The organism is Mesorhizobium prunaredense (assembly GCF_900156895.1).
Lineage (GTDB): Bacteria > Pseudomonadota > Alphaproteobacteria > Rhizobiales > Rhizobiaceae > Mesorhizobium > Mesorhizobium prunaredense.
The window spans coordinates 7,040-63,998 of sequence record NZ_FTPD01000082.1 but is presented as its reverse complement, the minus strand read 5'-3'; the positions used below and the strand labels follow the sequence as shown (position 1 = coordinate 63,998).

Genomic DNA, 56,959 nt, shown 5'->3' with positions numbered 1-56,959 from the left:
GATCATGACGACGGGGATGTGCGACGTCGCCGGATCGCTCTTCAGCCGGCGGCAGACTTCGAACCCGTCCATGTCAGGCATCATCACGTCGAGCAGAACGACATCGACCTTGCCGTTTTCGCAGGTCTCGATCGCATCCAGCCCGTTGGTGGCGGTCAGCACCTCGAAATATTCGGCAAGCAGCCGGACCTCGAGCAGCCTGACATTGGCAGGGATGTCGTCGACGACGAGGATCCGTGCAGTCATCTCATAAAGCTCCGGCTCGGCTGCAAGGGCGCATCAGGCGTCGCCCAGATAGGATTTGATGGTTTCGATGAAACGTGGCACCGAGATCGGCTTGGAAATATAGGCTTCGCAGCCACCCTGACGGATACGCTCCTCATCGCCCTTCATCGCGAATGCGGTGACGGCAATGACCGGGATGACATGGAGGTCGTCGTCCTCCTTCAGCCATTTGGTCACTTCCAACCCCGACACTTCGGGCAGCTGGATGTCCATCAAAATGAGGTCCGGCTTGTGCAGTCGCGCCAGATCCAGCGCTTCCAGACCGTTGCGCGTGCGTACCGTCTCGTAACCGCTCGCTTCGATGAGGTCGCGAAAGAGCTTCATGTTGAGCTCGTTGTCCTCGACGATCATGACCTTCTTAGGCATCAAATTCCCGTCCCGGCCTGCCTTCCGCTCGAAGGATGCCGCCATGCGCCCTCGCCGGTACGCACCAAACCCTGCTCGACTCTACCGCGAGATAATTGACGAAACGGAAACCGGCTGCCGGAAAAGCTTCGGATTTCACCGCGAACTCCGCATTGCAGAGACAGATGGCTTGCCGCAGGCGACGCTTGCGATTACTGCCAAAAACAGACTCATTCCACCCACAAGAAGGTAGTGATGGCAAACGCAGCGTCAATGCGCGAGGAAGCGGAAACCATTGCCGTGAAGGCATTGGGCTTCGTCGCCGCCGATCCGGAACTTCTGCCCCGCTTCCTGGCGATCACCGGCATCGAGGCGCATTCCATCCGCCAGGCCGCTGGCGAGCCGGGATTCCTGGCCGGCGTGCTGCAGTTCATCCTCGCCCACGAGCCGACGCTCATGCGGTTCGCGGCGGAAACCGGCACGCCGCCGGCTTCCGTCGGCAGGGCGCTGCGGGCGCTGCCGCTTGGCGACGACGATCATGAGCATTCGATATAAGCGACGACCGGATCGCCAAAGCGCCTACGGCGTCGTTTCTTCTTCGCTGTCGTCGCCGTCATCATTCGCAACCGGATCGGCCGGCTTCACCATGACACCATTGACGGTGACCGAACCGTCCGGCTTACCGTTGACGACCCATTCGATGCGGCCATCCGGCAGCGTCTTGCCGAATCCCTTGATCGCAAGCGCCACCGGCACATATTGCGCGGCTTCCGGCTCCGACTTTGCTGCCGCCTGCAGGCTTTCCACGATCTTGTCATAGCCTGCTATATCGATGGTCACGTTGGCCTCGGGCTTCATGCCGGCGAACGTCATCTCGCCTTCCATCGCGATTTCAATGTCGCCGTTTTTCACCGTGCTGTGGCCGATGACAAATTTCGGCATCTTGGCCATGAAATCGGCGGTCAGGGTGTCGCCGAAGTCGGCCGGCAGCGGTGGATTCTTATTCAGATCAAAGGCTTCTATCGCCTTCTTCGCCATGCTGTCGAGATCGATATTGGCGCCGCCGAAATTCAGACTGACATCGGTGGGCAGCAGCGCCGTGCCCCAGGCGGGCACGAGATTGTCAGGGATCTTCAGTCCTGCGGCCCTGATCGAGTAGTTGATTGCTCCGTTCTGGGCGATGCCGTCGGTCCCGAAGCCTGTGTCCAGCTCAGTCGCACCGAAAAGCCCGACCGGGCTTTCGACAGTGAGATCCTTGAACCCGTAGGTTCCGTCGATCCGCTCCCACAGCGGCAGTGCGGCGAGCAAGAGCGATTTGAGCTGCGCCTGGTTGGCCTTCAGTCTGGCCTCGTCTTCATTGGCGACGGCAAATGCCAGCAGATCGAGAAGCGGCCTGGTCCGCACGCCTTTGCCGGTCGCGTTCACCGACAGGTTTGGCGATTTGATCGTGAGCGGGAATTTCAGCCCGCTCTCGGGATCGTCAAAGTCGAGCGCTTCGGTGAAATCGGCGAGCGTCTGCGTCGCGGTGAAATCCACGCCGCCATTCGCAGCTTTGCTTGCGTTCATGGTCGCCGTACCGGCGCCGGTGCTCACCTTGGCGCGCTGCACGGTGTCCCGGGAATTCATCGTCATCCCGGCTATCGACTGTGTGGCGCTGGTGAAAGCCGCCAGTTCAGGATCGTAGACGCCGGAAAACTTGCCGTCGGTAATCGAGAACTGCATGCTCTGCGGGCCCTCTGGCCCCTTGAACTCGAAGGACCCGCTTTGCGACACGTCCGCCGAGACGCTCCATGTCCCGGTGCTGCTTGGCTTGACGAGCAATGCGTAGGGGCTGAAGTCGAACTTGAAGGAATGCTGCGCCGCCAGCAGGTCCACGACAGGTTTGAAGTCGACGGCGAGTTTGTAGGCGTCGCCTTCCACCGAAACCTTCAGGAAACCGTTGTCGATCGCCTTGCTGCCGATATAGCGGGACAGATTTTCGGAGAGCTGCTTGGCACCCTCGCCGTCGACGGTCTGGCCGAAGGCAGGCGCGCTGAGCGCGAGGACAAAGGCGGCCGGCAGAACACGATTCACGCAGAATCTCCGTTGCTATTTCTGTGGTAAAAACTCCAGCCGCAACCGTAAGCGGAAACCGGCGCGGTGCAATCCCCTCGTTGGGGCTGGAAGCCGATCTATAACGAGCCTTCGCCCCCCGCGCTATCCTCCGGCAGCGACTGTGGAGCTTCAGGTTGCCTTCTTCGACGTGACAACGCAGGCGGTGCGGGCGTTGAGCAGGCCCCAGCCGAAGACGGCGTCCTTGCCCGGCGTGCCGAGATCTTCCGCCGACTTGCCGAGCGCGTCTTGAATGTCGGCTGCGGTGGCGTTGCTGTTTGCCGACTTCATCAACGCCGCCGCAGCGGCGACAAACGGCGCCGCGAAGGAGGTGCCGGTCTTCGGCCGTGCGCCGCTGACCGACGCGGCTGTCCATATGTCGACGCCGGGGGCCGACAAATCGATGTGCTCGCCGCGGCCGGCGCGCCTGTAGGGGCGTTTCATGCGATCGACCGCCGTCACCGCGATCACTTCAGCGTAGGCCGCCGGATAGGCAGGCTCGGCTTTCGGGCCGCCATTGCCGGCGGCTGCGACGATCACCATGCCGCGTTCGGAGACTCTTCGGACAACCTGCTCGAGAAGCGCGTTCGGCGGACCCGATAGGCTCATATTCGTCACCTGCACGCCGCGCGCCGAAAGAAGATCGAGCGCGCGAAGCAGATCGTAGGCGTCCGAGCGGTCATCCTGGCGATCGCCCCGATGAAACGCATCGACCGCGATGAGCCTGGCGTGCGGCAGCAGGCCGGGAGTACGGCTGTCGGCTCCGCCGACAAGCAGGGCCGCGACGGCGGTGCCGTGCTGGCGGCCGGACTCGGGAACGCCGTCGTCCGACAGGCGAAGAACTTCGACCCGGCCTTTCGAGAAGGCGGCATGCGCAGGATTGATCGCCGTGTCGATAAGGCCGATCGTGACATTGCCACCGCAGCCGGCTGGCAGCCCGGTACCGGCCGGCCAGCCGATCAGGCCCGCGGCGGCGCAGTGCGGCCCGGCACATTCGGCTTCTTGTCCGGGCCGGTAGTAATGCACGAAATCTGCCGTCGACTGCGGAGCGGCATCGATGACAAGATCGCGCGCAGCCTCCAGCGGCATGTTGGGTGGAATGCGCAGCCGAATCAGCTCGGATCCAAAAAGCTGAATGTCGGCACGGTCCAGTACGGTGAAGCCGGTTGCCTGAAGCCGACCGATCTCAGCCGAACTCAGCCCGGTCGCCACGATCTGGTCCGGTGCCCGAGACGGCAAAGGGACGGCTGGCCGTTGCCCACGCCTGCCGCTGCGCCTTGGCGGGTGCGGAAGAAACCGATCCGTCAGCGTGCGAAACAGGTTCGGTCCGGTCGATCGGCGGGACGACGTTCGCGATCCACCAGACGAAGCGCCGGACTGACCGCCGTCATCACCACCGCCATCGTCGCCACCATCGTCACCGCCACCATCGTCATCCGCGAACGCCGATCTTGGTCCGAACTCGCCGAGCCCCAGTTGGCCGCTCGGCGCCTGAGGATCGACGATCAATGCGACGGCGACCCAGAAAAGCAGCAGGGCTTTTGGTCTCAACCAGGAGTTGTAGAGCATCGTCTCCCTCACATTTCCGGCCGTAGCCGATTTTCAAGGTCGCGAGGCTAGCGGAGCTATCCGGCAATAAGCTAGCCTTGCGAGGAACGGGCGCGGGGCCGCTTTATTCCAGAACTTGGAGCAACATGCCGGAAAAAGCCGACCGCGTCCAAGATCAGCTTGTCGCATTTCTGCCGAATCTGCGCCGGTTCGCGATTGCGCTGTGCCGGTCCCGCGATATGGCGGATGATCTTGTCCAGCGCGCCTGCGAACGGGCGCTCGCCAACGAGCAGAGTTTCGAGCCAGGGACGCGCTTCGACGCGTGGATGTTCAAGATTCTGAGAAATCTGTGGATCGACGACATCCGCAAGCGCAAGGTCGCCGGCCCGCAGGACGATATCGACGAGCGCCATGACATCGCCGGCGTTTCCGGTGAGCGCGAGATGGAGGCGCGGCTGGCGCTGAACAGCGTGGCGCAAGCCATAGGCGAACTCGCCGCCGACCAGCGCGACGTGCTGCTTCTAGTCTGTGTCGAAGAGCTTTCCTACAGGCAAGCCGCGGAAGTCCTTGCCGTGCCGATCGGGACGGTGATGAGCAGGCTGGCCCGGGCGAGGAAGAATCTGGCGGAGGCGACTGGAATATCTTCGGCGCCCACCCGTTCTCCGGTCACAAAAGGGGCTGCAAAATGACCGAAGAGACTTTTTCGGACGAAATCCTGATGCGGTTCGCCGACGGTGAGCTTGATCCGGACATGGTCGCCAGGATCGAGCAGGCGATGGAAACGGACGACCGTCTGGTTGCCAGGATTGCTGTGTTCATCGAAACCAGAGCGCAGGCGCAGGCCGCGCTGAAGCCGCTGCTCGACGAGCCGGTTCCCGAAAAACTTGCCGCGGCCGTCGAGCAGATGATCGAGGCCAGGCGTGCCGGCGAAAATGCGGCAACGGCATCGATACTGCCCTTCGGCAGCAGGCGCGCAGCAGGGCCTGCTTCGAGGTCTCGATGGATGCTGCCAATGGCCGCCTCTCTCGCGGCGGCCGTTGTCGGCGGGCTCGCCGGCTATTGGGCAGCAGGCACCGACGAACGCACGCAGGGCGGATTGTGGGTTGCTGGCGTCATCCGGCCGGCCCTGGCCCAAGCCCTTGAAACGGTCGAGTCCGGCAAGGAAATCAAGCTCGCCCGGATCAGCGACCGGTTCCGGGCCATCGCCACGTTCCGTAACGATGCGCAGGATTTGTGCCGCGAATTCGAGGTCGACTCGCAGGACCGCTCCACGGTGATGTCGGTCGCCTGCCGTTCCGGTGACGAATGGCGCGTCAGCTTCGCGGTCGTGGCGCCGGGCGACGCCGGAGGCTATGCCCCGGCCTCGTCGACCGAAGCCCTCGACGCCTATCTTTCGGCGATTGAAGCAGGCGTTTCGATGTCAGCCGAGGAGGAAGTCAAGGCGCTGGACGAGATCCGTCAGAAGGACCGGAAGTGAAACTGCGCCGGCCCGGCTTTCTTTGGAATAAAGCCGGCAATCGCCCGTTACTCCGCCGGGCCGCAACTGCCGGTCCAGTCTGAAACAAGGAGTAACCACCATGACAAGACACTGGAAACTCAAGTCGACACTGGTCGCAGGAATGGCAGCGCTCGCGGGCACCGCGGCGCAGGCGAAGGAGTCTCCCGCGGCGGCGACGGAAACCGAGCGTCCGCCGGCCGCAATGTCCGGCCAGAGCGACGGTTCCTTCATCGTCGCTGGCAACAGCTCTTCAAATTCGAGCTCCAATTCGTCGTCCAACGGTTCGTCGAATTCCAGCTCTAATTCGTCGAGCAATTCGAATTCGAACTCGTCTTCGAACTCCAGCTCCAATTCCTCGAGCAACTCGAATTCGAACTCATCGTCAAACAGTTCCTCCAACTCGAACTCGAACGGTTCGGATCGCGGGTGGTCGCGCAACTGGCGGTGGTGACGTCGGCCGGGCGATAGAGCGGCGGCGCGCTTCGAGTTGAGAACCCGCCGCCCTCAACAATCCACAGACAAACGGGGGCCAGCCGGCCCCCGTTTCGCATTCGCTGGCGGTTGGCATAGGCCGGCGCTCCACGGCGCCCCCCTCTGTCCTGCCGGACATCTCCCCCACTTGGGGGGAGATCGGCAGCTTCGCGGACAGCTCTCCTTCTTGCAAGGTTGGTGGTTGGCGAAATCAGTGATGAAGGCCGATCTCCCCCCTTGTGGGGGAGATGTCCGGCAGGACAGAGGGGGGCGCGAAGGATCACTACAGATCAGCATTAGGGGTCTGCGCCGCGTCGCTTCGCGCCCCTGGCAACCCATACGAAACGGGGCCAGCGGCCCCGTTTCGTATGGTTCTCCGGGAAAAGCCTAGCGGGCCGCGCGGGCCCATTTGCGATACCAGCCTTCGCTGGCAATCGTGTTGCGGTAGACCGTTTCGCGCTCCGTCGCCTCGGCTCCGGTCTCCGCCCCGATCTCGGCCTTGAGCGCCGAATCTTCGCGGCGAAACGGTATGACCTGGACCAGCGGCGTTGCCTTTTCGATGACATAGAGGCCATCCGGCGCCGTCGCAAAGAACGGAAAATGGATGTGGGCTGCGTAGGTGTCGGTATCGACGATGCCGGCGACGCATTCAAAAGGCTGAGCCGGCCGATTGAGCGGCGGCAGGAACAGACAACTCCAGCCCGGCGGGGTACGGATCGACCAGTAATTGTGAAACTTGCATGGCGGTGCCGGTTCCTTCGGATTGCCGGCGACCTGATGGGCGCCATGATTGCTGACCATCACCCTGTCGAACTCCCAGCCGCGACGGCGCTGCCGCCATCCTTGATCTCAAGGCGGACGGTCGCCGCGAGCGGCAGGATCCAGCCGGTTGTCATCGCATCGAGAAACGGCATGCAGCGCTTGACGGTCAGGCCATTATTGGTGGCCGAGGCTTGCTGCTGATCGACCGCCGGCAATTTGCGGAACCAATCCGGCAGGACCGTCCTGGCCGCCACTGGCGGCGCGATGACGCCATGATCTTCCGGCCGACAGGCAAACCGGATCGAGCGAGAGGTCTTCTGAGAAGACTGGGAAAAATGAAACATCGATGGCCTCCATGGAAAAATCCGAGGAGGAACGGGCCGCAGCGGGATTTATTCCCGGGTGGGCGCCTGATGATGCAGCCGACTACGATAGTTCGGCCGCCGCAGCGGCGTGCACAGCAGCGTTGGCTAAAGCACCAATCGCATCAGCGGCCGGCCCGCCTTGCGCTCGACCAGCCTCTCGAAACCGGCTTTCTCGAAGACCCGCGACGAGCCGACGAACAGCCCGATCGAACGCGAATCTTTCGACAGGTCGATCGGACATGCCTCGACCAGCCGCGCGCCATTCTGGCGAGCAAATTCGATGCCGCCTTCGACCAGGCGGTGCGTCACGCCCCTGCCGCGCGCCTTGACGCGGATGAAGAAGCAGGAGATTGCCCAGACGCCCGGATCGGTGGCGTCGGCGGGATCGACCGGCGCCGACCCCCTGCCCTTATTGTTCCATTCGGGCACGTCGGCGCGCGGGCCGATCTGCATCCAGCCGACCGCCTTGCCATCCTCGAACGCCAGCAGGCCCGGTGGCGGCCCGGCCTCGATCCGCGCCCTGATGTGGTCCTTGTTGCGTTCCCGGTCGCTGGCGCGGCGCGCTGCCGGCGACAGCCGGAAATGTGTGCACCAGCAGCCGTAGCAGGCGCCCTGCTTACCGAACAGATCTTCAAAATCCGCCCAAAGCTCGGGCACCAGCGGCGCTATGGTCGTATTCACGAACTCTCTCCCGGCTCACCGCCTTGTCGTGGCGTCCGTCCTGACGTACCATTGCCTTTGTTCTCTTTATGTTCGCAGCGATGGCGGTTCCTGTCAACAATCCCGATCACGGTTTTTGCCGCGACTGCCTGACCTTTCAGCGCGGTGAGGCACGGCGCTGTGAGCGCTGTGGCAGTCCACGGCTGGCCCGCCATCCGGAGCTCTACCGGCTGCATCTCGCCCATATCGATTGCGACGCGTTTTATGCGGCGGTCGAAAAGCGCGACAACCCGGCGCTGAAGGATCGGCCGTTGATCATCGGCGGCGGCAAGCGCGGCGTCGTCTCCACCGCTTGCTACATCGCCCGCGTCCACGGGGTGCGCTCGGCGATGCCGATGTTCAAGGCGCTCGAAGCCTGTCCGGAAGCGGTCGTCATCCCGCCGGACATGGAAAAATATGGTCGCGTCGGCCACGAGGTGCGCGCCATGATGCAGGCGCTGACGCCGCTGGTCGAGCCGACCTCCATCGACGAAGCGTTTCTGGATCTTGCCGGCACCGAGCGCCTGCATGGCTTGCCGCCGGCGGTGGTGCTGGCACGCTTCGCGCTCGAGGTGGAGAAGGAGATCGGCATCACCGTTTCATCAGGCCTTTCCTACTGCAAGTTCCTAGCCAAGGTGGCGTCGGACTTTCGCAAGCCGCGCGGCTTTTCGGTGATCGGCGAAGCCGAGGCGACCAGCTTTCTGGCCGAGCAGCCGGTGACGCTGATCTGGGGGGTGGGAAAAGCCTTCGCCGCCACGCTTGAGCGCGACGGCATCCGCACCATCGGCCAGTTGCAGCGCATGGAGCGCGGCGACCTGATGCGCCGCTACGGCGTGATGGGCGACCGGCTGTTCCATCTTTCACGCGGCGAGGACGACCGCCGCGTCCACCCCGACCAGGATGCGAAAAGCGTCTCGGCAGAGACCACTTTCGACACCGACATCGCCTCCCCCGAGGAACTGGTTTCGGTGCTGAGAGCGCTGTCGGAAAAAGTCTCGGGGCGGCTGAAGAAGTCCGGTATTGCCGGGCGCACCGTCGTGCTGAAGCTGAAGACGCAGGATTTCAAGACCCGCACGCGCAACCGCCAGCTCGGCGACCCGACACGGTTGGCCGACCGCATTTTCTCGACCGGGCTCGAACTGCTTCGCAAGGAGGCGGACGGCACCAGATACCGGCTGCTCGGCATCGGCGTTAGCGACCTCTCGAATGACGAAAAGGCCGATCCGCCTGACCTCGTCGATATCCAGTCACGCAAGCGTGCCATGGCCGAAGGCGCCATCGACACGTTGCGCGACAAGTTCGGCCGCAGGGCGGTGGAGACCGGCTACACCTTCGGCAAGGGCCGCAACGCCCACCCGCCAGAGCCGATCGAGGATTAGTTTAAGCATGACCCCGAACCGAATGTCCGCGCAAGCGAAAAGCGGATCCAGTTTTCGGAAAGGTCACGCTCAAGCAAGATAGGTAAAGCAGGCCGCTTCAGGTGCGTCGCAGATCGATCCGGCTGGTCATCACGCGCTCGCCGGTTTTCGGGTCGACGTCGATAACGGTCAGCCGCATGCCGTCCTCGCCGTTCTTCTCGACGGTCATTTGCGCGGTGCGATCGCCGTTGACCTGCTTCGCCCAGCGGATGCCGAGATTGATCGCATTGCCCGAGCGCTTGCCGCTGAGCTGCGCCGGCCCGGTGCGGGATCCGACATAGGTGCCGGTGTACTTCGTCCCGCTGGACTTCAGATCGGCACTGATGGCGCGCGACACCCCGACAAGACCGCGGCAGGTGCCGTCCAGCGACAAGGAACTCGATGTCGCGTCGGAATTGAAGCGGCAGGAGACGTTCACCGTCGGCGCCTCGGTGGTTACCTTGACGGTGCCCTTGCCGGCAAAATTCCCCTCGAACGAGCGAAGAAAATCGGCCTCGTCGGCATGAGCCGCGCCGGCTGCAGCCGCCAGGCAGCCGGCAAGTACAAATCGTGCGCATGATTTCATTGGATCTCTCCCCTTGAACTGGCTGTTGGACCAACGCTCGCGGTGACGGCAGGTTCCGCCTTCAGCATGACCGTTTTGCAACACCTCGCTTCTGGCCCAGCCGAATGTGCTGACTAGCGGTTGCAGTGAAAGCCCCGGCTTGCGACATAGCGCGCATGGCGCCCTCACCCTCGATCCCCAAGGCCGCGTTCTGGATGGCGCTGTCGATCGCATCATTTCTGACGATGTCGGTCGCCGGCCGCGCCACGACAGCCGAGCTCAACGTCTTCCAGGTGCTGGAGTTGCGCTCGTTGATCGGCCTGTTCATCCTCCTGCCGCTGGTGATGATGTCAGGCGGTTTTGCGGCAATGCGCAGCAAACGCCCCATGGCCCATATCGCCCGCAACGTCGTCCATTTTGTCGGCCAGGCGGCATGGCTCTACGCCTTGACATTGATCCCGCTGGCCGTGCTGATCTCCATAGAATTCACGACGCCGATCTGGACGGCCATTCTGGCGGTCGGCTTTCTTGGTGAAAGACTAAGCCGGCCGAGACTTGCGGCGATCGTGCTCGGGCTGATCGGCGTGCTGATCATCGTCCGTCCGGGCGCCGGCTCCGTCGATCCGGGACATGTTGTCGTGCTGGGTGCCGCGGTCTGCTTCGGCATATCCGTGGTCCTGGTCAAATCGCTGACGCGGACGGACAGCGTCGTGTCCATCATCTTCTGGATGCTGGTCATCCAGTCGGTGCTCGGCCTTATCCCGGCGCTCTACGAATGGCGCAACCCGCCGCTCGAACTGTGGCCGTGGATCCTGCTGATCGCCTTCACCGGCATGTCGTCGCATTTCTGCATGGCCCGCGCACTCGCCTATGCCGACGCCACCGTCATCTCACCGATGGACTTTTTGCGGGTGCCGCTGTCGGCGCTGATCGGCTGGCTGCTTTATCAGGAGCAGATCGACGCCTTCACCGCCGGCGGCGCCTTGCTGATCCTGCTGGGCAACCTGCTCAACCTGCAGAAAAAGGCGACCAAACCTGCGGAAGTGGCAGCGTCTTAGCATTTTGCAGCCAAACGTCTTCGTTTGGCGCATTAAGGCAAGGAGCCAGAGCGCAGTTTTGGTTCCACAAAACCGCGCTCCAGCCCCGCATTTCAGTCGCCTTCGTCGGGGATGTTGAGGAGATGCCCGCAGGCCTTGCAGTGAACGGCGTCGGCTTCATGCCGCTGAAGGCCGCATTGCGGGCACGGGAAGAAGACCTTGTTGGGACGGAAGAGCGCCTGCGCCAGCCTGACGAACAGCGATATGCCGATGATCATGGTGACGATCGAGGTGATTTTACCGGCGATCCCCGGCAAGACGATGTCGCCGAAGCCGGTCGTGGTCACCGTGGCGACTGTGAAATACAGCGCATCGACATAGCCTTCGAGACCGGCCCCGGTGCGGAAGAAGAAGGTGTAGACGAAACCGGTGACGACAAACAGGAATGTCAGGAGATTGATGACTGCGTGGCTTGCCTCGCGCCATTTTTTGAGGCCGCGCATCTCGAAAAACCGCCACAGCGCGCCGCTGCGCGACAGCGACCACAGCCGCAATATGCGCAGAAAACCCAGATTGGCCAGCGCCGAAGGCATCAGCAGCGTCAGCAGGATGAAGGCGTCGACCCACGACGTCGGCTGTTTCATCAGGCGCAGCATATCGTTTGACGCAAGCAGCCGGGCAATCATGTCGGCGGCGACAAGCGCTGCCACCGAATAATCGAGCCAGAGGAACGAGGACGTGTCCTGGATGACCGGTGTGGCGATGAAGAAGGCGATGATGGCAAGGTCGATGATGACAGCCGCAAGCTGAAACCGGAAAGCCGCAGGCGTGCGCCCGTGATAGAGCTTGCGCAGCGTGTCGCGCAGCCGCGCCAAGGCTGAAAAATCCTGCACTCCGTCCCTTTCCGGCGCCTTCATGACAACTGCGATAATGTTCGCCGCGACAGCCGTCCAGTGGGCAGAGCAGAGGGAAGCCGCTGTGGCTTGAGAACATCCGGAGCGTTTCGGACCCGGAAAGCAATCAGACCGGTTCGGCCTCGATGATGCTGATGTGAGGTCCGGCTTCAACAATATTCGCGACCCGAAAATCCGACGCCGCCAGCAGCGACCTGAATTCTTCCGCCGTGCGCTCCTGCCCGCCCGGCATGACCAGCATGTTCAGATCGCCGAATTTTGCGCCGGCGCCTTCGTTGGGCGGCGCCAGAATGCTCTCGAGCACCAGCAGCTTGCCTTCTGGGCGAATCGCCCTGCGGCAGGTTTTCAGGATCCGGATGTTTGTCTCGTCGTCCCAGTCATGCAGGATCCATTTAAGCACAATCGCATCGGCGCCATCGGGCACCGAGACGAAGAAATCGCCGGCGACGATGTCGCAGCGATCGGATACGCCCGCGGCGTCAAAGACCGGGCCGGCCTTCGCCACGACCTGCGGCTGATCGAAAAGAATGCCGCGCTGGCCCGGATTGCGGCGGAGGATTTCGGCAAGCAGCGCGCCCTGCCCGCCCGCGACATCCATGACGACAGAGAACGGCCGAAAGTCATAGGCCGCGATCACCGCGGCGGCGACGCCGCGCGACATCGCCGTCATCGCCCGGTCGAAGATGACGGACTCTTCCGGGTGCTCCGCCCGGTATTCCCAAACGCCCTTGCCATGAGTGTGGCGAAAGGCGTTTTCGCCGGTGCTGACACTGTGCAGCAGATCGCTCCATGCCTGACGGAAATACGGCCGCCCGGCCAGAATCGCCCACGGCGCGACAGAATGCTGAACATCGGATCGCAACGCGCCGCCAACCGGGGTTAGCGAGAAGAACCGGTCTTCCGCTTCATGGAACACGCCGACCGACGCAAGGGCGCGCAGCAGGCGGTAGAGTGCCTCCGTATTTGTATTGGTCAACGCGGCAAGTTCGCCGCTGGTGCGTTTCCCGTCCTTGAGATGGTCTGCGATGCCCAGCGTGGCGGCGACGCATATCGCCTGAGACACCTGGAAGCCATTGACCATTTTCTGGAGTTCGGCAGCGGCATCCCGCTCATCCATGACCCGCTCCCCCGGCCGCCAAAAAGACCCAGGCCGCCGAGCTCACAATACCAGCCGCATCGGCACCGGGCAATGCGACCGGGCTGGCGGAATACGGTCGTTAGCTCACACCAGTTCCACTTCCACCACGCCCGGCACAGCGCGCATGGCCGACGCGATCTGTGGCGAGACGCGGTAACGGTTGGGCAGTTCGATCTCGACCTCGCCCTGCGCCTCATCCTTGATGACGATAATGCTCACCTGGCTGTCGCCGCGCTGGGTAAGCTGCGATTGAATCGCCGACGCCGGCCGGTCGTCCCTGACAAAGATGCGCAAGGCTTTCTGGATGCGGCTTGCCTCGTCCTCCAGCGACTGCACCGTCTGGATGCGCAGATTGACGCCTTCGGGCCTGTCCTCGGCCGAAACTGTGATCACCACCGAACGGCCGGGCTCGAGCAGGTCGCGATATTGCGCCAGACCTTCGGAAAAAAGCACTGCTTCATACTGGCCTGACGTGTCGGAGAACTGCACGACGCCCATCTTGTTGCCGGTGCGCGTCTTGCGCTCCTGCTTGGTGGTGACGGTGCCGGCAAGCCGCCCGGCGGCAGCGCCGCGTTTGACGGCGGCCGAGAACTCGGCCCAGGTCTGCACCCGCATCTTCTGCAGCGCCGCCTTGTATTCGTCCAGCGGGTGCGCCGATAGATAGAAGCCGACCACCTGGAATTCACGGTGCAGGCGGTCGGCGGCAAGCCACGGGTCGGTCGCCGGCAGGTGGAGCGCCTGCGACTGTGCGCCGAGCGAGGCGCCGAAAATGTCGTGCTGGCCCGACATTGCATTCTGCTGCGCCAGCGACGCCAGCCCCATCATCCGCTCGACGCCCGCCAGCATCGCGGCGCGCTCGTGGCCGAAGCAGTCGAGCGCACCGGCCATGATCAGGCTTTCGAAGACGCGCTTGCCGACGATCTTCGGGTCGACCCTTTCGCAGAAATCGGCGAGGCTCTTGAACGGTCTTTCGCCGCGCATGGCGACGATATGCTCGACCGCCGCGTCGCCGACGCCCTTGAGCGCGGCCAGCGAATAGAAGATCCGGTTCTCGGCGACTTCGAAGGCGCGGAAGCTTGATACCACCGACGGCGCCACGACATCGATGCCGAGACGTAGCGCATCCTGGCGGAAATCGGCGAGTTTGTCGGTGTTGCCCATGTCGAGCGTCATCGACGCGGCCAGGAATTCGACCGGGTAGTGCGCCTTCAGATAGGCCGTCTGGTAGGAGACGACCGCATAAGCGGCGGCATGCGACTTGTTGAAACCGTAGTCGGCGAACTTTGCCAGCAGGTCGAAGATGAAGTCGGCTTGCGGCTTGCCGACGCCGCGCTCGATCGCGCCCGAGACGAAGCGCTCGCGCTGCTTGTCCATCTCGGCGCGGATCTTCTTGCCCATGGCGCGGCGCAGCAGATCGGCTTCGCCCAGCGAATAGCCCGCAAGCTCCTGCGCGATCTGCATCACCTGTTCCTGGTAGACGATGACGCCTTGCGTCTCCTTGACCAGATGGTCGATCTTCGGATGGATCGACGCCATCTCCTCCTCGCCATGCTTTCTGGCGTTGTAGGTCGGGATGTTCTCCATCGGGCCCGGCCGGTAAAGCGCGACCAGCGCGATGATGTCCTCGATGCAGTCGGGCCGCATGCCGATCAGCGCCTTGCGCATGCCGGCACTTTCCACCTGGAACACGCCGACCACTTCGCCGCGTGACAGCATGGCGTAGGTGTCGGGGTCGTCGAGCGGAATGTGGGCGAGATCGATCTCGATGCCGCGGCGGCGGATCAGCTTGACCGCGGTCTCCAGCACCGTCAGCGTCTTCAGGCCGAGGAAGTCGAACTTCACCAGCCCGGCCTGCTCGACATACTTCATGTTGAACTGGGTGACAGGCATGTCGGAGCGCGGGTCGCGGTACATCGGCACCAGTTCCCACAGCGGCCGGTCGCCGATGACGATGCCGGCGGCATGCGTCGAGGCGTGGCGGTAGAGCCCTTCCAGCTTCTGCGCCATGTCGAGCAGCGTCTGCACGATCGGCTCGCGCTCCGCCTCTTCGGCAAAGCGCGGCTCGTTGGCGATAGCGTCGGCGAGCTTGACCGGATTGGCCGGGTTCGACGGCACCATTTTGGAGAGCTTGTCGACCTGGCCATAGGGCATCTGCAGCACGCGGCCGACATCGCGCAGCACCGCGCGGGCCTGCAGCGTGCCGAAGGTGATGATCTGGCCGACCTGGTCGCGGCCGTATTTCTGCTGGACGTAGCGGATGACCTCCTCGCGCCGGTCCTGGCAGAAATCGATGTCGAAGTCGGGCATCGACACGCGGTCGGGATTGAGGAAGCGCTCGAACAGCAGCGAGAAGCGCAGCGGATCGATGTCGGTGATGGTCGTCGAATAAGCGACCAGCGAGCCGGCGCCCGAACCGCGTCCCGGCCCGACAGGGATGCCTTGCGCCTTCGCCCATTTGATGAAGTCGGCGACGATCAGGAAATAGCCGGGGAATTTCATCTTCTCGATGATGCCGAGCTCGAACTCCAACCGTTCGCGATATTGTTCGACCGTGTAGCCAGGGGCCAGGCCGTGCGCGGCGAGCCGCGCCTCCAGTCCTTCATGCGCCTGTCTGGCAAGCTCCCGCGCCTCCGCCTTCACCGCCGCATCGGCGTCGGCGACATCGCCGCCGGCAAAGCGCGGCAGGATCGGGTTGCGGGTCTTGGGATAGTAGGAGCAGCGCAGCGCGATCTCGACGGTGTTGTCGACCGCTTCCGGCAGATCGGCAAACAGCCTCGCCATGTCGGCCTGGCTTCTCAGAAAATTGTCGGGCGACAGCCGCCGGCGATTGTCGACGGCGACGACCGAACCTTCGGCGATGGCGATCAGCGCGTCATGCGCCTCATAGTCGTCGCGCGCGGAGAAAAACGCCTCGTTGGTGGCGACCAGCGGCAAGTCATTGATATAGGCGAGGTCGACTGACGATTTCTCGATGGCCCGGTCATAGCCGGAAACCCGTTCCAGTTCGACATAGAGCCGGTCGCCGAACAGCGCCTTGAGCGCCAGAAGCCGCGTCTCGGCGAGGTCGCGGCGGTCCTCTTTCAGCGCGTTGCCGATCGGGCCGCGCGGCCCGCCGCTGAGACAGATCAGGCCGTCGCAATGGCCTTGCAGCATCTCGGTCGTCAGATGCACGGCCTCGCCGGGCGGCGTTTCCAAATAGACCCGGCTGACCAGCCTGACCAGATTGCTGTAGCCGGCCTCGGTCGCCGCGATCAAAACCACGGGCCGCATTTCCGGGCCTTGCCGCCTGCGGTCGCGCTGGCTGTCGCTGGCTTCACCGGAAAAAGCGAGAGCGGTCTGGCAGCCGATGATCGGCTGGATACCCTCTTTCACCGCCTTTTGTGCGAATTCAAGCGCGCCGAACAGATTATTGGTGTCGGTGACGGCAATCGCCGGGGCGTCATCCCTCACCGCATGGGCGACGACCGTGCCGAGTTGCAAAGCGCCTTCGAGCAGCGAATAGGCCGAATGGACGCGCAGATGAATGAACGGCCGCGCCGGCGCTTCCGGCCGCGACGCCTTCACAAACGCCTCGCGCCGCAACGGATCGCGGGGAAGTGTCTCATTCGCCATGGTTTTTTAGCGCCGTTTGAAAGGACTCAGTCGATGAAGATGTATTGTCCGGCACCGGACGATGCGAGTCCAGCGAGAGCGGGCGCTAAACCATCAGCGTTCAACCGTCCAATTGTCGATGTTGGCGCTGCCCCTCATCCGCCTGCCGGCACCTTCTCCCCGTATAGTGACGGGGCGAAGGGGCTGGCCGCAACCTCGGCTCGCTTTTTGCAACGCTGGAAATTGGCGAAATCCTTTGCGAAGGCGTCTTTCTCCCCGTTCCTATACGGGGAGAAATGCCCGGCAGGGCAATGAGGGGCAGCGCCAACCAATGCGACTGCCTTGTATCCTCACGCAAATTCCATGATCACCGCGTCGACGGCAAGACTGTCGCCCGGTTTTGCCATGAGTTTCGAAACGGTGAGATCGCGCTCGGCGCGCAGCACGTTTTCCATCTTCATCGCCTCGACGACCGCCAGCGTCTCGCCGGCCTTGACCTCCTGCCCTTCGGCAACGGCGATCGACACGACAAGGCCGGGCATCGGGCAGAGCAGCATCTTGGAGGTGTCGGGCGCCACTTTTTCCGGCATCAGCCTTTCGAGTTCGGCGATGCGCGGCAGCATGGTGCGTGCGCTCACCGACATGCCTTTCCAGGCGATGCGAAGCCCGTTCAGCACCGGCCTGACCTGCGCGGCGATTCTTCGATCGCCGACCGTTCCGCGCCAGATGAGATCGCCCGGCCGCCAGTCGGACGCCACCGTCAGCGCCTTGCCGCCGTCGATCGACAGACCGAGTTCCATCGGAATGGTGATCATGCCTTCGAGTACCGAGGCCGAATGGTAATCCTTGCCGATCTTGACCACCCAGTCGCGTTTCAGCACACCCGAATGCGGCGCCAGCCGCCCGCCCAGCCGGTCGAGCCGGTCGCGGCGCAGCAGTTCGACCGCGGTGGCGACGGCTGCGAGCACGGCCTTTTCCTCGCTATCAGGCACGATCGGCGCGAAGCCGTGCGGATACTCCTCTGATATGAAGGCGGTCGATATCCGCCCTTCCCGCCAGCGCGGATGCTGCATAAGTGCTGCAAGGAACGGCATGTTGTGCTCGATGCCGTCGACGACAAAACTGTCGAGCGCTTCCGACATGGCGTCTATTGCCGCGAGCCGCGTCGGCGCCCAGGTGCACAGCTTGGCGACCATCGGATCATAGAACATCGAGATGTCCGAACCCTCGGCAACCCCGGTATCGTTGCGGATGACGATGTCGCCGAACTGTCCCTCTTGCGGCGGCCGGTATCTCGTCAGCCGGCCGATCGACGGCAGGAAATTGCGATACGGGTCCTCGGCGTAGAGCCGGCTTTCCACCGCCCAGCCGTTCAGCCTGACGTCGCTTTGCTTGATGGCGAGCTTTTCGCCGGCCGCTATGCGGATCATCTGCTCGACCAGGTCGATGCCGGTGACGAGCTCGGTCACCGGGTGCTCGACCTGCAATCGCGTATTCATTTCAAGGAAATAGAAGTTCTTTTCGCTGTCGACGATGAACTCGACCGTGCCGGCGCTCTGATAGTCGACCGCCCTGGCCAGCGCCACCGCCTGCTCGCCCATGGCTTTCCGGGTCTTGGCGTCGAGGAAAGGCGAAGGCGCCTCTTCGACGACCTTCTGGTTGCGGCGCTGGATCGAGCATTCGCGCTCGCCGAGATAGAGCGCATTGCCATGCGCGTCGGCCAGCACCTGGATCTCGATGTGGCGCGGATCGACCACGAACTTCTCGATGAAGACGCGGTCGTCACCGAACGAGCTTTTGGCCTCCGACCGCGCCCGGTCGAACCCGTCGCGCACCTCGGCCTTGCTCCAGGCGATGCGCATGCCCTTGCCGCCGCCACCGGCCGAGGCCTTGATCATCACGGGATAGCCGATCTCGCCGGCTATTTTCTCGGCATGACCGGCATTCTCGATGACGCCGAGCCAGCCGGGCACCGTGCTGACCTTGGCCGCATTGGCGAATTTCTTCGATTCGATCTTGTCGCCCATCGCCCTGATCGCTCCGGGTTTCGGGCCGATGAAGACGATGCCTTCGTTCTCCAGCGCTTCACAGAAGGAGGCGCGTTCGGACAAAAACCCGTAGCCGGGATGCACGGCTTCAGCACCTGTCGCCTTGCAGGCGGCGATGATCTTCTCCGGCACCAGATAGCTCTCTGAGGCCGGCGAAGGCCCGATATGGACAGCCTCGTCGGCCATCTCGACATGCACGGCGTCACGATCGGCGTCCGAATAGACCGCGACGGTGGCGATGCCCATCTTGCGCGCCGACTTGATGACGCGGCAGGCGATCTCGCCACGATTGGCGATCAGGATCTTTCTGAACATGCGGGTTTATTCCCTCGGCTGCCTTTCTTTTATGGGCTTCGCCCAGCCGGTCAAGGCACGTAGGCGCATATCCGGGTGCCGAGTCGCCTGGTGACGACCAAAACCCGGCTACGAACTGTCAATTCGTCCCATAGTCCAGAACCTGCAGATACGCTAAAGCTCGCCTCGATTGCCGATTTGGCTTGAGAGGAGAGCCCCGATGAAAACCCGTGCCGCTGTCGCTGTCGCCGCCGGAAAGCCGCTGGAAATCCTGGAGGTCGACCTCGACGGCCCTCAGCCCGGCGAGGTGCTGGTCGAGATCAAGGCGACCGGCATCTGCCACACCGACGAATTCACGCTGTCGGGCGCCGATCCCGAAGGCATCTTTCCGGCGATCCTCGGCCATGAGGGCGCCGGAATCGTCGTCGATGTCGGCAAGGGCGTCACCTCGGTCAAGAAGGGTGACCACGTCATCCCGCTCTACACGCCGGAATGCCGGCAATGCCCGTCCTGCCTTTCCAGAAAAACCAATCTGTGCACCGCGATCCGCGCCACGCAGGGGCAAGGGCTGATGCCGGACGGCTCGTCGCGCTTCTCGATCGGCAAGGACAAGATCTTCCACTATATGGGCTGCTCGACCTTCTCCAACTTCACCGTGCTGCCCGAGATCGCGGTGGCCAAGGTCAATCCCGACGCGCCCTTCGACAAGATCTGCTATATCGGCTGCGGCGTCACCACCGGCATCGGCGCGGTGATCAACACAGCCAAGGTCGAGATCGGCGCCACGGCCGCTGTCTTCGGCCTCGGCGGCATCGGCCTCAACGTCATCCAGGGCCTGCGCCTCGTCGGCGCCGACATGATCATCGGCGTCGACCTGAACAACGACAAGAAGGAATGGGGCGAGAAATTCGGAATGACGCATTTCGTCAATCCGAAGGAGATCGACGGCGATATCGTGCCCTATCTCGTCAACATGACCAAGCGCGGCGCCGACCATATCGGTGGCGCCGACTATACTTTCGACTGCACCGGCAGCACCAAGGTGATGCGCCAGGCGCTTGAGGCATCGCACCGCGGCTGGGGCAAGTCGGTGGTCATCGGCGTTGCCGGCGCCGGCCAGGAGATCTCGACGCGGCCGTTCCAGTTGGTCACCGGACGCACCTGGATGGGCACCGCCTTCGGCGGCGCGCGCGGCCGCACCGACGTGCCGAAGATCGTCGACTGGTACATGGACGGCAAGATCGAGATCGACCCGATGATCACCCACACACTGAAGCTGGAGGACATCAACAAGGGTTTTGACCTGATGCATGAGGGCAAGAGCATCAGGAGCGTGGTGGTTTACTAAGAATTCGCGACCTGGCCGGGAGGAAGCAAGGCAATCGCTTCAGGTTTGCGCCGCCCCTCATCCGCCTGCCGGCACCTTCTCCCCGTATAATGACGCGGAGAAGGGGCTGATCGCAACGTCGGCACGCTTTCTGCCACGCCGAAGATTGGCGAAATCCTTTGCGAAGGCGTCTTTCTCCCCGTCACCAATGAGGGGCGGCGCCGACCTTTGAAGCGATTGCGCTGCACCAATAGGTCCGGAGCGTTGCTGAGATGGCGACCGCTCGAATATCATCGACAGAGCCAGGCGAAAAATCGCCCGGCTTCATACGCGTTGGAACGAACCATGCCCGCACCCGCCATTTACGTCGATGCCGATGCCTGTCCGGTGAAGGCCGAGGTCGAAAAAGTCGCCGAGCGCCATGGCGTCGTCGTCACCTTTGTCTCCAATGGCGGCCTGCGCCCGTCGCGCGACCCGATGATCCGCAACGTCGTCGTATCCAAGGGCGCCGACGCGGCGGACGACTGGATCGTCGACAATGCCAAGCCCAACGATATCGTTGTGACAGCAGACATCCCGCTTGCCGCCCGCACGGTGGCGCTCGGCGCCCATGTGCTGGGGCCGACCGGACGCCCGTTCACGCCGGAAACGATCGGCATGGCGGTGGCGATGCGCGACCTCAAGCAGCATCTGCGCGAGACCGGCGAAAGCAAGGGCTACAACGCCAGTTTCGCGCCACAGGACCGCTCGCGGTTTCTCGGCGAACTCGACCGCATCCTGCGGCGTGCGCTGAAATCCGCCGCACCGGGCTAGCGCCTGATCCCGAAACGGAACACAGCGAAGCAATCGGAATCGATCTTCGAAACCAAACGCACTGTCAAAAGTGTTATAATGTCCGAGACTTAAAGGACGAGCGGCGGTGTAGAAGACGGACCGCATCAGAGGCCGGGCCATGACGACCGAGCTGCCCCTGAAGAAACCACTGCACCGCCACATGCAGTTCGCGGTGTCGGCCTGCATCGGTGTAGTGGCACTGGCGATCGCGCTGGTGCTGCGCACTCCGCTCGCCTTCTCGATCGGCGCCAATGCGTTTTTCGCCGCCTACACCGTCATCGTCGTCGCCCAGATGCCGCTGCTCACCGGCCGCTATCTGAGCAGGAACGCGCGGGCCACCGACCAGCCGGTGCTGGTCATCTTTGCGGTGACGCTGATTGTCGTCACCGTTGCCATCATCTCGCTGTTCCAATTGATCAATCGCGAGGGCAGCGCGCACCCTGTCGAACTCACCTTCGCGCTGCTGTCGATCCCGCTCGGCTGGTTCACCATCCACGCCATGACAGCGCTGCACTACGCGCATGTTTACTGGGTCAACGACGAAGAGACCGACCCCGGCAGCAAAGCGAAGCAGAAAAAGCCGGTCGGCGGCCTCGTATTTGCCGGTAAGGGGCGGCCGGACGGCTGGGATTTCCTCTACTTCTCGACCACCGTCGGCATGACCTCACAGACTTCCGATACCGCGGTCTCGACCCCGCAAATGCGTCACATCGTGCTTTTGCATTCGATCCTGTCGTTCTTTTTCAATACAGTGATCGTCGCCGCCGCGGTCAACCTCGCCGTCAGTCTCGGGAGCCAGTAGTATCGGGCAGGCTGTAATAATTCCGTGATCGGATGAAACATCGCTTTGGCTGGCAACGTATTGGGAGGAGAACGATCGGAAAGGCCGGCTGAGCGGTCGGGAGGACACGGAAAAATGCAATCGGTTGCCAGGAGCCAATCCACTGTCGGGCCAGATGCCGCCGCGCCGAAGGATGCGACGCTGATCTACCGGCAGTCGCGGTGGACGCGGCTGACGCACTGGCTCTGGGCCATTTCGCTGTTCTTCATGCTGCTTTCCGGCCTGCAGATCTTCAACGCCCGCCCCCAGCTCTATATCGGCAAGGAATCGGGATTCGCATATAACAACACCATCTTCGCCATCGGCGCCGAGAACACCGCAAACGGCCCGCGCGGCTACACCGAAATCTTCGGCAAGCGCTTCGACACGACCGGTGTGCTCGGCTGGTCGGGGCCGGCGGAGCAGGAGACGTCCCGCGCCTTCCCGTCCTGGGCGACGATCCCCTCCTATTACGACCTCGGCACCGCCCGCGTCGTCCATTTCTTCTTCGCCTGGATACTGACCACAACCCTGGTCGTGTGGCTGGTCGCCAGCCTGGTCAACGGTCATCTGCGCCGCGATCTTGTCCCGCGCATCGATGATCTCAGGCGCTTGCCGCGAGACATCGTCGATCATGCCAAATTAAAGTTCCATCACAGCCGCGAGTACAACACGCTGCAGAAGATGGCTTATGGCAGCGTGATGTTCGTGCTGCTGCCGCTGATGATCATCACCGGTCTTGCCATGTCGCCGAGCATGAATGCGGTGCTGCCGTTCCTCAACGATCTGCTAGGCGGCCGGCAGACGGCACGGACAATCCACTTCATCGTGATGCTGCTGCTCGTCGCCTTCTTCATCGTCCATATGCTGATGATCTTCGCCGCCGGCCCGATCAACGAGCTGCGTTCCATCATCACCGGCTGGTACCGAACCGATCCGCCGGCGCATGGCAGCAAGACGCCGCAGAGGGGTGCGTGAGATGCTGAAGTTTGTGATCAGCCGCAGAAAATTCCTGACCTCGGCTAGCCTCGGCGTCTCCGGTATCATGCTGTCGGGTTGCGATGCCTTCGACAGCCAGCTTCGCGTCGGCGACGGCCTGCGCAGCTTCCTTGAAGGCGCCAACGGCCTGACCTGGCGCGCGCAGCGCCTGCTCGCCGGCGATTCGCTGGCACCGGAATTCACCGAGGCCGACATTCGCCAGCCACAGCGGCCGAACGGCGTCACCGCACCGGACGACGATGTCTACAAGGGCCTGCTCGCCAACAATTTCGCCGACTGGCGTCTCGAGGTCTCCGGCCTCGTCGAAAAGCCGCTGTCGCTGAGCCGTGAGCAATTGATGAACATGCCAAGCCGCACCCAGATCACCCGCCATGACTGCGTCGAAGGCTGGAGTTGCATCGCCAAATGGACCGGCACGCCGCTGTCGCTGGTGCTTGAACAGGCGGTGGTCAAGCCGCAGGCGCGCTACGTCGTGTTCCATTGCCTCGACACGATCGACCGCAGCCTATCCGGCGACATCAAATATTACGGCTCGATCGACCTGATCGATGCCCGTCACCCGCAGACGATCCTTGCCTATGGCCTGAACGGCAAGCCGCTGCCGGTCGAGAACGGCGCGCCGCTGCGTGTCCGAGTCGAGCGCCAGATCGGCTACAAAATGCCAAAGTATCTCCGCAGGATCGAGCTGGTCGACAGTTTCGCCGCTATCGGCGGCGGCAGGGGCGGCTACTGGGAGGACAATGGCTACGACTGGTACGGCGGCATTTGACGCCATAGCTCCGCCATTTCCGATCAGCGTTTGGTGCTTTGCTCAAGCGACCTTGTCGATCAGCGGCTTGAGCACCGGATGGATTTCCGGCGAGGCGTGCTTGATCAGTGTCAGCAGCGCGCGCTCGTTCTCATGCAGCGGCCGGCCGCTGCCGATGCGCTCGGCCAGCCACTTCGCCTCGCCCGCGTCGATCGTTTCGGCGCGGCGGGCCAGCGCCTCGGCTGCCTTGTTCTTCGATTCCCATTCGGATTCGATATCGCCCGGCGCGCAGTAGGCTTCCATGATGCCGGCGAGACCGCCCGATACCATGCGGCCGAAGAAGCCGCCGATCTCCGGATCGGCCTGATCCAGGAAAGAATCCCGGCGCAGCGCCACGTCGCGTATCGGCGCTTCATAGCCGGCCGAGCACATGACGAAATTGGCGATCGCCTTGACGAACAGATCATTCCACGATGGATCGTTGTTGGCTGCCGCGGTCCGCTCGTTGATCTTGAACAGCATCTCGGCCTCGGCGCGAGTGATCGCAATGTTGCCGTCGCCGCCATGGGCGTAGAGGATGCGGCGCAGAAGCTCGACCTCGGCTTTGGCGATCAGGCCGGGAACCAGCTTGCCGCCGTGCATCAGCGGCCCCTTGCCGTCGTTGACGGCATGGGCCACTTGCTCCAGCGCATAGGCGCAAAGCCCGCTCGGCGAGGATTTCGCCTTTTCCAGCACATGCACGAGCAGTTCGAGTTCGGTCAGGCTGTCGACCATGCCGTCACGCGAAATCGCTCGGACCAGCCAGTCGGCATTGTCCTGCGAGATATAGCCCGCCGGCTTTTCCTGATGAACGATGAAGTCGGTGACGGCTTCGATGAAAAAATCCGGCCATTCCGCGCATTTGTCCCCTTCTATCGCGTCGAGCGCAAACAGCGCCTCGGCCTCGCTGCGCGTCACCACCCCGTCGCCGAACACCTCGCGGCGCAGCATGACCACGTCTTCCGCTGTGATCCGATTTTTCGCGGCCAGCTCGGCCACCGGAGCGCTCTTCAATTCGCCCATCTCGTTTCCCATCCATACGTCGCTTGGACCCAACATATCGGCAGTTCCTTGAGAAACCGGCAACCCGCGTGGTTAGCGAAGACTTGTCGGCAAGCTGTCGCTGGCAGGTGACAACGTGTCGCCGACAGGCTATGGATGACGAGTCGAGGGCTCAAATTGAGTCCTACCTGTTTGCGGGAGAGAGCAGCGAGAGCTGCCGCCGAAGGGGAAATCGCCCGAAATCTCTCAGGCAAAAAGAACCGTAGACGGGAAAGACACTCTGGAAAGTCGGGGTTTTTTCGCCCCGCGCCGAAGGTGTAAGCGTTGCCGACAGAGTTACGGGGCGCGAGTCTCTCAGGCTTCAGACAGAGGGGCACGGACTGGTCGCCATTCGCGGCCGATTGCGTGCGACTCTGGAGACGACATGACGGGCGACGACACCAAACACCTTCCCCTCGAAGACCTGCACGTGGCCGCCAGTGCGCGCTTTGGCGCGTTCGCCGGCTGGTCGATGCCGCTGACCTATCCGGCCGGCGTGATGAAGGAGCACCTTCATACCCGCGAGCATGCCGGCCTGTTCGACATCTCACACATGAAGCTGTTCGAGATCCGTGGCCCGGGCGCCGAGGCACTGCTCAATCGTGCCTGCCCGCTCGACGCCGGCGCGCTTGAGATTTCCCAGTCCAAATACACGTTCCTTCTCAATGAAGCCGCCGGCGTTATCGACGATCTGATCGTCACCAGGCTCGGCCGAGAGCGCTTCATGGTCGTCGCCAATGCCGGCAATGCTGAAGCCGACGAAAAACACCTTCGTCAGCTTGCCGAGGACTTTGATGCCAAGGGGGAGTTTGACGCCAAGATTGAAGCACTGGACCGCGTCTTCCTGGCGATCCAGGGTCCCGAAGCCTGGGCCGCCCTGTCGCGCGCCGGCATCGAAACCGGGTCGCTGCTGTTCATGCACGGCTTCGAGCCCCGCGAAAACTGGTTCATGAGCCGCTCGGGCTATACCGGCGAGGACGGTTTCGAGATCGGCCTGCCGGAAGTGGATGCGCGAAATCTCGTCGCCAAACTGCTTGAGGACGAGCGCGTGATGTGGGTTGGGCTGGCCGCCCGCGACAGCCTGCGGCTCGAAGCAGGGCTGTGCCTGCACGGGCTGGACATCACGCCTGAGATCGACCCGGCCAGCGCCGGGCTGATGTGGGCGATCCCGAAGGAGGTTCGCGCCTCTGGCGCTTTCATCGGCGCCGACGCATTGCGTGCAATCCTGGAGCGAGGCCCGGCGCAGAAACGCGTCGGCCTGAAGCCGGAAGGCCGCCAGCCGGTGCGCCCCGGTGCTGCCCTTTTCGATGCCGACGGCAATGCCGCCGGCCACGTCACCTCCGGCGGCTTCGGCCCCTCGGCCGGCCATCCGGTCGCCATGGGCTACGTCCTGACAACGCTAGCCAAACCTGGCGCAAAACTCTTCGCCGACGTTCGCGGGAGCAAAATCCCGGTCGACATCAATCCCCTGCCCTTCACGCCGCATCGCTACCGCAAAGGATGAACTTCATGGCAAAGACCTATTTCACCGAAGATCACGAATGGCTCCGCGTCGAAGGCGGTATCGCCACCATCGGCATCACCGACTACGCGCAGGAACAGCTCGGCGATCTCGTCTTCGTCGAATTGCCGGAGCCTGGGAAAAAGCTGGCCAAGGGCGATACCGCAGTCGTGGTCGAGTCCGTCAAGGCGGCATCGGACGTCTATGCACCGGTCGACGGCGAGATCACCGAGGCCAACACCTCGCTCTCGTCTGATCCGTCCCTGGTCAATTCGGCGGCGACCAGCGACGGCTGGCTGTGGAAGATGAAGCTGGCCGATGAAAGCCAACTCGAAGGTCTCCTGGATGAGGCCGCCTACAAAGCCCATATTGGTTGAGAGAGCAGGACCAGGAAGATGACCGCAGCACCCTACCCCTTCTCGGCCCGCCATATTGGCCCTGGCCTCAATGATCTCAGAGCCATGCTGGCGACGATCGGCGTTCCTTCGGTCGAGACGCTGATCAGCCAGGCGGTGCCGAAATCGATCCGGCTCGACCGGCCGCTGGCCTTGCCGGCCCCGGCGAGCGAAGCCGAGGCGCTGGCCGAGCTTTCAGCTACAATGGCGAAAAATACAGTTTTGAAAAGCTTCATCGGCGCCGGCTACCACGGCGTCCAAGTGCCGCCGGTCATCCAGCGCAACCTGTTCGAGAACCCGGCCTGGTATACGGCTTACACGCCCTACCAGGCAGAGATCAGCCAGGGCCGGCTCGAAATGCTGTTCAATTTCCAGACCTTGGTCACTGAACTGACCGGGCTGCCGGTCGCGTCGGCCTCGTTGCTCGACGAGGCGACGGCGGTGGCCGAGGCGGTCGGCATCGCGTTACGCCACCACCGCGACAAGCGGACCAAGGTGGCGCTGGCCGGCACGCCGCATCCGCAGACGCTCGATGTCGTGCGCACTCGCGCCGAGCCGCTCGGCATCGAGGTCGACGGCGACGCGATCGACGACAACACAGCCGCCCTGCTGGTCTCCTGGCCCGATACGTTTGGCATCTATGGCGACCACAGGGCGACAATCGAGCAGGCCCGCACCACCGGCGCGCTGGTCGTCTTCATTGCCGATCCGCTCGCCCTGACGCTGACCGACGCGCCGGCCGCGCTTGGCGCCGACATCGCCGTCGGCCCGATGCAGCGCTTCGGCGTGCCGATGGGCTTTGGCGGGCCGCATGCCGCTTATTGCGCCGTTTCCGACAGGCTGACGCGGCTGATGCCCGGCCGCCTTGTCGGCCAGTCGACCGACAGCAACGGCCGGCCCGGCTATCGCCTCGCCTTGCAGACGCGTGAACAGCATATCCGCCGCGACAAGGCGACCTCCAACATCTGCACCGCGCAGGCGTTGCTCGCCAACATGGCGACAGCCTATGCGATCTGGCACGGCCCTGCCGGACTGCAGGCGATTGCCGGCCGAATCCATGCATTGGCCAACCGGCTGGCCGACGGTCTCAAGGCAGCAGGACTCTCGGTGCTTGGCGCAAGCCGCTTCGACACGGTGACGGTGGAAGTGAAAGGCAGAGCCGAAGCGATTGGCGCCGCTGCCGAAAAGACCGGCCGATTGCTGCGCGTCATCGACGCCGACCACATCGGCATCAGCTTCGACGAGACCTCGACCGAGGCCGACCTGGAGGCGATCGCGGCGCTGTTCGGCGCCAAGGCGGGCGCAGCCGTCGGCAGCACCATGCCCGGAAAGCCGCGCGGCAAGGCGTTTCTCACGCAGCCTGTGTTCCGCGAAAACCACTCGGAAACCGAGATGATGCGCTTCCTGCGCCGGCTGGCCGACAAGGACCTGGCGCTCGACCGCGCCATGATCCCGCTCGGCTCCTGCACGATGAAGCTCAACGCCGCCGCCGAAATGATGCCGGTAAGCTGGCCAAGCGTCGCCAATTTGCATCCCTTCGCTCCGGCCAGCCATTCGCCCGGCTACCGCGCCATGGTCGACGAACTGGGAGGCTGGCTGGCGGAGATCACCGGCTTCGACGCAGTGACCCTGCAGCCCAATGCCGGCAGCCAGGGTGAGTATGCCGGGCTGCTCGCCATTCGCAGCTATCACCGCTCACGCGGCGAAGCTCACCGCACGGTCTGCCTGATCCCGTCATCGGCGCATGGCACCAATCCGGCGAGTGCGGCGATGGCCGGCATGAACGTCGTCGTCGTGCGCTGCACCGAGGATGGCAATATCGATATGGACGATATGAGTGCCAAAGCCAATGAGCATTCCAAGAATCTCGCCGCGCTTATGTTCACCTATCCCTCGACGCATGGCGTATACGAAGAAGGCGCGCGCCACCTCTGCGCCCTCATTCACGAGCATGGCGGCCAGGTCTATTTCGACGGCGCCAACCTCAACGCGCTGGTCGGGCTCGCCCGCCCGGGCGACATCGGCGCCGATGTCTGCCACATGAACCTGCACAAGACGTTCTGCATCCCGCATGGCGGCGGCGGTCCCGGCGTCGGCCCGATCGGCGTCAAGGCGCATCTAAAGCCGTATCTGCCCGGCCACGTCAGCGAAGGCTCGGGCCATGCCGTGTCAGCTGCACCGTTCGGCAGCGCTTCGATCCTGCCGATCACCTGGATGTATATCCGCATGATGGGTGCTTCCGGCCTCAAGCAGGCCACCGAGACGGCGATCGTTTCCGCCAACTATGTGGCGACGCGGCTCGCACCGCACTTCCCGCTGCTCTACAAGGGCAGGCACGATCGCATCGCCCATGAGTGCATCCTCGACACCCGGGTGCTCAAGGAGAACTCCGGCATCAGCGTCGACGATATCGCCAAGCGGCTGATCGATTATGGTTTCCATGCGCCGACCATGTCGTTTCCGGTCGCCGGCACCTTGATGGTCGAGCCGACCGAGTCCGAACCCAAGAGCGAGCTCGATCGCTTCTGCGAGGCGATGATCGCGATATCGGGCGAGGCAGCCAAGGTGGCGAAAGGCGAATGGCCCCTGGCCGACAATCCGCTGGTCAATGCGCCGCATACCGCTGCCGAGGCGCTGGCCGGCCAGTGGACCCATCCCTATTCGCGCCTGGAGGCGGCCTACCCGTCCGGCGATGCCGACACATCAGCCAAATACTGGCCACCGGTGTCGCGCATCGACAATGTCGCCGGCGACCGCAACCTCGTCTGCTCCTGCCCGCCGCTGTCGGAGTATCTGGGGGCGGCGGAGTAGACCACGATCCCGAAAAGTGGAATCCGGTTTTCGGATCATGGTCTAACAAGATAGAAGCCTCAATCAGGCAGAACGCAAGGCCGGCGCGTCGGCCTTGCTCGCCTTGTTCTGGGCGACGACGCGATTTCGCCCGGCGCGCTTTGCCGCATAGAGTGCGGCGTCGGCTTCGGCCAGCACATTGTCGAGACTGGTGCCATCCGTCGCGCCAAAGCCGATGCCGCCACTGACTGTGCTGCGCAACGGACCAAGCTGGGTGGCGACGACTTCCGTGCCGAAGGCGACGCTGATCTTGCTCGCAATGTCGTAAGCCTTCTCTTCAGTCATCCGCGACATGACGAGGACGAATTCCTCGCCACCCAGCCGGAAGGCGTCGACTCCGGTCCTGGCATATTTCCTGATGACAGCTGCGAAGCGGCGCAGAACCTGATCGCCGACCGGATGACCGAATACATCGTTCGTCTTCTTGAAATGATCGAGGTCGAACATTGCGACGGACATGAACGGGCCGAAAACCCGCTCACCGTAGAATGCCGTCAACGCCCGCCGGTTCATCAGCCCGGTCAATGGGTCGGTCATGGTCTCAGTCTTCAGTTCGATCTGCGCCTGCAAATGATGCAGGGAGAGCGTCAATGCGCCGAGCCCCGTCATGCAGGCGACCGCCACGGCGGAATTCAACCGTTCGGCCCAGTTGTCGGGCGCAACGCCGAGCACCCATTGGCCCTTGACCAGCAGGACCGTGCCGCAAAGTCCGAAGGACAGCGCACAGACGCCGCTCAAGAACGAAACGACCAGAAATATCCGGCGATCGTGGCCACCTTTGATCCAGAACATCACCCCGATAAGCGAGAGCAGCGCCGTTACCGTCGCGTAGGTGACGATGAAGCCGACGCCATCAAGGCCCAGCGAGGTCGCGCCTGCGCAAACCGCCATCGCAGCCACGGTCGGCAAGATGGCGCGCCTGTAGTCGCGGACGCCGAGATACTGCATGGCCGACAGGCAGAGGGTCAGGAAGCCCAGGCTGAGAAGCGCAAGCACGATCTGGCAAAGCCAGGGGCTGGGATGCCTGGCATAATGCCAGAACAAGACCACATGCGCGACGAGCACGAGAATGCCGCACGCCACCGTCAGCACAAAGCGTGCCTGTGGCGCGGTGAACCAGATCGCAAACATGGTGATGCTGAGGCACGTGCCCGACAGCGCTGCCGCAAGCAGGAGCGAACTGTAATCCAACATGCGTAAGCGACAGCCTCTTCACAGGTTCTGCCGCATCCTAGGTCAGCAGCAATCCGCGAATACCCTTTTTCGGCCAACCTTCCGGCGTAACCTTCGGACAAGGTTTACAAAGCGTCGATTCCCTCAACCCATTTCCGCCGCTTGGTTGTCGAATGGTTTTGCAGTAAGAGGCTCTATCCTCGAACGTAACGGGAACCTCCGTCGCCTGCCCGCAAAAACCGTGGCAGTATCGGGTGGTGATTCGCAGCATCGCAATCCAGGACCAGCATGAACGACAGCAACGATCTTTTCGGCAATCTGGACAAGCAACCGCAACCGGCGCGCGCCACCGCGCGCCCGGCCGACCCGCTGGTGCAGGCGGCGAAGCGCCCGGCATCCCGCGACGGCAGCGAGAGCTACAGTGCCGCCGACATCGAGGTTCTGGAAGGGCTGGAACCGGTGCGGCGGCGGCCCGGCATGTATATCGGCGGCACCGACGACAAGGCGATGCACCATTTGTTCGCCGAGGTCATCGACAATTCGATGGACGAAGCGGTCGCCGGCCACGCGACTTTCATCGATGTCGAGCTTTCGGCCGACGGATATCTGGCGGTGACCGACAATGGCCGCGGCATTCCGGTCGATCCGCATCCGAAATTCAAGAAGCCGGCGCTCGAAGTCATCATGACGACGCTGCATTCGGGCGGCAAGTTCGACAGCAAGGTCTACGAAACCTCGGGCGGCCTGCACGGCGTCGGCGTCTCCGTCGTCAACGCGCTGTCGGACCATTTGGAGGTCGAGGTCGCGCGCGGCCGCCAGCTCTATCGCCAGCGTTTTTCGCGCGGCGTTCCGGTGACCGGCCTGGAGCAGCTCGGCGAGGTGCATAACCGGCGCGGCACCAAAATACGCTTCCATCCCGACGAGCAGATCTTCGGCAAGGGCGCGGCATTCGAGCCGGCGCGGCTCTATCGCATGACGCGCTCGAAGGCCTATCTATTTGGCGGAGTCGAGATCCGCTGGACCTGCGACCCCTCGCTGATCAAGGAGAAGGACACGACGCCGGCCAAGGCCGAGTTCCATTTTCCCGGTGGCCTCAAGGATTATCTGAAAGCCTCGCTCGGCGACGAATTCCAGGTCACCCGCGAAATCTTTGCCGGCAAAAGCGACAGGCAAGGCGGCCACGGCTCGCTCGAATGGGCGGTGACCTGGTTCGGCGGCGACGGGTTCCTCAACTCCTACTGCAACACCATTCCGACCGGCGAAGGCGGCACCCATGAGGCCGGCTTCCGCAACGTCTTGACGCGCGGCCTGCGCGCCTATGCCGAGCTGGTCGGCAACAAGCGTGCTTCGATCGTCACCTCGGAAGACGTCATGATCTCGGCGGCGGGCATGCTGTCGGTGTTCATCCGCGAGCCGGAATTCGTCGGCCAGACCAAGGACCGGCTGGCGACGATCGAGGCGATCAGGATCGTCGAGGCCGCGATCCGCGACCCCTTCGATCACTGGCTGGCCGACAACCCGCAGGAAGCTTCGAAGCTGCTCGAATGGGTGATCGCACGTGCTGACGAGCGGGTGCGCCGCCGCCAGGAAAAGGAAGTCTCGCGCAAGAGCGCGGTGCGCAAGCTGCGGCTGCCCGGCAAGCTCGCCGACTGCACGCAGAATGCCGCGGCCGGCGCCGAGCTCTTCATCGTCGAAGGCGATTCGGCCGGCGGCTCGGCAAAACAGGCACGCGACCGCGCCAGCCAGGCAGTGCTGCCGCTGCGCGGCAAGATCCTCAACGTCGCCAGCGCCGGCAACGACAAGCTGGCTGGCAACCAACAGATTTCCGACCTGATCCAGGCGCTTGGCTGTGGCACGCGGTCAAAATACCGCGATCAGGATCTGCGCTACGATCGGGTCATCATAATGACCGACGCCGACGTCGACGGCGCCCACATCGCTTCGCTGCTGATCACCTTCTTCTATCAGGAGATGCCAAGCTTGGTCCGCGACGGCCATCTCTACCTGGCGGTGCCGCCGCTCTACTCGATCCGCCAAGGCGGCAAGGTCGCCTATGCCCGCGACGACGCGCATAAGGACGAACTTCTGCGCACCGAGTTCACCGGGCGCGGCAAGGTCGAAATCGGCCGCTTCAAGGGGTTGGGCGAAATGATGGCCGCCCAGCTCAAGGAAACCACCATGGACCCGAGAAAGCGCACGCTGCTCAGGGTCGATGTGATCGACGCCGAGGCGGCGACCAAGGATGCGGTTGACGCGCTGATGGGCACCAAGCCGGAAGCCCGCTTCCGCTTCATCCAGGAACGCGCGGAGTTTGCCGAGACGGAAGTGCTGGATATCTGAATTTCTTCTGCGCGGCGAACCGCAACGGCGGGTAGTGTCTCAGTTTGAAATTTCAAAGGCGATAGTCGCACTCCCAGCGCCCTAGTCTGGTGAGTTGCGCGCCGATGGCCTGCCAAGTTTCCCCCTCGGTCGCAGCACAACGATCCCTGAGAAACTTTTCGAGCTCGACGTAGTCGAAACGCGGCATGAAAATCACACTTTCCGCCGCAAATACCTTGCCGCCCTGAGATCGAAGGAACCAATTGGGAGAGCAGACAGTCGCTGTAAATGCGTCGGCTCTGTTATCTCCTTCTGGACCGGCATAGAAATCAATAGTGACGGAGAAGTCAGTCGGATCGCGCGGGTTCCACGTATCGAGGGCAAAAGCTCCGGCATCGGTGTCTAGAATTCGGTGGCCCTTGTACTGTGCTCTCATTAAGGCGTGCGTCCCAGATGCACCGATCGCCAACCGAAGGCACTGGCGATAGTCCGGTGATCATGCATCCAGTTGGCGCCCGTCCCGCGCGACGTCGTACGCGATCGTATTCCGCGAACCCCAGCTTGCCGCCAATTCACTCGACGTGGTGGAGAGGATTGTCGCAGGAATTCCGACTTCATGCTGAATCGTCCAACCGACGAGCGGGTCGAGCAGTTCCGGCTTGGCGTCGTCGGGCAAAGCAACGAGAATATCCCAGTCGCTGTCAGGTCGATTGTCGCCCCGCGCTCGGCTGCCGAACAGCCATATAGAATCGGGACTCAAGCGAACCCTGATCGCATCGATCAACGGCTTGATCTCTGCCGGAACCTTAAGGCGTTTCGAAGCAAAATCGCGCATGGCCCTACATAATCGCAGTTTTTTGCGCCTACAAACGCAACGCAATCGCGGCTAGGCAGCCGCGATCGCCAGCGCGTGGCCGCGCGCGTTTTCGCGCAGCGCATCGAGGTGGATCGATTTGACCAATCCGGCGAGATCGCCTTCGGCGGACTGCCCGCCCAATTCCTTCAGCATCAGCCAGCTGACTTCCTGGACGCCGGCGAGGCGCTTGCCATTGGCGACCTCGCGCCAGATCTTCAGCGCGCGCAGGATGATGGCGTGCGTGGCCGCGGCCAGGCCAGCGCTGCGGAGCAGCGCCTGCAGCGCCACGTCGTGCCCGCCGGCCAGCAGCGCCCTCACCCGTTGTTCGGATTGCTGGCTGAGCGCGACCAGCACTGAGCCGAAGAAATCGACCTTGCCGTGCGCAATGGTGCGAATGATGAAGCTTGCGGTCAGGTCGCCGCGCAGGCGCAGATGCTCGATGAGCGCCGCATGTTCTTCCTGGCGCGTGCCTTCGATCAGCGTCATGGAAGCCTTGACGCAGGCGTCGCGCATGACGCGCTCGGTTCTGGCACGGCCCATCAGCGCTAGCACCAGCGGCGAACCCTTGAGCGTTTCACCAAGTTTTATCAGCAGCATATGCCGGCAGTCGGCGGGCAGGCGCGCATCTGATATCAGCGCTTCGCGCACCGAAGGCAGATGGCCATGGCGTTCGGCGATACGGCGGAAGCTGAGCGAGGCGATGTCGGCGCCGCTGTTGGCGAGAAGCGTGGCGCAGGCTTCCGGCTCGCCGATTTCGGCGATCGCGGCGGCGACCGCCATGGAGACGCGCGCACGATCGGCGATCAATTTCTGGATCGCCTTCTGGCCGCCGGCAACCCGGTCGATCAGATCGGCATCGGTAAGCAGCGGCGAACGTGCCAGCACCAGGCTGGCCACTTCCGGCTGATCGGACGCCAGCGCGCTGATGATCTGCAGCGGCGCGTGATGGCTCATCGACAGCGCCTCTGCAATCGCCAGCCGCACTTTCGACGAGGCATCGTCGAGCAGCAGCGTCAGCGCCGCCTCCGCTGCGCAGCGATCCTCGAAAGGCAGCTCGGCATTGATGTAGGCGCGAGCCAATGCGCTTGCTGCCGCGGCGCGCTCAGAGACCCTTGCCGTGTTGATCCATTTCAGGAAATGCGAAACAACCATGCCGTCCGCTGCGCCCCTAGCCCGAGTCCATTCCCGCCCCAGTGAAGACCGTATGCAGAAATGGTTTACGAACGGTTCACCATGTTTGTTAACTGGCCCCTGTTTGTTAACTGGCTTGCGAGCGCGGTAGGCAGCGCCTAGCGACGTGCGCGCTTTCGGAAAGTACGCTAACACTTTGAATCTTCGCATCGTGCTTTCCAAAAATCGATTCCGATTTTCGGGGCGATGCGGCAGCGGAGGAGATCGACCGTGGCCGGGCTTTATCTGGAAGAGTTCGTCGTCGGCCATGTCTTCCGGCACACGCTGCGGAAAACCGTCACCGAAAGCGACAACATGCTGTTTTCGGTGATGACGCTGAACCCGCAGCCGCTGCACATCGATTTCGACTTCGCCGCCAAAAGCGAATGGGGCAAGCCGCTGGTCAATTCGCTGTTCACGCTGGGCCTGATGATCGGTATTTCGGTGAACGACATCACCGTCGGCACCACCATCGCCAATCTCGGCATGAAGGAGACGGTGTTTCCGCATCCGGTCTTCCACGGCGACACCATCCGCGTCGAGACGACGGTGGTGTCGGTGCGCGACTCCAGGTCGAAGCCGGACCGCGGCATCGTCGAATTCGAGCACCGCGCCTACAACCAGGCCGACGTGCTCGTCGCCAAATGCACGAGACAGGCGATGATGATGAAGAAGGCCTGACCGATGCGCTCGCTGCTGTTCGTACCCGGCGATTCGGAAAAGAAGCTGGAAAAGGCGATTGGCGCCGGCGCCGACGTGGTCATCGTCGATCTCGAGGATTCGGTCGCGCCACAAAACAAAACCTTGGCCCGCGATATCGCCGCACGCTTCATCACCGGACACAGGCATCAGACCAGATCCGCGATCTATGTCCGCATCAACGATCTCTCGACCGACCTGACCGACAAGGATTTGGCGGCACTCGTGCCAGTGAAACCCGACGGCATCATGCTGCCGAAGTCGAACAGCGGACAGGATGTCCAGCAGCTCTCGGCCAAGCTCAGGGTGCACGAGGCCGAAAGCGGGCTGCCGGACGGTGCGATAAAAATCCTGCCGATCATCACCGAAACAGCTGCCGGCGTACTGGCGGCTGCGACCTACGCCAAGGCAAGTGCGCGGCTTGTCGGCGTAACCTGGGGTGCGGAAGATCTCTCGGCAGCAATCGGTGCGCCCACCGCGCGCGACGAGAATGGCCGCTACACCGATGTGTTCCGCTTCGCCCGCACCATGACCATCCTCGCCGCCGGTGCCGCGGAAGTCGCGGCGATCGACACGGTTTTTCCCGCTTTCCGTGACATGGCCGGCTTCGCGGCGGAATGCGCCGAGGCAGAGCGCGACGGCTTCACCGGCAAGATGGCGATCCATCCGGCGCAAGTGCCGGTCATCAACGCTGCCTTCACGCCGTCGGCCGAGGCGGTGAAACACTCCCTGGCGATCGTCCAGGCCTTCGAGGCGGCTGGAAATCCCGGCGTCGTCGGCATCGGCGGCAAGATGTACGACCGGCCGCATCTCAAGCTGGCCGAGCGGCTTCTGGCACGCGCCAGAGCGGCAGGGATTCCGGCCTAATATTTTCCCCAGCCCTAACCTTTTCCCCAGCGAGGCCGGCGCATCGAGAAGATCTCGCTGACGCTGGCATAATCCATATAGCCGAGACGGCCGACATTGCCCGCCTTGGCGATATCGAAGATGCCGTCTTTCAGGAAAGCATCGTCGATATGCACACCAACGACCTCGCCGGCGACGACGATGGCGCTGGTCGGTGTCCCGTCCAGCGCCTTTGGCCGCAGGATTTCCGTCACCCGGCATTCAAGCGCCGCGGGCGCTGCCGCTACGCGGGGCGGCGCAACCAGCCGCGACGGCGCCATGGCGAGATCGGCATAGTCGAATTCGGTGACGCCGCGCGGTGCGGACCATTTTTTCAGCGAGATCGCGGCTGACGAGATTGGCGACGAACTCGCCCGTTTCTTCGGCGAAGGTGGCGCTGTCCTTCTCGCCTTCGGACGAAAACCAGACGATGAAGGGCCGCGTCGAAAAAGCATTGAAGAACGAATAGGGGGCGAGGTTGACCTCGCCGGCCTTGTTCACCGTCGAGATCCAGCCGATCGGCCGTGGCGCCACGATCGCCTTGGACGGGTCATGCGGCAGCCCATGCCCCTTTGCCGGCTCGTAGAACATTCAGCCCACCCATGGCCCTGCATAATCGGCATAGAGTTTTGCCGGATCAGGCCGCGGCCGCTCCGGCGCCGGCCCTTGATAGGTGCCGATATGGATGAAGCCGACGACCCGCTCATGCGGCGCCAGCCCCAGGATGGCCCTGCCCTCCGGCACGTCGGAATACCAGTTGCTGATCATGTTGGTGCCATAGCCCAGCGCATTGGCTGATAGCATCAGGTTCATCGCCGCCATGCCGCCGGACAGGAACATCTCCCATTGCGGGATTTTTGGGTTTTCCTTCGGGCTCGACACCACGCCGATCACCAGCGGCGCGCGCGAAAAACGCGCCAGTTCCTGGTTGTGGCGGCCCTCCGGCAGCGGCCCTTCGCGTTGTGCGGCAAGTGCCGCCAGCTTCTTGCCGATCTCGACGCGCGCCTCGCCCCGGTAGAGGATGAAGCGCCAGGGCTCGAGCCGGCCGTGGTCCGGCACCCGCGAGGCGGCGGCAATCATCGTCGCGATGTCAGTGTCACTGGGCGCCGGTTCCTTCAACTCCGGGATCGGCGCGGAGTTTCGGGTCAGCAGAAAGTCGATGATCGGCGACGCCATGAGCGCAAGTCTCCTTGGAATTTGAGCTGAAGCGCACCATCGGGCATCGGGCGGCTCGGGCATTGGCGCGGCGCGCCGCACAATGAGCCCTCTAGCAGAAGCTGATCGGACTCTTAAGCCTTGAAATTGCCACCGCCTTGGGCTTCAACGCAAGGCATGTTTGAGGGGACATCGCGACTTTTCCCGATCTGGCTCGCTGCCGCACTGTTGATGGTGCCGGTTTCGCTTGCCGTCGCACAGGATGCGGACGGCCTCGGTGATCTGAAACTTCCCGGAATGTCGAACTATGCGCCCCCGAAAAGCGATGCACCGCTGGCAGCGGGGAGCAGCGGCGCGATCACGCTGTCGGCGCAATTGACCGACAAGGGCGCCGACATCACGCGCGGCATCGTCTGGCGCGTCTTCAAGCCTGACCCCACCGGCGATGGCAAGCTGCCGATGGTCGCTTCCGCCCATGGCGGCAGCGCGGTGTTCCAGCTCGAGCCCGGCAGCTATCTGGTCCATGCCTCTTACGGCCGGGCCGGAGCCACCAAGCGCATCACCGTCGGCAAGGACGCCAAGCGCGAAAGCCTCGTGCTCGATGCCGGCGGACTCAAGCTCGACGCCGTGCTGTCGGGCGGTGTGCGCATACCGCCGAAGAAATTGCGCTTTTCGATCTATGAAGGCCAGGCCGAGGCCAATCACGATCGCGCCCTGATCATACCCGATGTCGAGCCGAACAGCGTCGTGCGGCTGAACGCGGGCGTCTATCACGTCGTCTCGACCTATGGCTCGGTGAATGCGGTCATCCGCTCAGACATCCGCGTCGAGGCCGGCAAGCTGACCGAAGCGGCCGTCGAGCATCGTGCGGCGGAGATGACCATGAAGCTGGTACGCGAGCCAGGCGGAGAGGCGATCGCCGACACCTCCTGGTCGTTGCTCAACGAATCCGGTGATCCCATCCAGGAAACCGTCGGCGCCTTTGCTTCGATGGTGCTTGCCGAGGGCGACTACACCATCATCGCCAAGAACCGCGACCGCATCTACCAGAAAGATTTTGCGGTCGTGGCCGGGCAGAACAAGGAAATCCAGGTTTTGGCCACGGAGGCCTCGGCGATCGATCCCCAGGAAGGCGCGGACTAGACATCCGGATCCTGTGCAGGAACCGGTCCAGCAGCGTATGATTTGCCGATCAGGCCGCGTTGCGCATGCGTCGCGGCAGAAACTGGCCGCGGTCGCGCGGCTCGGCCGGAGCCAGATCGAAGACAGCCCGGTAAAGCCGCTCGAGCAAAGCCTTGCGGTCGCGCACCGGCTCCAGTTCGTCCCATCCCAGCACGTCGCCGACGCGCACGTCGATCGATTTGCCGGACAGCCGCGCGAATTCGTGGATGAGCAGGGAAATGCGCAGCGTCAGCGAAGCCCTGCCGACGAACTTCGCCACGCGTCCGTCACGCTCGGCTAGGTTCATGGGTCCGCTGACCAGGTGGAACAGCCGCCCGTTCTGGCCGGAAAAGTGCATTGGCACAACCGACGCCTTGGCATCCCTAACGAGACGGGCCGGAAACATCTTCCACGGCAGGTCGCGCGCCCGGCCAAAACCTTTCGGCGCGGTGGCGACGCCGCCGGCGGGGAAGACGACGATGATGACGCCGTCTTTCAGCAGCCGCACCGCCTCATGGCGCACCGCCATGTTGTTCCTGATCGCGTCCTTGGTCTCGGAAAAGTCGATCGGCAGCGAATAAGGCTCCATCTCGCGGACCTTGAGCAGATCCTTGTGGATCATGACACGGAACGGACGCTGAAGCTGCTCGGCCAGCGACAGCACCGCAATGCCGTCGCCGATGCCGAACGGGTGGTTGGCGACGATCACCAGCGGCGTGTCGGGCAATTTTTCCGGCGGCCATTGGCCGGTGGTCCGCACCCTGACATCGATCAGTTCCAGCATGCGGCTGAACACGCGCTCGCCGGTCGGCACCACATGGCGGCGCCAAAAGTCATAGAGCGCCGCGAAGCGATCGCGGCCGGACAGGCCTTCGATGGAGTGGATGAACCAGCGCGTCAATGCCGGCTGATGCGGGCTGGCATAGGAAAGCTCAGGAAACGGTCTTTCGCGCATCTTCAGCTTGAGCATGAGGCTCGTTACAAGGCTGGCGTGACAAGCGTATGAAATGGCGGGCATGTGAATGGCGTGCATGCGAATGGCGGTGGATCGCTTCACCGCCATGAAACCATCATTGCCACGACGACTGATCGCGCGGCAACCGACCATCTGGATCATGCACCTCCACCTTGTCGTCGGCCGTCAGATTGGCGCTACCTCCGTCAATCGCCGTGCCGGCACCGCTTACCGGAACATATGCCCATCTCGGCGTCAGATAACGATGGAAGACCTCGTCCGGCCCGACGCGGACGAGATTCATCCGCGCGCGCTGTTTTCCAAGTCGCGGAGATAGCTCAACACCGCTTCAAAATGCCCTTCGGCCACCAATTCGGCTGCAGTCTTATGATCGTATTCGGCGATCGGCTCGTTTCGATACCAGTAAATTGCTTTGCTAATGTCTCCGGTGAGCGTCGCCGCAGCCGTGATCGCCTTGATCATTTCGCGCATCCGGCTTTGCAGTCGCTCAGAGGCCGGGTTGCGAAGCGTGTTTCGGTGAACACCAGTCAGATCGGCCAGGTTCGTCACCTGGACGCCAAGCGCCTTTGAAAAGCGTTTTGGTGAAATGTAGGGCGTGCGAGGTTCCTGAAGGCTCTCCACGAAGCCCGACACCATGGCTGCCTGCGTATTCTGAGCGACTGTCATCGATCTCTCCGGCGCCTGCAATGGCATTTATTTGCACAATATGTGCACATTTTCTTGCATATCAAATGCCCGATTGCCCCTCAGCTCTCAGGTCAAGAAATAAACTGCGACGGAAATTCTCGCCTTCTCAAAATGCCAAATACGAAGCGTCTGCGACGTCAACCTTGTCGGCGTGAACTTCGCCCGGATTACTGCCGACAAGGATGCGCCATTAGAGCCAGGGTCAGGCCGCTCGTTTGCGCTTGCGGTCGGGCGTCACCGCCTCTTCGGCAAGCATTGCCACTGCCTGGCCAAGGCCAAGTGACTCCTGGTCGCGCGAGCCGAGCCGGCGGATGTTGACCGTCTCTTCCTCCGCCTCGCGCTTGCCGCAGACGAGGATGACCGGAACCTTGGCCAGGCTGTGCTCGCGGACCTTGTAGTTGATCTTCTCGTTGCGAAGATCGGCTTCCGCCAACAGTCCGGCCGCCTTCAGCCGCGCGACGACCTTTTGCGCGTAATCGTCGGCATCGGAGGTGATCGTTGCAACCACCACTTGCAGCGGTGCGAACCACAGCGGGAAATGGCCGGAATAGTTCTCGATCAGGATGCCGAGGAAGCGCTCCATCGAACCGCAGATGGCGCGATGCACCATCACCGGCTGCTTTTTTTCCGAATCCGAACCGATGTAGAAGGCGCCGAACCGTTCCGGCAGGTTGAAATCAACCTGCGTGGTGCCGCATTGCCAATCGCGGCCGATGGCGTCCTTCAGCACATATTCGAACTTCGGCCCATAAAACGTGCCCTCGCCCGGATTGACGCCCGTCTTGATCCGGTTACCCGACCGCGCTGCGATCTTGTCGAGCACGTCCTGCAGCACGCCCTCGGCATGATCCCACATCGCGTCGGTGCCGACCCGTTTTTCGGGGCGCGTCGCCAGCTTGACGGTAATTTCGTCGAAGCCGAAATCGGCATAGGTCGACAGGATCAGGTCGTTGATCTTGATGCACTCGTCGGCGAGCTGTTCCTCGGTGCAGAAGATGTGGGCATCGTCCTGGGTAAAGCCGCGCACGCGCATCAGCCCATGCAGCGCGCCGGACGGCTCATAGCGATGCACATTGCCGAATTCCGCAAGTTTTACCGGCAGATCGCGGTAGGACTTCAGCCCGTGCTTGAAGATCTGGACATGGCCGGGGCAGTTCATCGGCTTCAGTGCAAACATCCGGTCGTCGTCGGTGTCGTCGCCGGCAACCGTCACCTTGAACATATTGTCCCGGTACCAGCCCCAGTGACCTGACGTCTCCCACAGGCTCTTGTCGAGCACTTGCGGCGCGTTGACTTCCTGATAGCCCTGCTCCTCGAGGCGGCGGCGCATGTAGTTGACCAGGTTCTGGAACAGTCTCCAGCCCTTGGCATGCCAAAAGACGACACCCGGCCCCTCCTCCTGGAAATGGAACAGGTCCATCTCGCGGCCGAGCTTCCTGTGGTCGCGCTTTTCGGCTTCCTCCAGCATGGTCTGATAGGCATCGAGCTGCGCCTGATCGGCCCAGGCCGTGCCATAGATGCGGGTCAGCATTGGGTTGTTCGAATCGCCGCGCCAATAGGCGCCGGCCACCTTCATCAGCTTGAAGGCGCTGCCGATCTGTCCGGTCGAGACCATATGCGGGCCGCGGCAGAGGTCGAACCAATCGCCCTGCGCATAGATCTTGAGGTCCTGATCTTCGGGAATGGCGTCGATCAGTTCCAGCTTGTAGCGCTCGCCCTTGTCGGCAAAGATCTTTTTCGCCTTCTCGCGCGACCAGACCTCTTTGGTGAACGGCTTGTTGCGCGCGATGATCTCGCGCATCTTCTTCTCGATCACCGGGAAATCATCGGGCGTGAACGGCTCGTTGCGGGCAAAATCATAGTAGAACCCGTTCTCGATCACCGGGCCGATGGTCACCTGCGTACCCGGCCACAATTCCTGCACGGCTTCGGCCAGCACGTGCGCTGCGTCGTGGCGGATGAGTTCCAGTGCGCGCGGGTCTTCGCGGGTGATGATCTCGAGCTTGCCGGACTTGCCGAGCGGGTCGGAAAGATCGCGCACCACGCCATCGATCGAGTAGGCGACCGCCTTCCTGGCCAGCGACTTCGAGATCGATTCCGCCAGGCCGGCGCCGGTCATCGCCGCATCGTAGTCGCGGACGGAGCCATCGGGAAATGTCAGGGAAACGGAATTCAGCATAAAACTCTCCTATCCAGTCCCGCAAACGAGCGCGGGTGGTGAAATGCATGTCGCCCAAAGTGTGCAGCGGTTTTTGGCCAACGACATGCATAAAGTAAAAGCCGGATGCGTCCGGCGGCAGTCTTTTATGGGCAGATTTTCGTGCCGTAAAGGCGAATGGCCGATCACTTGCTCTTGTTCATGAGATTCGGCAGCTCTTTCAGGAACATCGTCCGCGTCTGAGGACCCTTCGGCGTGTCGGAACGTTTCGTATCGATTACCAGGCGGGCAAAGACGATGTTGCGAGCATCCTTGTTGGCCCAGCCGACAAACCAGCCAAGCGAGCGCCAGCCAAGCGAGGACTTGTCGGCGCTGTCGCCAAGCCTGGTGGTCCCGGTCTTGCCCTGCACCGTCCAGCCACCTGACCGGAAGGTCGGCAAGATCGCCCTGGTCATCGCGTGGGCCTTGTCCGAAACCGGCAGTTCGCCGGCAAGCAGGCGGCGCATGAAATTCACCTGTTCGACCGGCGATATCTCAAGGGAAGAATTCACCCAGGACCGGGTCAGGCCATCATTCTTGCCGGCATCGCCGGCAACATCGGTGTTGCCGTAGTCGAATTTCGAGACGTAGCCGGCAAACCGCTCGTTGCCGAGCCGGCGGGTGATTTCCTGCGAAAACCACAGCACCGAGTCCTTTTCCCAGATCGTTGGGTCGACGGTTTTCTGGTCCCGCTTGACCGCCTTGAACTCGGGCTTGTAGTCCCAGGCCGGCGTGTGCTCGTCGCTCAGGATTCCCGCATCGTAGCCGATCAGGGCCAAGGGGACCTTGAAAGTCGAGGCGGGACTAAAGCGCTGGTCGCAGACCCCGTCCCGATACAGCGTCTCACCGCTTGCAGCATCCAGGATCAGCGTGCATTCGACCTCCTCCATCGGCGCCGATTGAGCGCGGATCGGAAAACCAAAAAGCCAGGCCAGAAGGTAGATAACCACGGCGAAAACGAATGGACGGCGGTCTAGCTGGCGCATTGGCAATCTCTCCTGATGGCTATCAGGAGCGGCTTAGCGAGGCGTCTTGTCTCGATTTTGTCTTAAATGCGCAACGTGCGGTTAACCCTAGCAAATCGTAAAGATCCTGCTCTATTTGCCAGAGCTTACGCCCCACCGGCATCGGTTTCCGGATCACTGCTCTTTTTTCCGATCCGCCAATATCGCCAGGGCGTGAACCAGACATAGCGCTCAGTCAGCACCTCCGGCACCCGGTCGATGCCATGCGTTCCGCCCGGCCCGCAGCGCAGCACACGGAAAAAACCCATCCAGCCGCCGGCCCATAGCCCATGGCGGGCAATCGCTTCGTGCGCGTATTCGGAGCAGGTCGGCAAATGCCGGCAGGAATTGCCGACAAAGCCGGACAGGGTCAGCTGGTAGAAGCGCACGAGCGAGGTGCCGAGGATTCGGCCGGGCGTCTTGCGCCAGGGGCCCGGCCAGTTGCGTGTGTATCGCGGCGTCTGATGGGTGTGATCCGTCGCCATTTGACGACTAGGCCGCCTGTTCGGCGCGCTTCTTCTCGATCTGGCCGATCGCGTCGACCACCGCATCGAAGGTCAGCATGGTCGAGGCATGTCGCGCCTTGTAGTCGCGCACCGGTTCGAGATATCTGAGGTCGGCGAAGCGGCCCTCCGGCGGCGCGCCGTTTTCCTTCAGCATCTTCAGCATGGTCTCGCGAACGCTGCGCAATTCGTCCGCGCTGGCGCCGACGACATGCTGCGCCATGATCGAGGACGACGCCTGGCCAAGCGCGCAGGCTTTGACGTCATGGGCGAAATCGGTGACGATGCCGTCATCCATCTTCAGATCGACGGTCACCGTCGAGCCGCACAGCTTGGAATGCGCGCGCGCGGTTGCATCGGGATGGTCGAGCCGGCCGATCCGCGCGATATTCCCGGCAAATCCCAGAATTTTCGCATTGTAGACGTCGTCGATCATATTTTTCCAATCCGTCGCCGCCGAGCGAACAGCGATTGCCGCAGACGGCCTTCCTTTCGCTCGCAACGATCATATATAATGCTGGTACTCGGGTATGGACAAGGCAACCGACAACCGCGTCCCTGCTCAAATCACTTCACGCCGCTTACGGGCTGGAAACAGGGCACGTTTCTAACACCCGAAAGGTCGTGGTCCGTTCAACTCGTTCCTCCTGAGAGGGGAACTACGGGAGACGCCTTTATGGATGCCGTCATCAAGAAATTCATGCCCCCTTCCGCCTATATGGAAAAGCCGGTCACCGACCGGCCGACCGAAGCCGAAGCCGAGGCCGCGGTTCGCACGCTGTTGCGCTGGACCGGCGACAATCCGGACCGGGAGGGCCTGGTCGATACGCCAAAGCGTGTGGTGAAGGCCTATCGCGAAATGTTCGGCGGCTACGACAAGTGCCCGGCCGAAGAACTCGGCCGCACCTTCGAGGAGGTCGCCGGCTATGACGACCTTGTCCTGGTCAAGGATATAACGTTCCATTCGCATTGCGAGCACCACATGGTGCCGATCATCGGCAAGGCGCATGTCGGCTATCTGCCGGACGGCAAGGTCGTCGGCCTGTCCAAGATCGCCCGCGTCGTCGATATCTTTGCCCAGCGCCTGCAAACCCAGGAAGCGATGACCGCACAGATCGCCGGCGTCATCCAGGATGTGCTCAATCCGCGCGGCGTCGCCGTCATGCTCGAAGCCGAGCATATGTGCATGGCCATGCGCGGCATCCGCAAGGAAGGCTCCACGACGCTGACCTCGACCTTCACCGGCGTCTTCAAGGACACGCCCGAGGAACAGGTCCGTTTCGTCACCATGGTGCGCGGCGGCAGGGGCTGAACGAGCCTCGCCGGCCGCCAGCCATGATCGCGAGAAATGAGAACCGGTTCTCGGATCAGATCATGGCCAAACAACAAGACAGAGCCTCGCCCATTCCGATCCGATCGGACTGGACGAGGCTCTGAACAAGGACCGGCGATGTCGGCAGTGGAATTTCCGAAAGCTCCATCAGACAAGAAAACACTGGAAGAAAGCACGGTCTTTTCGCCGCGCTTCGATGCCGGCGGCCTGGTCACCGTCGTCGTCACCGATGCCGAAGACGGCATGCTGCTGATGGTCGCGCATATGAACGCCGAGGCGCTGGCGCTGACGCTGGAAACCGGCATCGCCCACTACTGGTCGCGCTCGCGCAGCGCTCTGTGGAAGAAGGGCGAAACATCCGGGAATGTCCAGAAAATCGTCGAGATGCTCACGGATTGTGACCAGGACGCAATATGGCTGCGCGTCAAAGTGATGGGCCACGACGCAACCTGCCACACCGGCCGGCGTTCCTGCTTTTATCGGACGGTGGGACTGATCGACGGCAAGGGGACGCTTGCCAGCGATGGCAGCAAGCCGCTGTTCGATGCGCAAGAAACGTATCGAAAGCCCCATGAACCATCCATTTGAACCATTCGCCGAACTGCAGCCTCGTATATTCATGATTTCGATACAGCCAGCCTTTATGTTGGCCGTGGGACAAGGGAGATTGTGATGCTCGAATGGGCGTCATCGCGCAACAGACCGGACGTTCGAGAGGCCAATGGCCTGTCATCGTCCGCCGGTGCATCCGAAAAGAGCCCCGCCAGGAAAACAGGCATTTCGCTGGCGCTGGGCGGCGGCTGCGCGCGTGGCTGGGCCCATATCGGCGTGCTGCGCGCGCTCGACGAAGCCGGCATCGAAGTGTCGATGATCGCCGGCACCTCGATCGGCGCGCTGGTCGGCGGCTGTTACCTTGCCGGCAAGCTGGATGAGCTGGAAGAATTCGCCAGAAGCCTGACCAAGCGGCGCATTTTTGGTCTTCTCGATCTCAACCTGCGCGGCAGCGGACTGTTCGGCGGCATGAAGCTCGATGCACGGCTGCGCGAGCACATGGCCGGCGTCCGTTTCGAAGATCTGCCCAAGCCTTTCGTCTGCGTCACCACGGAGATCCGCACCGGCCATGAAATCTGGCTGTCGGGCGGCTCGCTGATCACCGCCATGCGCGCCTCCTACGCCCTGCCCGGCGTGTTCGAACCGGTCAGTTGCAATGGACGCGTTCTGGTCGACGGTGCGCTGGTCAATCCGGTCCCGGTCTCGGTCTGCCGCGCCTACGAGCAGCCGCTCGTGGTCGCGGTGAACCTTCACTACGATCTGTTCGGCCGCGCCGCCGTCATCAAGCACAGCGCCGGCGAACTGCTCGTCGAGAAGGACGCGCCAAGGCCCGGCCTGATCGACACAGGGCACCAGTACCAGACACGGCTCGGCATTACCGGGGTTATGGTCGAAGCCTTCAACATCATCCAGGATCGCATTTCGCGGGCGCGTCTTGCCGGCGACCCGCCTGATATGTCGCTGCAGCCGAAACTCAGCCATATCGGCCTGACCGAATTCCACCGCGCCGACGAGGCGATCCGCATCGGCTATCAGGTGACAATGGCCCAGATCGACGAGTTGGTCCGCCTGCAGACGGTTCTGGCCTGAAGCGCGACCGAACTGAAGGTCCGCGCAGAAAACGGAAGCTACCTCAGGCGCGCGCGGCATCGACGATGCGGAACTGCACCGTGCGGTTGCCGTTCCAGTGATTGCCTGACAGCGAACCGGCGACATGCACCGGCTTGCCCCTGTTCTTGAACAGGAATTCGCCGAGCGCCGTATCGACGGCGCGAAACGCGATCGCCTGGATGCGCCCACCACTTTCCGACTGCAACTCGGCGCGGATGTGATTGGTGCCGACCGGCCTCGCATCGGCAAGGCGATGGCGCGGCAGCGCAAACACCGGTGCGACATGCCCGGCGCCGAACGGGCCGGCTTTCTCCAGTGCGTCGAGAAGGCCAAGCGTCGCGCCCTCAGCGGCCAGCGCGCCATCGATCGCCAGGCTTTCCTCGCCTTGCAGCCGGAACACCTCGGCCGCCGCTCGTTCCTCGAAGAAGGCCCTGAGTGCGCCAAGTTTCGCCCGCTCCACCGTGATGCCGGCCGCCATGCCATGGCCGCCGCCCTTGACGATCAGCCCGGCAATGGCCGCCTCGCGCACCAGCCGGCCAAGATCGAAGCCCGACACCGAACGGCCCGACCCCGTGCCGACGCCATTGGCGTTGAAGGCGATGGCGAAAGCCGGCCGGCGCGCATGGTCCTTGAGCCGCGAGGCCAGCAGGCCGACGATGCCCGGATGCCAGTTGGAGCTGGCGGTGACGACGATGGCTGGCCCATTGCCGCCGGCAAGCTCGGCATCGGCCTCGACGCGTGCCGCGGCCAGCATTTCCAGTTCCATCTGCTGCCGCTCCTGATTGAGCCGGTCCAGCGTCTCGGCGATGGTGCGGGCCTCGACGGGGCCGTCGGTGGCAAGCAGGCGGCTGCCGAGTGCTGCGTCGCCGATGCGCCCACCGGCATTGATGCGCGGGCCGATCAAATAGGCCAGATGAAAGGTGCTGACCGGCTCGCCGATGCGCGAGACCCGCGCCAATGCCGCCAATCCTTCGTTCCTCTGCTGGCGTGCGATCTGCAGTCCCTTGACGACGAAGGCGCGGTTGACCCCGGTCAGCGGCACCACGTCGCAAACGGTCGCCAGGGCAACGAGGTCGAGCAAGCCGAGCAGGTCCGGCGGTGCGGCATCCGGCAACCGGCCGCGCAGGATCTTCGCCGTCTGCACCAGCGCCAGGAAGACGACGCCGGCGGCACAAAGATGGCCCTGCCCCGAAAGGTCGTCCTCGCGATTGGGATTGACGACCGCAACCGCTGCCGGCAACGGACCGCCGAGCTGGTGGTGATCGAGCACCACGACATCGGCGCCGGCAGCGTTCGCCGCGTCGATGGATACGGCGCTGTTGGTGCCGCAATCGACGGTGACGATCAGCGTCGCGCCGCGCGAGACGAGTTCGCGCATCGCTTCCGGATTGGGGCCGTACCCTTCGAAGATACGGTCCGGTATGTAGATCTCCGCAGGCACCGAGAAATGCGTGAGGAACCGCTTGAGCAGCGCCGACGAGGCCGCGCCATCGACATCGTAGTCGCCGAAGATCGCCACCTTTTCCCTGGCAACGACTGCCCCGGCGATGCGGGCGGCGGCCTTGGCCATGTCGGTCAGCGACGCCGGGTCCGGCAAAAGATCCCGGATGGTCGGATCAAGGAACCGCTCGGTCTGCTCGGAGGTCACGCCGCGCCCGGCAAGCACGCGCGCAACGATGTCCGGCACGCCATAGCCTTGCGCTATGGCAAGCGCGGTCATGTCCTGCCGCTCGGTCAACCGGTGTTCCCAGGAAACACCTGATGCCGACTGCCTGACATCGAGGAAGATACGGTTTTCGCCCGTCATGCGACGCGCCGTCTGCGGATTGTCATTGCTCACAATATGCGACGGCCAGCCGAGTCGGGAATCAAAACTTTTCCAGATCCTGGTGCCTGGCCTTGATCTCGCGCACGGTGCGCGACGACGAGCGCAACACGATCGTATGCGTGGTGATGGAATTGCGGCCGAACTTGACGCCGGCCAGCATGTTGCCGTCGGTCACGCCGGTTGCTGCGAACAGCACGTCGCCGCGCGCCATGTCTTGCGCGCGGTAGACCCGCTTCGGATCGAGGATGCCCATCTTCGCCGCGCGTGCCAGTTTTTGCGGCGTGTCGAGGATCAGCCTCCCCTGCATCTGGCCGCCGGTGCAGCGTAGTGCTGCCGCCGCCAGCACACCCTCCGGCGCGCCGCCGGTGCCGAGATAGATGTCGATGCCGGTTTCGTCCGGATCGGTGGTGTGGATGACGCCGGCGACGTCACCATCGCCGATCAGCCGGATCGCAGCGCCCGTGGCGCGCACCGCCTCGATCAGCGCGCCATGGCGCGGCCGGTCGAGGATGCAGGCGGTGATCTCGGACACCGCCACGCCCTTGGCCCTGGCCAGGCTGGCGATGTTTTCGGCCGGCGCGGCATCGATGTCGATGACGCCGTCCGCATAACCCGGGCCAATGGCGATCTTGTCCATATAGACGTCGGGCGCGAACAGAAGGCTGCCCTTTTCCGCAATGGCGATGACCGCCAATGCATTGGGCAGGTTCTTGGCGCAGATCGTCGTGCCTTCGAGCGGATCGAGCGCAATATCGACCGCCGGGCCTTTGCCGGAACCGACCTGTTCGCCGATATAGAGCATCGGCGCCTCGTCGCGCTCGCCTTCGCCGATCACCACCGTGCCGTTGATGGCGAGGCGGTTGAGCTCTTCGCGCATCGCGTCGACCGCGACCTGGTCGGCAGCCTTTTCGTCGCCGCGTCCGCGCAATCTGGCTGCCGCAACGGCGGCCCGTTCGGTCACACGCACCAGTTCCATGGTGAGTATCCGGTCAAGGCCGGCGACGATGTTCTGGGCAACATTCATCGGTGGACAATCCTCGTTGGCACATTGCCTCCCGCCGGAGGCGCGCCGGTTGTGTCAAAGCTCCATGACAACAGCAAGACCTCTGCGGGTCTTTTTTGAAAACACAACGATATCAATCGATTGAATGAGAAAAGAGATATGCCTATTCCGCCCGCTCGATGCGGATGACCTGCGGCTTGTCGGTCAGATGGTCGTCCTTGGTGATGCCGTCGACGGCCTTGCGGACAGCCGCTTCCGTCGTCTCGTGGGTGACGAGAATCACTGTTTTCTGCAAGGCGCTATCCGGCCCGGCGGCGTGCTGCACGATCGATTCCAAAGAAATGTCGTTGTCGGCCATGCGCTTGGCGATGGCGGCAAAGACGCCGATGCGGTCATGCACGGTCAGCCGGATGAAATAGCCGCCCGCATGGCTGCGCATCTGCGCCTTCTTGTAGGGACGCAATTCCTTCGCCGGCAGGCCGAACACCGGACCGTGCTGGAAGCCGGGCCGGCTCTTGGCGATGTCGGCAATGTCGCCGACCACTGCCGATGCAGTGGCGTTGCCGCCGGCACCCGGACCGGAGAGCAAAAGCTCGCCAAGGATATCGGTTTCGATGGCCACCGCATTGGTGACGCCGTGCACCTGCGCGATGACCGAGGCCGTCGGCACCATGGTCGGGTGCACGCGCTGTTCGATACCGCTTTCCGTGCGCTGGGCGACGCCGAGCAGCTTTATCCGGTAGCCGAGATCGCCGGCCGCGCGGATGTCGGCCTGGCTGATGTTGGAAATGCCTTCCATGTAGATGTCGTTGGCGGCAATCCTCGTGCCGAAGGCAAGGCTGGTCAGGATCGACAGCTTGTGCGCGGTGTCGTGGCCCTCGATGTCGAAGGTCGGGTCGGCCTCGGCATAGCCCAGCCGCTGCGCATCTTTCAGGCAGGCGTCGAACGACAGGCCCTCGGCTTCCATGCGGGTCAGGATATAGTTGCAGGTGCCGTTGAGGATGCCGAAGACGCGGGTCACCGAATTGCCGGCCATCGCCTCGCGCATCGTCTTTATGACCGGAATGCCGCCCGCCACCGCCGCCTCGTAATTGAGCAGTACACCCTTCTTCTCGGCGGTCTCGGCCAGCGCCACGCCATGCTTGGCGAGCAGTGCCTTGTTGGCGGTGACGACGTGGCGGCCGGCTTCAAGCGCCGCTTTCACGGATGCATGCGACGGCCCTTCGTCGCCGCCGATCAGCTCGACGAAGACATCGATCTCTGCGGTCTGCGCCATTGCTACCGGATCGTCGAACCACTTGGCCGCGCCGAGATCGACGCCGCGGTCGCGTTTGCGATCGCGGGCCGAAACGGCCGACACGACGACCTCGCGGCCGCATTGCCGCGTCAGTTCCGCCGCCTTGTCGCGCAGCACGCGGGCCACCGACGCGCCGACGGTGCCGAGACCGGCGATTCCAACACGCAACGCTTCAGCCATGTCCGGCGACGCCTCTCAAGAATTTGGTCGATGTGGTATCAGGCAACTCAACGATGCGCGGCGAGCGGCACCACATTGTTGGGCTGTTTGGCGCTGGACGCCAGGAAGCGCTTGATGTTGCGCGCCGCCTGCCGGATCCGGTGCTCGTTCTCGACCAGCGCGATGCGCACATGGTCGTCGCCATGCTCGCCGAAGCCGACGCCCGGCGCCACCGCCACGTCGGCGTGCTCGATCAGAAGCTTGGAGAATTCGAGCGAGCCGAGATGCTTGAACGGCTCCGGGATCGGCGCCCAGGCGAACATCGACGCCGCCGGCGCCGGGACGACCCAGCCGGCGCGGCTGAAGGCGTCGACCATGACGTCGCGGCGCTTGTGGTAGATGTCGCGCACTTCGGCGATATCGGCGCCGTCGCCGTTGAGCGCATGCGCGGCCGCCACCTGGATCGGCGTGAAGGCGCCGTAGTCGAGATAGGATTTCACCCGCGTCAGCGCCGAGATCAGCCGCTCGTTGCCGACGGCAAAACCCATGCGCCAGCCGGGCATCGAAAAGGTCTTCGACATCGAGGTGAACTCGACCGCCACGTCGATCGCGCCGGGCACCTGCAGCACCGAGGGCGGCGGATTGCCGTCGAAATAGATTTCCGAATAGGCAAGGTCAGACAGGATGATGATGTCGTTCTTCTTGGCGAAGGCCACCACCTCCTTGTAGAAATCAAGCGAGGCGACCTGCGCCGTCGGGTTCGACGGATAATTGAGGATCAATGCCAGCGGCTTCGGGATCGAATGGCGGATGCCGCGCTCCAGCGCCGGAATGAAGCCGTCGTCCGGTTCCACCTGCAACGAGCGGATGACGCCGCCCGACATGATGAAGCCGAAAGCGTGGATCGGATAGGTCGGGTTTGGGCACAGGATCACATCGCCGGGCGCGGTGATGGCCTGCGCCATATTGGCGAAGCCCTCCTTCGAGCCCAGCGTCGCCACCACTTGCGTGTCCGGGTCGAGTTTCACGCCGAAACGGCGGGCATAATAATTGGCTTGGGCGCGGCGCAGGCCCGGAATGCCACGCGACGACGAATAGCGATGCGTGCGCGGGTCGCGCACGACCTCGCACAATTTGTCGACGATGGCCTTGGGCGTCGGCAGGTCCGGATTGCCCATGCCAAGGTCGATGATGTCGGCGCCGCGCGAACGGGCACTGGCCTTCAGCCGGTTGACCTGCTCGAAGACGTAGGGCGGAAGCCGGCGGACCTTGTGAAATTCTTCCATGTCATTTCCAGTGGTGGGTCAATTCCAGACGGTCAAAGTGGTCTTTGGCAAGGATGGTTGTCGGTCGCGCGATATAACCCTATTTGCATGCAGGGTCGAGGGCGGGATCGCATTTGGCTTCGATCTCCTTCAGCGCATCGGCGCCGTGCTGCTTCGCCAATGTGTTCAGCGCCGCCGCCGGGTTCGCGACCTTGACCGCGCCGCCCTTTGAGCCCTGCGCCTGTGCCTCCGCCTTCAACTGGGCGAGCTTGGCGTTCTTTTCCGCCTCGGTGAATTGCTCCGCCGCCGCCTGCGGCGGGATATTCAGGTTCGGATAGCTGCCGGTGTTCTTCGGCCCGTCGGTAGCCGCGACAGGCGTGGCGCCCTCGATGTTGGTGCTCGAACAGCCGGCGATCGCCAAAAAGACGACCGCCGCGCCTGTGCGGTAAAAACGACCAATGCCAGAAAAAACAGTTTTGCCAATATTAATCGTCATATTGTTTCCTTGGCAGCCGAGATAGAGCGCGTTGGACCCCGTCGGATGTGCCATGATACTATGTCAAGAAAACGCTTCGGGAGGAACCCTGCGAACCATGTCCAAAACACCCGATTCGGGCAAAGCGCAAGATGACCGGCCTTCGACCGTCGAGCAATATCTGGTCAAGGACCCGGAACGCTTCGCCTTGAACATGGCCCGGATGATCGAGCAGGCCGGCAAGGCGGCTTCGGCATGGGCCGAGCCGCGCGAAAAAGGCGACGTGCGCGATCATGTCGCCGAGCCGGTCGTCGACATGGTGAAAACCTTCTCCAAGCTCAGCGAATACTGGCTTTCCGATCCGCAGCGCGCGCTGGAGGCGCAAACGCGGCTGTTTTCCGGCTACATGACCGTCTGGGCCAACTCCATCCAGCGCCTCAGCGACGGCGGCGAAGACGAAGACGCGGTCAAGCCCGAGCCCGGCGATAAGCGTTTCCAGGACCCGGAATGGGGCCGCAACGCTTTCTTCGATTTCCTCAAGCAGGCCTATCTCGTCACCTCGCGCTGGGCGAACGACCTGGTCGAGCACGCCGACGGCCTGGACGAGCACACCCGCCACAAGGCCGGTTTCTACGTCAAGCAGGTGTCCAACGCCATTTCGCCGTCGAATTTCATCCTGACCAACCCGGAATTGTTTCGCGAGACCATCGCCTCGAATGGCGAAAACCTGGTGCGCGGCATGAAGATGCTGGCCGAGGACATCGCCGCCGGCAAGGGCGACCTGAAACTGAGGCAGGCCGACTATTCGTCCTTCGAGATCGGCAAGAACCTGGCCACGACACCCGGCAAAGTGGTGGGCCGCAGCGACGTCGCCGAGATCCTGCAATATGATCCGGCGACCGAGACCGTGCTCAAGCGGCCGCTGCTGATCTGTCCGCCATGGATCAACAAATTCTACATTCTCGACCTCAACCCGCAAAAATCGTTCATCCGCTGGGCCGTCGAGCAGGGCCACACCGTCTTCGTCATCTCCTGGATCAACCCGGACGAGCGGCACGGCACCAAGAGCTGGGAGGCCTATATCAGGGAGGGCCTGCAATACGGCCTGGACACGATCGAAAAGGCCACCGGCGAACAGGACGTCAACGCCGTCGGCTATTGCGTCGGCGGCACGCTTCTGGCGGCCGCCCTGGCGCTGTTGGCGCAGGAAGGCGACCACCGCATCAAATCGGCCACCTTCTTCACCACCCAGGTCGATTTCACCCATGCCGGCGACCTGAAAGTGTTCGTCGACGAGGAGCAGGTCGCGGCCGTCGAAAAGGCGATGAACGAGAAAGGCTATCTCGACGGCACCAAGATGGCGACCGCCTTCAACATGCTGCGCTCAGGCGACCTGATCTGGCCCTACGTCGTCAACAACTACATGCGCGGCAAGGATCCCCTGCCCTTCGACCTGCTCTACTGGAACGCCGATTCGACCCGCATGGCCGCAGCCAACCATTCCTTCTACCTGCGCAATTGCTATCTCGAGAACAGACTTTCGCAAGGCGAGATGGAACTGGCCGGCCGCGTGGTATCGCTGAAGGATGTCACCATCCCGGTCTACAACCTCGCCTCCAAGGAAGACCATATCGCGCCGGCGCTTTCGGTGTTCCTCGGTTCGAAATATTTCGGTGGCGAGGTCGACTACGTCCTGGCCGGTTCCGGCCACATCGCCGGCGTCGTCAATCCGCCGGCGGCGCAGAAATATCACTACTGGACCGGCGGCAAGCCAGCGGGCGACTTCAACGAGTGGCTCGCCAAGGCCACGAACCATCCCGGCTCCTGGTGGTCGCACTGGCAACGCTGGATCGAGGCCAAGGACGACACCCGCGTGCCGGCCCGCAAACCCGGCAAGCACATGAAAACCCTGGGCGATGCGCCAGGCACCTATGTCAAGGTGCGTGTGTAACCTTCTGTAATGTGTGGTGAGTTGACGCGCCGCTAAAAGAGGGCGAAATGGTGTCGTCAACCCTTAAGCACTCCCGATTCTTCTCTAGCCGTCGAATTACTCTGGGGCTTGCGGATTTGACACAGGTCTCGTTTCCGTTCAGGGACAAGGGTTTATTGCGGCGAGACGTTTCGGTGCCGCCAATGAAGTACCGACCGGACATCGAGGGGGAATTTGGTTTTGAAATCAGCAGGATCGCGCCTCGCGAAGGGAGAAAGCCGTGCCATTGCGGCCGCGCTTTTCTCCGTGCTCCTGGCGTCCTGCACCTCGGCCGGTGACCCGTCCCTGTCCGTCGGCATGCCCGGCTACAATGCCTCGGCTACGGACACGGCCTCCGGCACCCAACAGGTCACCACTGGTTCGTCGTCGCAGATGACGACTTCACAAATGACGATGACCGCCAAGGGCGACGCAAGCCTTCCCGAGCAGGTCGCTTATGTGCCAGCGGCCAAGCCAGGGGCGCAGGCCCCCCAGGGAGGCGCCAAGTCCGATGCCGGCTTCCCCGTCCCGGCTAAAGCGGGCGCAGAGACGGCTGCGGGCCAGACACCGCAGCCACAGGCGGCGCAGACGGTTGAACAGGCCGATGCTGCTGCGCAGAAGACTAAAACCGCCGATGCCGGCACGACCGCGCCGAACTCCGCCGCGCCGGCGATGAACAACCCGGTCTATGTGACCGCCGCAGAGCCGCAGGCCTATGCGCCGAAGAAAAAGGGGTTCCTCGCCTCTTTGTTCAGCGCCACGCCCGCCTCGGCAGCACCTGCCCCGCAGGCCAACAACAGGTCGGGCGAGCAACCGACGGCGGCGCAGCCCAAGGCCGCGCAGCCCAAGGCGGCAAAACCCGCCATCACCCTGGCCTCGGCCAAATCGGCTGAAAAGCCGGTGCAACTGGCTTCACTCGGCGATACCAGCCATTTCACCGATGACGCACTGCCTGGCGTGCGCAAGACCGCACTTTTCGAGATCAAGCGCAAATCCGGCCTCGACGACGACAGCGACGTCGATCTGAACGAGGATGAAGGCGGCGCCTATCAGGTGGCATACGCTCCCGGTCTTGCCCGGCTGGCGCCCAACGGTCTTTTGAAGCAGACCGAGAATGTCGACGTTGCCTGCCTGAAACCTTCGCTGGTCCGCGTGCTGAAGACGATCGAGGGCCACTACGGCAAGAAGATGATCGTCACCTCCGGCTATCGTGATCCGGCCCGCAACCGCCGCGCCAACGGCGCCAAGAATTCGCTGCACATGTATTGCGCCGCCGCCGACATCCAGGTTCCAGGCGTCTCGAAAGCGCAACTGGCAAGCTACATCCGCAGCATGCCAGGGCGCGGCGGCGTCGGCACCTACTGCCATACCGAATCCGTCCACATCGACGTCGGTCCCGAGCGCGACTGGAACTGGCGCTGCCGTCGGCGGCGGTAACGGCTGGTTCTTCCCTCGTTTAATGCAACGTCCGCAATGCGCCGTATCACGACGGCATGCGGTGCCGCGTCGAACCGGGGTGAATGCTCCACCGCCTGAAGGCGGTGGCTTCGGTTACGGCTCAAAGCCGGATCGGTCCGCCGC

The 56,959-nt window shown here is 63.0% G+C and carries 51 protein-coding genes, 2 pseudogenes and 1 riboswitch (1 of these 54 only partly in view); of the genes and pseudogenes, 22 read left to right on the top strand and 31 right to left on the bottom strand.

Going from position 1 to position 56,959, the window contains the following annotated elements; genetic code table 11:
* Nucleotides 1–246 carry the 5' portion of a PleD family two-component system response regulator gene (locus BQ8794_RS33090; protein WP_077383954.1) on the bottom strand. Its footprint begins 1,128 nt before the window's first position, so 246 of the gene's 1,374 nt are visible here — the first part of the coding sequence; the start codon lies at nt 244–246; the stop codon falls past the left edge of the window.
* Nucleotides 247–279: 33 nt separating this feature from the next.
* Nucleotides 280–636, bottom strand: coding sequence for a response regulator (locus BQ8794_RS33085; protein WP_287247952.1), 357 nt, complete (start codon nt 634–636; stop codon nt 280–282).
* A gap of 249 nt (nt 637–885) precedes the next feature.
* Between BQ8794_RS33085 and BQ8794_RS33080 the strand changes: the two genes are divergently transcribed.
* The gene (locus tag BQ8794_RS33080; RefSeq protein ID WP_077383953.1) at nt 886–1,185 is read left to right on the top strand and encodes a DUF3572 domain-containing protein; all 300 of its coding nucleotides are present in this window, start codon (nt 886–888) and stop codon (nt 1,183–1,185) included.
* Nucleotides 1,186–1,209: 24 nt separating this feature from the next.
* Here BQ8794_RS33080 and BQ8794_RS33075 read toward each other — a convergent pair whose 3' ends face one another.
* Entirely contained in the window at nt 1,210–2,703 is a 1,494-nt protein-coding gene (locus BQ8794_RS33075; protein ID WP_077383952.1) for a hypothetical protein, read from the bottom strand.
* A gap of 150 nt (nt 2,704–2,853) precedes the next feature.
* The gene (locus tag BQ8794_RS33070; RefSeq protein ID WP_077383951.1) at nt 2,854–4,290 is read right to left on the bottom strand and encodes a S8 family serine peptidase; all 1,437 of its coding nucleotides are present in this window, start codon (nt 4,288–4,290) and stop codon (nt 2,854–2,856) included.
* A 125-nt stretch (nt 4,291–4,415) separates the two neighbouring features.
* Here BQ8794_RS33070 and BQ8794_RS33065 point away from each other — a divergent pair, with 125 nt between their 5' ends.
* On the top strand, nt 4,416–4,958 hold the full coding sequence (locus BQ8794_RS33065) for an RNA polymerase sigma factor (RefSeq protein ID WP_077383950.1): 543 nt from the start codon (nt 4,416–4,418) through the stop codon (nt 4,956–4,958).
* Nucleotides 4,955–5,746: an anti-sigma factor family protein gene (locus BQ8794_RS33060; RefSeq protein WP_077383949.1), complete on the top strand. Its 792-nt coding sequence runs from the start codon at nt 4,955–4,957 to the stop codon at nt 5,744–5,746. Before BQ8794_RS33065 ends, BQ8794_RS33060 begins: the two co-directional genes overlap by 4 nt.
* Here BQ8794_RS33060 and BQ8794_RS35910 read toward each other — a convergent pair.
* The 3 genes and pseudogenes from BQ8794_RS35910 to BQ8794_RS33045 all read right to left on the bottom strand — a co-directional run bounded on the left by BQ8794_RS35910 (nt 5,690) and on the right by BQ8794_RS33045 (nt 8,046).
* Nucleotides 5,690–6,166, bottom strand: coding sequence for a hypothetical protein (locus BQ8794_RS35910; RefSeq protein ID WP_167378933.1), 477 nt, complete (start codon nt 6,164–6,166; stop codon nt 5,690–5,692). The genes BQ8794_RS33060 and BQ8794_RS35910 overlap by 57 nt on opposite strands.
* A gap of 459 nt (nt 6,167–6,625) precedes the next feature.
* A pseudogene (locus BQ8794_RS33050) lies at nt 6,626–7,344 on the bottom strand (DUF6065 family protein).
* A 126-nt stretch (nt 7,345–7,470) separates the two neighbouring features.
* Nucleotides 7,471–8,046 carry a GNAT family N-acetyltransferase gene (locus BQ8794_RS33045; RefSeq protein ID WP_077383948.1) on the bottom strand — a complete coding sequence of 192 codons (576 nt, stop codon included), beginning with the start codon at nt 8,044–8,046 and terminating at the stop codon, nt 7,471–7,473.
* A 68-nt stretch (nt 8,047–8,114) separates the two neighbouring features.
* On the opposite strand from BQ8794_RS33045, the gene BQ8794_RS33040 reads away from it, so the two are divergent.
* The gene (locus BQ8794_RS33040; RefSeq protein ID WP_077383947.1) at nt 8,115–9,443 is read left to right on the top strand and encodes a DNA polymerase IV; all 1,329 of its coding nucleotides are present in this window, start codon (nt 8,115–8,117) and stop codon (nt 9,441–9,443) included.
* A 97-nt stretch (nt 9,444–9,540) separates the two neighbouring features.
* Here BQ8794_RS33040 and BQ8794_RS33035 read toward each other — a convergent pair whose 3' ends face one another.
* A complete protein-coding gene (locus BQ8794_RS33035) occupies nt 9,541–10,047 on the bottom strand; it encodes a hypothetical protein (protein WP_077383946.1) in 507 nt (168 codons plus the stop codon).
* 155 nt (nt 10,048–10,202) lie between these two features.
* Between BQ8794_RS33035 and BQ8794_RS33030 the strand changes: the two genes are divergently transcribed.
* Entirely contained in the window at nt 10,203–11,084 is an 882-nt protein-coding gene (locus BQ8794_RS33030) for a DMT family transporter (protein ID WP_077383945.1), read from the top strand.
* A gap of 92 nt (nt 11,085–11,176) precedes the next feature.
* On the opposite strand, the gene BQ8794_RS33025 is transcribed toward BQ8794_RS33030, so the two are convergent.
* The 4 genes from BQ8794_RS33025 to BQ8794_RS33005 form a co-directional block, all read right to left on the bottom strand.
* Complete coding sequence (locus BQ8794_RS33025) at nt 11,177–11,980, bottom strand: potassium channel family protein (protein WP_077383944.1); 804 nt, start codon at nt 11,978–11,980, stop codon at nt 11,177–11,179.
* Nucleotides 11,981–12,083: 103 nt separating this feature from the next.
* Nucleotides 12,084–13,094, bottom strand: a complete 1,011-nt coding sequence (locus BQ8794_RS33020) for a methyltransferase (protein WP_077383943.1) — start codon at nt 13,092–13,094, stop codon at nt 12,084–12,086.
* A 105-nt stretch (nt 13,095–13,199) separates the two neighbouring features.
* The gene (gene dnaE / locus BQ8794_RS33015) at nt 13,200–16,727 is read right to left on the bottom strand and encodes a DNA polymerase III subunit alpha (protein WP_077383942.1); all 3,528 of its coding nucleotides are present in this window, start codon (nt 16,725–16,727) and stop codon (nt 13,200–13,202) included.
* Between the two features lie 329 nt (nt 16,728–17,056).
* Entirely contained in the window at nt 17,057–19,069 is a 2,013-nt protein-coding gene (locus BQ8794_RS33005; protein WP_077383941.1) for an acetyl-CoA carboxylase biotin carboxylase subunit, read from the bottom strand.
* Between the two features lie 199 nt (nt 19,070–19,268).
* Here BQ8794_RS33005 and BQ8794_RS33000 point away from each other — a divergent pair, with 199 nt between their 5' ends.
* The 5 genes from BQ8794_RS33000 (at nt 19,269) to BQ8794_RS32980 (ending at nt 23,797) form a co-directional block, all read left to right on the top strand.
* Nucleotides 19,269–20,396, top strand: coding sequence for an S-(hydroxymethyl)glutathione dehydrogenase/class III alcohol dehydrogenase (locus BQ8794_RS33000; RefSeq protein WP_077383939.1), 1,128 nt, complete (start codon nt 19,269–19,271; stop codon nt 20,394–20,396).
* Between the two features lie 324 nt (nt 20,397–20,720).
* Entirely contained in the window at nt 20,721–21,188 is a 468-nt protein-coding gene (locus BQ8794_RS32995) for a YaiI/YqxD family protein (protein ID WP_077383938.1), read from the top strand.
* Nucleotides 21,189–21,327: 139 nt separating this feature from the next.
* The gene (locus tag BQ8794_RS32990) at nt 21,328–22,011 is read left to right on the top strand and encodes a DUF1345 domain-containing protein (protein ID WP_077383937.1); all 684 of its coding nucleotides are present in this window, start codon (nt 21,328–21,330) and stop codon (nt 22,009–22,011) included.
* Between the two features lie 114 nt (nt 22,012–22,125).
* Nucleotides 22,126–23,007 carry a cytochrome b/b6 domain-containing protein gene (locus BQ8794_RS32985; RefSeq protein WP_077383936.1) on the top strand — a complete coding sequence of 294 codons (882 nt, stop codon included), beginning with the start codon at nt 22,126–22,128 and terminating at the stop codon, nt 23,005–23,007.
* Nucleotide 23,008: 1 nt separating this feature from the next.
* Entirely contained in the window at nt 23,009–23,797 is a 789-nt protein-coding gene (locus BQ8794_RS32980) for a molybdopterin-binding protein (RefSeq protein ID WP_077383934.1), read from the top strand.
* A gap of 42 nt (nt 23,798–23,839) precedes the next feature.
* On the opposite strand, the gene BQ8794_RS32975 is transcribed toward BQ8794_RS32980, so the two are convergent.
* On the bottom strand, nt 23,840–24,838 hold the full coding sequence (locus tag BQ8794_RS32975) for a hypothetical protein (RefSeq protein WP_077384132.1): 999 nt from the start codon (nt 24,836–24,838) through the stop codon (nt 23,840–23,842).
* Between the two features lie 164 nt (nt 24,839–25,002).
* Nucleotides 25,003–25,090, top strand: a riboswitch (glycine riboswitch).
* 151 nt (nt 25,091–25,241) lie between these two features.
* On the opposite strand from BQ8794_RS32975, the gene gcvT reads away from it, so the two are divergent.
* The 3 genes from gcvT to gcvP are packed head-to-tail and all read left to right on the top strand — an operon-like array spanning nt 25,242 to nt 29,563.
* Nucleotides 25,242–26,360 carry a glycine cleavage system aminomethyltransferase GcvT gene (gene gcvT / locus BQ8794_RS32970; RefSeq protein ID WP_077383932.1) on the top strand — a complete coding sequence of 373 codons (1,119 nt, stop codon included), beginning with the start codon at nt 25,242–25,244 and terminating at the stop codon, nt 26,358–26,360.
* Nucleotides 26,361–26,365: 5 nt separating this feature from the next.
* A complete protein-coding gene (gene gcvH / locus BQ8794_RS32965) occupies nt 26,366–26,734 on the top strand; it encodes a glycine cleavage system protein GcvH (protein ID WP_077384131.1) in 369 nt (122 codons plus the stop codon).
* A gap of 18 nt (nt 26,735–26,752) precedes the next feature.
* Nucleotides 26,753–29,563 (top strand): aminomethyl-transferring glycine dehydrogenase, encoded by a 2,811-nt coding sequence (gene gcvP / locus BQ8794_RS32960; protein ID WP_077383930.1) that lies wholly within the window; start codon nt 26,753–26,755, stop codon nt 29,561–29,563.
* 63 nt (nt 29,564–29,626) lie between these two features.
* Here gcvP and BQ8794_RS32955 read toward each other — a convergent pair whose 3' ends face one another.
* Nucleotides 29,627–30,796 carry a GGDEF domain-containing protein gene (locus BQ8794_RS32955; RefSeq protein ID WP_077383928.1) on the bottom strand — a complete coding sequence of 390 codons (1,170 nt, stop codon included), beginning with the start codon at nt 30,794–30,796 and terminating at the stop codon, nt 29,627–29,629.
* Between the two features lie 267 nt (nt 30,797–31,063).
* Here BQ8794_RS32955 and parE point away from each other — a divergent pair, with 267 nt between their 5' ends.
* Nucleotides 31,064–33,115 (top strand): DNA topoisomerase IV subunit B, encoded by a 2,052-nt coding sequence (gene parE / locus BQ8794_RS32950; protein ID WP_077383926.1) that lies wholly within the window; start codon nt 31,064–31,066, stop codon nt 33,113–33,115.
* Nucleotides 33,116–33,167: 52 nt separating this feature from the next.
* On the opposite strand, the gene BQ8794_RS32945 is transcribed toward parE, so the two are convergent.
* The 3 genes from BQ8794_RS32945 to BQ8794_RS32935 are packed head-to-tail and all read right to left on the bottom strand — an operon-like array spanning nt 33,168 to nt 35,102.
* Complete coding sequence (locus tag BQ8794_RS32945; RefSeq protein WP_077383925.1) at nt 33,168–33,530, bottom strand: Imm8 family immunity protein; 363 nt, start codon at nt 33,528–33,530, stop codon at nt 33,168–33,170.
* A gap of 60 nt (nt 33,531–33,590) precedes the next feature.
* Nucleotides 33,591–33,929 (bottom strand): nucleotidyltransferase domain-containing protein, encoded by a 339-nt coding sequence (locus tag BQ8794_RS32940; RefSeq protein WP_077383923.1) that lies wholly within the window; start codon nt 33,927–33,929, stop codon nt 33,591–33,593.
* Between the two features lie 51 nt (nt 33,930–33,980).
* Nucleotides 33,981–35,102: a DUF2336 domain-containing protein gene (locus BQ8794_RS32935; RefSeq protein WP_077383921.1), complete on the bottom strand. Its 1,122-nt coding sequence runs from the start codon at nt 35,100–35,102 to the stop codon at nt 33,981–33,983.
* 225 nt (nt 35,103–35,327) lie between these two features.
* Between BQ8794_RS32935 and BQ8794_RS32930 the strand changes: the two genes are divergently transcribed.
* Complete coding sequence (locus BQ8794_RS32930) at nt 35,328–35,801, top strand: MaoC family dehydratase (protein ID WP_483189066.1); 474 nt, start codon at nt 35,328–35,330, stop codon at nt 35,799–35,801.
* A gap of 3 nt (nt 35,802–35,804) precedes the next feature.
* A complete protein-coding gene (locus tag BQ8794_RS32925) occupies nt 35,805–36,686 on the top strand; it encodes an HpcH/HpaI aldolase/citrate lyase family protein (protein WP_077383917.1) in 882 nt (293 codons plus the stop codon).
* Nucleotides 36,687–36,700: 14 nt separating this feature from the next.
* Here the strand turns inward: BQ8794_RS32925 and BQ8794_RS32920 are convergent.
* Together BQ8794_RS32920 and BQ8794_RS32915 are read right to left on the bottom strand one after the other, a co-directional pair.
* A pseudogene (locus BQ8794_RS32920) lies at nt 36,701–37,295 on the bottom strand (flavin reductase family protein).
* Nucleotides 37,296–37,880: a nitroreductase family protein gene (locus BQ8794_RS32915; RefSeq protein WP_077383915.1), complete on the bottom strand. Its 585-nt coding sequence runs from the start codon at nt 37,878–37,880 to the stop codon at nt 37,296–37,298.
* Nucleotides 37,881–38,036: 156 nt separating this feature from the next.
* Between BQ8794_RS32915 and BQ8794_RS32910 the strand changes: the two genes are divergently transcribed.
* The gene (locus BQ8794_RS32910; protein WP_077383913.1) at nt 38,037–39,002 is read left to right on the top strand and encodes a hypothetical protein; all 966 of its coding nucleotides are present in this window, start codon (nt 38,037–38,039) and stop codon (nt 39,000–39,002) included.
* A 49-nt stretch (nt 39,003–39,051) separates the two neighbouring features.
* On the opposite strand, the gene BQ8794_RS32905 is transcribed toward BQ8794_RS32910, so the two are convergent.
* The 7 genes from BQ8794_RS32905 to BQ8794_RS32875 form a co-directional block, all read right to left on the bottom strand.
* On the bottom strand, nt 39,052–39,990 hold the full coding sequence (locus BQ8794_RS32905; protein WP_077383911.1) for a lysophospholipid acyltransferase family protein: 939 nt from the start codon (nt 39,988–39,990) through the stop codon (nt 39,052–39,054).
* 100 nt (nt 39,991–40,090) lie between these two features.
* Nucleotides 40,091–40,279 (bottom strand): hypothetical protein, encoded by a 189-nt coding sequence (locus BQ8794_RS32900; protein WP_077383909.1) that lies wholly within the window; start codon nt 40,277–40,279, stop codon nt 40,091–40,093.
* Nucleotides 40,276–40,662, bottom strand: coding sequence for a hypothetical protein (locus BQ8794_RS32895; RefSeq protein ID WP_077384130.1), 387 nt, complete (start codon nt 40,660–40,662; stop codon nt 40,276–40,278). Before BQ8794_RS32895 ends, BQ8794_RS32900 begins: the two co-directional genes overlap by 4 nt.
* Before the next feature lie 223 nt (nt 40,663–40,885).
* Entirely contained in the window at nt 40,886–42,862 is a 1,977-nt protein-coding gene (thrS, locus tag BQ8794_RS32890; protein WP_077383907.1) for a threonine--tRNA ligase, read from the bottom strand.
* Nucleotides 42,863–43,026: 164 nt separating this feature from the next.
* A complete protein-coding gene (blaOXA, locus tag BQ8794_RS32885) occupies nt 43,027–43,866 on the bottom strand; it encodes a class D beta-lactamase (protein WP_077383905.1) in 840 nt (279 codons plus the stop codon).
* A gap of 125 nt (nt 43,867–43,991) precedes the next feature.
* The gene (yidD, locus tag BQ8794_RS32880; RefSeq protein ID WP_077383903.1) at nt 43,992–44,369 is read right to left on the bottom strand and encodes a membrane protein insertion efficiency factor YidD; all 378 of its coding nucleotides are present in this window, start codon (nt 44,367–44,369) and stop codon (nt 43,992–43,994) included.
* Between the two features lie 7 nt (nt 44,370–44,376).
* On the bottom strand, nt 44,377–44,823 hold the full coding sequence (locus BQ8794_RS32875) for an iron-sulfur cluster assembly scaffold protein (protein ID WP_077383901.1): 447 nt from the start codon (nt 44,821–44,823) through the stop codon (nt 44,377–44,379).
* Nucleotides 44,824–45,063: 240 nt separating this feature from the next.
* On the opposite strand from BQ8794_RS32875, the gene folE reads away from it, so the two are divergent.
* From folE to BQ8794_RS32860, 3 genes are all read left to right on the top strand, one after another.
* Complete coding sequence (gene folE / locus BQ8794_RS32870; protein WP_023801043.1) at nt 45,064–45,699, top strand: GTP cyclohydrolase I FolE; 636 nt, start codon at nt 45,064–45,066, stop codon at nt 45,697–45,699.
* A 138-nt stretch (nt 45,700–45,837) separates the two neighbouring features.
* Nucleotides 45,838–46,308, top strand: a complete 471-nt coding sequence (hisI, locus tag BQ8794_RS32865) for a phosphoribosyl-AMP cyclohydrolase (protein WP_077383899.1) — start codon at nt 45,838–45,840, stop codon at nt 46,306–46,308.
* A gap of 84 nt (nt 46,309–46,392) precedes the next feature.
* Entirely contained in the window at nt 46,393–47,361 is a 969-nt protein-coding gene (locus BQ8794_RS32860; protein ID WP_077383897.1) for a patatin family protein, read from the top strand.
* Nucleotides 47,362–47,404: 43 nt separating this feature from the next.
* Here the strand turns inward: BQ8794_RS32860 and recJ are convergent, their stop codons facing one another.
* From recJ to BQ8794_RS32835, 5 genes are all read right to left on the bottom strand, one after another.
* Nucleotides 47,405–49,189 (bottom strand): single-stranded-DNA-specific exonuclease RecJ, encoded by a 1,785-nt coding sequence (gene recJ, locus BQ8794_RS32855; protein WP_077384129.1) that lies wholly within the window; start codon nt 49,187–49,189, stop codon nt 47,405–47,407.
* Between the two features lie 61 nt (nt 49,190–49,250).
* Nucleotides 49,251–50,234, bottom strand: a complete 984-nt coding sequence (gene glpX / locus BQ8794_RS32850; protein ID WP_077383895.1) for a class II fructose-bisphosphatase — start codon at nt 50,232–50,234, stop codon at nt 49,251–49,253.
* A 142-nt stretch (nt 50,235–50,376) separates the two neighbouring features.
* Entirely contained in the window at nt 50,377–51,690 is a 1,314-nt protein-coding gene (locus BQ8794_RS32845) for a homoserine dehydrogenase (protein WP_077383893.1), read from the bottom strand.
* Between the two features lie 47 nt (nt 51,691–51,737).
* Entirely contained in the window at nt 51,738–52,955 is a 1,218-nt protein-coding gene (locus BQ8794_RS32840; RefSeq protein WP_077383891.1) for an LL-diaminopimelate aminotransferase, read from the bottom strand.
* A gap of 79 nt (nt 52,956–53,034) precedes the next feature.
* Nucleotides 53,035–53,355: a hypothetical protein gene (locus BQ8794_RS32835; protein WP_342189016.1), complete on the bottom strand. Its 321-nt coding sequence runs from the start codon at nt 53,353–53,355 to the stop codon at nt 53,035–53,037.
* A 172-nt stretch (nt 53,356–53,527) separates the two neighbouring features.
* Here BQ8794_RS32835 and BQ8794_RS32830 point away from each other — a divergent pair, with 172 nt between their 5' ends.
* Both BQ8794_RS32830 and BQ8794_RS32825 read left to right on the top strand, forming a co-directional pair.
* Nucleotides 53,528–55,360, top strand: a complete 1,833-nt coding sequence (locus BQ8794_RS32830) for a PHA/PHB synthase family protein (RefSeq protein WP_077383889.1) — start codon at nt 53,528–53,530, stop codon at nt 55,358–55,360.
* 213 nt (nt 55,361–55,573) lie between these two features.
* On the top strand, nt 55,574–56,815 hold the full coding sequence (locus BQ8794_RS32825) for a D-Ala-D-Ala carboxypeptidase family metallohydrolase (RefSeq protein ID WP_077383887.1): 1,242 nt from the start codon (nt 55,574–55,576) through the stop codon (nt 56,813–56,815).
* Nucleotides 56,816–56,959 lie beyond the last annotated feature (144 nt).

Bases quoted from the DNA above. Each gene is read 5' to 3' on its own strand.
- blaOXA (WP_077383905.1), bottom strand. From the start codon at position 43,866: ATGCGCCAGCTAGACCGCCGTCCATTCGTTTTCGCCGTGGTTATCTAC.
- BQ8794_RS33005 (WP_077383941.1), bottom strand. From the start codon at position 19,069: ATGTTCAGAAAGATCCTGATCGCCAATCGTGGCGAGATCGCCTGCCGC.
- dnaE (WP_077383942.1), bottom strand. From the start codon at position 16,727: ATGGCGAATGAGACACTTCCCCGCGATCCGTTGCGGCGCGAGGCGTTT.
- BQ8794_RS32990 (WP_077383937.1), top strand. From the start codon at position 21,328: ATGACGACCGAGCTGCCCCTGAAGAAACCACTGCACCGCCACATGCAG.
- BQ8794_RS33030 (WP_077383945.1), top strand. From the start codon at position 10,203: ATGGCGCCCTCACCCTCGATCCCCAAGGCCGCGTTCTGGATGGCGCTG.
- BQ8794_RS32925 (WP_077383917.1), top strand. From the start codon at position 35,805: ATGCGCTCGCTGCTGTTCGTACCCGGCGATTCGGAAAAGAAGCTGGAA.
- BQ8794_RS32955 (WP_077383928.1), bottom strand. From the start codon at position 30,796: ATGTTGGATTACAGTTCGCTCCTGCTTGCGGCAGCGCTGTCGGGCACG.
- BQ8794_RS32875 (WP_077383901.1), bottom strand. From the start codon at position 44,823: ATGATCGACGACGTCTACAATGCGAAAATTCTGGGATTTGCCGGGAAT.
- parE (WP_077383926.1), top strand. From the start codon at position 31,064: ATGAACGACAGCAACGATCTTTTCGGCAATCTGGACAAGCAACCGCAA.
- yidD (WP_077383903.1), bottom strand. From the start codon at position 44,369: ATGGCGACGGATCACACCCATCAGACGCCGCGATACACACGCAACTGG.
- thrS (WP_077383907.1), bottom strand. From the start codon at position 42,862: ATGCTGAATTCCGTTTCCCTGACATTTCCCGATGGCTCCGTCCGCGAC.
- BQ8794_RS32995 (WP_077383938.1), top strand. From the start codon at position 20,721: ATGCCCGCACCCGCCATTTACGTCGATGCCGATGCCTGTCCGGTGAAG.
- BQ8794_RS32830 (WP_077383889.1), top strand. From the start codon at position 53,528: ATGTCCAAAACACCCGATTCGGGCAAAGCGCAAGATGACCGGCCTTCG.
- recJ (WP_077384129.1), bottom strand. From the start codon at position 49,189: ATGACGGGCGAAAACCGTATCTTCCTCGATGTCAGGCAGTCGGCATCA.
- BQ8794_RS32895 (WP_077384130.1), bottom strand. From the start codon at position 40,662: ATGACAGTCGCTCAGAATACGCAGGCAGCCATGGTGTCGGGCTTCGTG.
- BQ8794_RS33080 (WP_077383953.1), top strand. From the start codon at position 886: ATGGCAAACGCAGCGTCAATGCGCGAGGAAGCGGAAACCATTGCCGTG.
- gcvT (WP_077383932.1), top strand. From the start codon at position 25,242: ATGACGGGCGACGACACCAAACACCTTCCCCTCGAAGACCTGCACGTG.
- BQ8794_RS32915 (WP_077383915.1), bottom strand. From the start codon at position 37,880: ATGGCGTCGCCGATCATCGACTTTCTGCTGACCCGAAACTCCGCGCCG.
- BQ8794_RS33035 (WP_077383946.1), bottom strand. From the start codon at position 10,047: ATGAAATCATGCGCACGATTTGTACTTGCCGGCTGCCTGGCGGCTGCA.
- BQ8794_RS32910 (WP_077383913.1), top strand. From the start codon at position 38,037: ATGTTTGAGGGGACATCGCGACTTTTCCCGATCTGGCTCGCTGCCGCA.
- BQ8794_RS32935 (WP_077383921.1), bottom strand. From the start codon at position 35,102: ATGGTTGTTTCGCATTTCCTGAAATGGATCAACACGGCAAGGGTCTCT.
- gcvH (WP_077384131.1), top strand. From the start codon at position 26,366: ATGGCAAAGACCTATTTCACCGAAGATCACGAATGGCTCCGCGTCGAA.
- BQ8794_RS32985 (WP_077383936.1), top strand. From the start codon at position 22,126: ATGCAATCGGTTGCCAGGAGCCAATCCACTGTCGGGCCAGATGCCGCC.
- BQ8794_RS32900 (WP_077383909.1), bottom strand. From the start codon at position 40,279: ATGAATCTCGTCCGCGTCGGGCCGGACGAGGTCTTCCATCGTTATCTG.
- BQ8794_RS33060 (WP_077383949.1), top strand. From the start codon at position 4,955: ATGACCGAAGAGACTTTTTCGGACGAAATCCTGATGCGGTTCGCCGAC.
- BQ8794_RS33085 (WP_287247952.1), bottom strand. From the start codon at position 636: ATGATCGTCGAGGACAACGAGCTCAACATGAAGCTCTTTCGCGACCTC.
- BQ8794_RS32905 (WP_077383911.1), bottom strand. From the start codon at position 39,990: ATGCTCAAGCTGAAGATGCGCGAAAGACCGTTTCCTGAGCTTTCCTAT.
- BQ8794_RS32840 (WP_077383891.1), bottom strand. From the start codon at position 52,955: ATGGAAGAATTTCACAAGGTCCGCCGGCTTCCGCCCTACGTCTTCGAG.
- BQ8794_RS32945 (WP_077383925.1), bottom strand. From the start codon at position 33,530: ATGAGAGCACAGTACAAGGGCCACCGAATTCTAGACACCGATGCCGGA.
- gcvP (WP_077383930.1), top strand. From the start codon at position 26,753: ATGACCGCAGCACCCTACCCCTTCTCGGCCCGCCATATTGGCCCTGGC.
- BQ8794_RS32975 (WP_077384132.1), bottom strand. From the start codon at position 24,838: ATGGGCGAATTGAAGAGCGCTCCGGTGGCCGAGCTGGCCGCGAAAAAT.
- BQ8794_RS32860 (WP_077383897.1), top strand. From the start codon at position 46,393: ATGCTCGAATGGGCGTCATCGCGCAACAGACCGGACGTTCGAGAGGCC.
- glpX (WP_077383895.1), bottom strand. From the start codon at position 50,234: ATGAATGTTGCCCAGAACATCGTCGCCGGCCTTGACCGGATACTCACC.
- BQ8794_RS32930 (WP_483189066.1), top strand. From the start codon at position 35,328: ATGCGGCAGCGGAGGAGATCGACCGTGGCCGGGCTTTATCTGGAAGAG.
- BQ8794_RS32980 (WP_077383934.1), top strand. From the start codon at position 23,009: ATGCTGAAGTTTGTGATCAGCCGCAGAAAATTCCTGACCTCGGCTAGC.
- BQ8794_RS32940 (WP_077383923.1), bottom strand. From the start codon at position 33,929: ATGCGCGATTTTGCTTCGAAACGCCTTAAGGTTCCGGCAGAGATCAAG.
- hisI (WP_077383899.1), top strand. From the start codon at position 45,838: ATGTCGGCAGTGGAATTTCCGAAAGCTCCATCAGACAAGAAAACACTG.
- BQ8794_RS33020 (WP_077383943.1), bottom strand. From the start codon at position 13,094: ATGGATGAGCGGGATGCCGCTGCCGAACTCCAGAAAATGGTCAATGGC.
- BQ8794_RS33070 (WP_077383951.1), bottom strand. From the start codon at position 4,290: ATGCTCTACAACTCCTGGTTGAGACCAAAAGCCCTGCTGCTTTTCTGG.
- BQ8794_RS32845 (WP_077383893.1), bottom strand. From the start codon at position 51,690: ATGGCTGAAGCGTTGCGTGTTGGAATCGCCGGTCTCGGCACCGTCGGC.
- folE (WP_023801043.1), top strand. From the start codon at position 45,064: ATGGATGCCGTCATCAAGAAATTCATGCCCCCTTCCGCCTATATGGAA.
- BQ8794_RS33025 (WP_077383944.1), bottom strand. From the start codon at position 11,980: ATGAAGGCGCCGGAAAGGGACGGAGTGCAGGATTTTTCAGCCTTGGCG.
- BQ8794_RS33000 (WP_077383939.1), top strand. From the start codon at position 19,269: ATGAAAACCCGTGCCGCTGTCGCTGTCGCCGCCGGAAAGCCGCTGGAA.
- BQ8794_RS33040 (WP_077383947.1), top strand. From the start codon at position 8,115: ATGTTCGCAGCGATGGCGGTTCCTGTCAACAATCCCGATCACGGTTTT.
- BQ8794_RS33065 (WP_077383950.1), top strand. From the start codon at position 4,416: ATGCCGGAAAAAGCCGACCGCGTCCAAGATCAGCTTGTCGCATTTCTG.